Here is a 56,035-nt window from a genome sequence, read left to right as displayed (position 1 = left end):
ACCACCTGGGCCCTGCCCACCTCCATGGACCTGGCCCGGAGCAACATCCTCAACTGGTGCGGCGACGGCATGATCGCCTTCGAGGGCCGGTACGGGACGCTCACCGAGATCGGTCTCGCCCTGGACACGGGACGCCCGCTGCTGGTCCTGGGCAACCAGCCGTTCCTGACCGCCGAGGCGTTCGCGGCACCCACCTGCCGCGTCGTCGCGGACCCCCGGCCGGAGGACGCCGCCAAGCTGGTCGACCTGCTGGAGACGCTGATCGCGGCCGGAGAGCAGGCATCGGTACGGCCGGGTGCCGCCGTCGTCGAGGACGACCAGGTCGACGAGAGCGGCATCGGCCTGCGACGTGCCATCCCGGAAGACCTCGAACTGTTCCGCCGCACGTTCGCCGACGCCGGCGTGCTGGCGTGGCGAGCGCTGGAACCGACCGACGGAGCGCTCAGCCGATTCCAGCACGAACGCTGCCTGGTGATACTCGACCACCATCGTCCGGTCGGCTTCCTGGAGTACGGCACGGAGGCAGATCCGGAATTCGATCACGTCCGGGTCCAAGCCCTGGCGGTGTCCGACCCGGCCGACCGGGGTCGGGAGATCGGGACACGGGCGCTGCGCTTGTTCGCCGAGTCGGTCTTCGCCTCCGGCCGCCACCGCATCACCGCGGCGCCCAACGCCGATAACGCGGCTGCCCTGCGGTGCCTGGCGAAGGTGGGTTTCCACCAGGTCGGCCGGATGAGGGCGTACGAACAGCACCGCGGCGCATGGCGGGACGCGCTGCTGATGGACCTGGTCGCGGACGACTTGGCCGACAGGTCGTCCCGCCCACCACGCACCGCGGTCGGGCACGGCTAAGAGGACAGAGCCAGACGATAAGGATGGACCGCCATGGCAGGACCAGGAATATCCCGCATCGGCCCGGAAGAGGAAGCCGAAGTACTGAGCGTCATACGAGAGCGCGAGCTGAGCCGGTACCGCTTCGACGACCACGACGGCTCCGCACTGCCGTCGAAGGTTTCGCGGTTCGAGCAGGAGCTGCGCACCCTGACCGGTGCGCGCCACTGCCTGGGCATGAACAGCTGCACCAGTGCGTTGTACGCCGGGCTGCTCGCCGCGGGTATCGGTCCGGGCGACGAGGTGATCGTGCCGGGTTACACCTTCATCGCCTCGATCGCTGCGGTGGCGCATACGGGGGCAGAGCCCGTACTCGCCGAGATCGACGAGAGCCTGCTCCTCGATCCGGCGGACGTGGCCGCGAAGATCACCTCCCGCACGAAGGCGGTGATCGCCGTGCACATGCTCGGAGCGCCCTGCGACCTCGATGCCCTGGACGCCGTCACACGCGAGCACGGGCTGCTGCTCGTGGAGGACTGCGCGCAGGCCGGTGGCGGCACGTACCGCGGCCGGCATCTGGGGACGGTCGGTGGATTCGGGGCCTTCAGTCTCAACGTCTTCAAAACGTTCACGGCCGGCGACGGCGGCGTGCTGCTCACCGATGACGACGAGCTGTACGAGACGGCGTTCGCCCTGCACGATCACGGCGCCGCCCCGTTGCGGCTGGGCGTCACCGACGGGCCGCCGCTGTTCGGCCTGAACCTCAGGATGCACGAGCTGACCGGCGCGTTCGCACTCGCCCAAGTGCGCAAACTCCCGGACATCCTGCGGACGTTGCGAGCCAACCGGGACAAGTTCGCCGACTCGATCGGCGCCTTGCCCGGGGTGACGCGTCGCCCACTGCACGACCCGGACGGCGACTGCGCCACGGTCCTCGCGTACACGTTCACGTCCGCGGCCATGGCTGACGAGGTGGCGGCCCGGCTGGGCACGATCACCCTGAGCCGGTCGGGCAAGCACAATTATGCCAACATGCCGCAACTGCGCCCGGATCTTCGGGACTCGACGAAGTCGACAGCCCGCGGGCCGGCTCACGCCATCGTGCACCGGTCCTATCCACCGGGCAGCCTGCCGCGCACGGATGACCTGCTCAGCCGCAGCATCGCGTTGAGCGTCGGGGTGGTCGACTCCTACCTCGGCAGCGGAGTGGGCATCGACGCGACCGCCGACGACGACACGATCGAGGCAGCGGCGCTGCTGTTCAGGACCACGGTGGAGGACGCGACCAAGGCAGCGTCATGAGGGGTCAGGTGGCCCTGCTGCCTTGCGTCGGGCAGGCGCTGCGGTGGAAGCAGTCCACCCGATGAACGCCGCCGTGATCGAGTACGGTGCGCGGGCGGCGACGGATTTCCTGGATGCGCACCGGCTCTCGGCGCGGACGCCGTTCCAGACGTGCGGTTGGTGGCGGGCATGGATTCGCGAGGCGGCGGACGCCGAGGGCGCCACCCCGGTGCTGGTCCACATCACACGCCCCAACCGGCCGACCGTCGTGGTCGGCCTCCAGTTGCACCAGGACGACGGCACGGCGCTCCTGCGCCCGCTGTCCTGGCCGTGGGCCGACTACAACGAGGTCGCGGAGGTGGGCGGCGCGCCCTCCACCGCACCCGAGCCCGACATCGGGGCGCTGGCCGAGGCGATCGACCAGTGTCAGCGGGAGCTCGGCGCCCGGCTGGACCTGAGCGAGCTGATGGCCGATGGGCCGCTGCTGCGCGCCGTGTCCGCGTTGGGAGCCGTGACCTGGGCCTCCGACATGGTTTTTCGGCTCGACCTCACCGACCCTGACGTCGTCCGACGCGTCAGTGAACGGCGGGACATGCGGCGAAAACGCCGCCGGATCGAGCGACTCGGCAAACTCCGGCTCACCTGCGCCGACACCTCGGCGCAGGTCGCCGCCCGGTTGCCGGCGTTCATCGAGCTGCATACCCGACAGTGGCGTCACCGGCCCGACGCGGTGGCGCCGTTCGACGGCGGCGTGGTCGACCGGACGTACGCGGCCATCGCGGACGAGCCGTCCAGCGTCGCACGATTGCACGAGTTGTGGCTGGACGAAACCCTGGTCGCCGGGTGGTTCGGCTTCTGGCACGAGCGCACCTACTACGCCTACCGTGCGGCCTACGACCTGGACCACGGCCGGGACTCGCCGGGGCATTTACTGACCGCCGCGATGGTCTGTGAACTCGCCGCCCAAGGGACGGACACCTTCGATCTGACGCGTGGTGCCTACGCCTACAAGCTCGAACTGCCCAACAGCTGCGCGCCCTCCATCACGGCGCGTCGGGAACAACCGTGCCGGGTGTGACCCCGTCACTTCCCGCGTCCTCGCCGACGTGCCGGACGCAGACAACAAACACCGTGGGGGTGTCAGTGCAATCGTTGACCGAGGTGGAGACACTGGTGGTCGGCGCAGGGATGGCCGGCCTCGCGGCGGCGGCGGAACTCGGTCGGCGGGGCCGGGATTCCGTGGCCGTACTGGAGGCCGGGCCCGACCGGGGCCACACCCACATCCAGAACGACCATTCCGCCGCCGAGGCGCTGCGGCTCTGGCTGCGCCCGGAGACCGACCCCGACTTCCGCCGTCCATACCAATCGGCCGACGGGGCCTACCGCGACTTGGCCGGCCTGCGTCGCCGGGTCGGCGGCCGCTCGCTCTACTGGGGTGGCGTACTGCTGCCCATCGAGCGCTGGGCTCTTGCCGAGCAGTGGCCGCAAGCGGTCGTCACCGAACTGACCGAGACATGGGACGGGGGGCCCGCGCTGTACCAGCGGGTCGTCGACGACGTCGTCGCCTGGGGCGCCAAGCTGCCCGCAGGGCCCGGCCTGACCGTCGGGGCAACGGAGTGGGACCGCACGCCGCACGCCACCCGCCCGGAACCCGCCGGCAGGTGGAGCGCGTTCAGTCCGTTGGCGTGGTGGGACAATGACGGTGACCCGAGGGTGCGCCGCGTGCCGATCCTCGCCGGCCATGACGTCCTGGGCGTCCATGTCGCACAAGGCAGGGCGACCGGCGTACTGGTACGCACCGAGGGCGGTGAGCTGCGCGACGTGCGTGCGGACCGGGTGGTGCTGGCCGCGGGTACGGTCATGAACAGTCGGCTGGCGATCCAGGCCCTGGCTGCCGCGGGCGCCGCCACACCGCGTGAGCTGCCGGGACTCGTGGACAAGCTCTCACAGGGGTTCACGGTCGCCTTCACCGACACGGACCGGCTCCCCCAGGCCGTCCGGGCGGCTGCGCACGAGGGCCACGTCTACCATCGGGCCGGCACCACCCATACCCGGTCCAATCAGTTCGCGCGCTTCTCCGTAGGGGTGAACGGCACGGTCAACCTGGACAGCTGGACCATGGGCGAGCAGCGCCGCGGCCCGCACAGCCGGGTGCGATGTGACGGCCACCGCGAATGGCCCTGGCCGACGACCATAGACGCCCACATCGAAGCAGCCGATGAGCCAGTGCTCGCCGCCCAGCGACACCTGCTCAACCAACTGTGGGCCGACATGGCAGAACTGGTCGGCGTTCCGGCCGAACCGCTCGAATTCCCATCACAGCACGGCTCGCCCGATCTGGCCGATCGGCTGACAGCGGCCCGCGGACCAAAGCCCCTCACCTACAGCTTCCCGCTCGGTTCTGAGCAGCATGAGGCCGGCACCTTGGCCTTCGGTGAAGTCCTCGACGAAGACCACCAGTTCACTGCCATACCGGGCCTGTACGCGTGCGGACCGTCGGTCATGCCGCGCACTGGAGCGGCGAACCCGTCGATGACCACGCTCGCGCTCAGCAAGCGGCTGGGAGCGATCCTCGCCCGGTGAAGGCACCAGAGGCAGCGAACAGGGAGGAATGCCGATGCAGACAATGTCGATAGCGGTTTCCGGCACCGAGTTCACGGACACCGACGGCGTGGGCGGGCTCATCGACATGGCCAGGTCCGCTCAGTGCGACGCGGTGGAATTCTGGTATCCGAAGAACGCCCTGCGGGACGGCGTCGACGGCGCACTCCGCAAGCTGGACCGGGCCGGGCTGCGGACAGCCTGCGTGTCGACCCCGAGCCAGCTCTACGGTACGGGCGGAGCGAAGGGCATCTCGCTTCTCCATGAGGCGATCACGCTGGCGGCACGGACCGGAAGCGACCGGGTGAACACCTACTTTGGTCACGCGCCCATGGTCGACGACCAGCGTGCGATCGCGGCATACGCCGACGCACTGGCGCCGGTCCTCGACCACGCCGCGGCGGAGAACGTAGTGGTCGTGCTGGAGAACGAGTTCGACGCGTTCGGATGGGACCCGGCCGGGTCGGACATCAGCAGGCGCCCGGCAGCGCTGGCCGCGCTCTTCGCCCGGATCCACTCACCCTGGTTCGGATTGAACTTCGATGCGGCGAACTTCCTGTGCGCCGCGGTCTCCCCGGCCCGCGACGCGTTGCCGCTGCTCCTGCCGTGGGTGCGCTATGTCCATGTGAAGGACGTGCGTCGGGCGTCGGCGGCTACCCCGCCCGACGGCTGGACCCGGTTCACCGACCACGGCAGGGCCTACGACACGGCGCCCCTGGGCACCGGGGAACTGGACTGGCAGGCGTTGATCGCAAGCCTGGCGACAGCGAGCTACAACGGGTACCTCACGCTGGAACCACACTGCGCGCCGTCGATACTCCTCACCGAGACGGCCGCGGCAGCCGACCACCTGAGGGAGGTGATCAACGTCCGTGCGCCGTCCCACCGATGATCCGGAGAGACCCGTTCACTCCGGGGCATCGGCACCGCACATGCTCGTCGAGGCACTCAGGCCCCTGCCCCAACAACCGCTCTTCCGGTGGCAGACACGAGGCACTGCCCCTGCCTCATCATCGTCGGCCCGGCCGCCGGGTTCGACATCAGCGGCAACAGTCGGCCGGGTTCGGATGCATCGAGGAGAACGCCGAGGTCGTGGCGATCGCCGTCGCGACCGGTCGTCAGCGACTCGGAGGGCTCCGAGATCGACCTGCGATGAGGAGTAGGCATTGCTCTCCACACAGCACCCTCAACCCGCCCCCGCCATACGGCACGTCTCCCTGCCGTTACCTGCCACCCGCCCCAACCCCGACACGGCGGAGGCGTCGTGAACTCCACGGCCGCCGAGTCGTCGCTGTGGCGCAACCGCGACTTCGTCACGCTCTGGAGCGGTCAGGTCGTCTCGACCCTCGGCGCCCGGATCAGCTCGACCGCGATGCCGCTGCTCGTGCTGGCCACGACCGGCTCGCCCGCAGACGCCGGCCTGGTCGGAGCCGCCGGCACCCTTCCCTTTCTCGTCGCCTATCTGCCGGCCGGTCCCCTGGTGGACCGGTACGACCGTCACCGGATTCTGCTGATCAGCGAGATCCTGGCCGGTGTCGGTCTGGCCACTGTTCCGATCGCCCTATGGCTGGGATTGCTGACGGTCGTTCAGCTCATCCTCGTCGCGTTCGTCCAGGGGGTGTGCTTCGTGTTCTTCAGCCTGGCGGAGACGGCCGCCCTTCCCAGAATCGTGCCGACCGCCCTGCTGCCCGCGGCCGTGGCCCAGAACGAGGCCCGCAGCCGCGGCGCCGCCCTGGCCGGCGGGCCGCTCGGCGGCCTTCTTTTCGGTATCGACCGCGCCCTGCCCTTCCTGGCCGACGCGATCTCCTATGCCGCCGCCTCCGTCGCCCTGCTCTTCCTCCGCAAGGACCTGCAGAACAAGACGACCCCGCTGGCCGAGCCGCTGGGGCAGGCGACCCTGACAGGACTGCGCTGGATCTGGCACCACCCGCTCATCCGCACCGCGGTTCTACTGATCACCGCAACCAATCTGGTCTTCCAGGCTCTCGTCCTGACCATCGTCGTCCTCGCCCAGCACCACGGCGCCACTCCCGCCGCGATCGGAACGATGCTCGGCATCTACTCCGGCGGCGGACTCATCGGCGCACTGGTCGCCGGCAAGGCCCACCGCTCTTTCACCCCCAAAATGGTCATCATCGGGGTCAACTGGATCTGGGCCGCGCTGCTGCCGCTCTTCCTGCTCACCACCGACCCGCTGCAGATCGGCGCGATCGGCGCCGCCACCTCGTTCATCGGACCCGTATGGAACGTCGTGATCTTCAGCTACACCGCACTCCTGGTCCCCAACGAGATCCTGGGCCGGGTCACCAGCGCGGCGATGACCCTCGCCTGGGGCGTCATGCCCATCGGCTCGCTCGGCGCCGGACTGTTGCTGACCACCACGGGCCCCGCCGGAGCCGTCCTCGCCCTCAGGGCCATCATGCTCGTCACAGCAGTCGGCGCGACCATCAGCCCGGCCGTGCGCCGCGCCCCAACGCTCATCGCATCCGCAGAAACGGTCTGAGAGGGTACTGCCCGCGCGACACGGGCACGGTCACCGGCGTGGGCGTGGGCCTGGGTAAACGGGGGTCACCACCCGGACACTTACTCGCCCCGTACCCACATGCGGCGGCCCCCGCACAGGAGTTGACGATGATGAGGCCCAGGCGCAAGCACGTCTACGCGTCCGCCACAACCCGATTCTCGGCCCCCTTCCACGGACTGCCAAGTCGACCGGTTCGGCAACCCGCACATCTCCTGCATGGAAGAGCCACATCACCCGAAGCCGAGCCGTTCCACGTCTGCAGCACCCGTGCACAGGCATAACGGGCCCGGGCGCACCACCGCCCCTCGGCGACCGGCGATATTCCTCGACCGTGACGGCACCCTCACAGAGCCCCGGCCCTACCCGTCCCACCCCGAGGACCTGGTACTCCAGGCGGGCATCGGGCCACCGCTGCTCACGCTCCAACGCTACGGTTTCGCACTGGTCGTGGTCACCAATCAGAGCGGACTGGCCCGCGGTCTGGTCGACGAAGCCGCCATCGCGCCGATGCACCGGCGGCTGCGGAGACTCCTGGGCCGGCACCAGGTCCAACTGGACGGGATCTACCTGTGCCCGCACCATCCCGGCGGTACCGTGCCGCAGTTCTCCATCTCCTGTTCGTGTCGCAAGCCTGCTCCTGGAATGCTCCGCCGGGCCGCCGACGACCTCGGCTGTGACCTGCCCTCCTCGTGGATGGTCGGCGACTCCGTCTGCGACATCGACGCCGGGCACCGCGCCGGAACCCGCACCGCCTTCGTCGGCCCACAGCCCCTCGACGGTGTCGTACCGACGCTGTACCGGACCACGACTGCCGAGGCACTCACGGCCATCGCGGCCTACGAGATACCTGCGTGAGCAATATCAGGCTTCCACCGGGCAACATGGGTCAACTCCTTGGCCGGAACGCACTCTACGGTTCCTGCCATGCCAAACCTCCCGGATGTCGTGGTCTGGTCCATCCCTGCCTTCGTGCTGCTCACCGTCGTCGAAATCATCAGCGTCCGGCTGCGCCCCGATGGGGAGGACGCCGGATACGACGCGAAGGATGCGGCGGCCAGTGTCAGCATGGGGCTCGGCAGCCTCTTCTTCGGCTTCCTGTGGAAGTTCCAGGATGTGGCGATCTACGGCGTCGTCTACGAGCTGACTCCATTCCGCGTGCCGTTGACGTGGTGGACCTTGCCGCTGATGCTGATCGCGCAGGACTTCTTCTCGTACTGGTCCCATCGAAGCCACCACGTCATCCGGATCCTGTGGGCCTGCCACGTCGTCCACCACTCCAGTCGGAAGTTCAATCTGACCACCGCGCTGCGTCAGCCGTGGATGACGTTCACCGTAGGGTTCTTCTTCCTGCCCATGGTTGCCGCCGGTGTCCACCCGGCAGTGCTGGCGTTCTGTTCCTCCCTCAACCTCGTCTACCAGTTCTGGGTCCACACCGAGCGCATCGACAAGATGCCCCGGTGGTTCGAATTCATCTTCAACACGCCATCGCACCATCGTGTTCACCACGCGTCCCAGGGCAGCTATCTGGACCGGAACTATGGCGGGGTCCTCATTGTCTGGGACCGGCTGTTCGGATCGTTCGTCGCGGAGACCGAGCGGCCCGTTTACGGGCTGACCAAGAACATCCGCACGTACAACCCACTCAGAGTCGCCACGCACGAATACGTGGCCATCGCCAAGGACATCAAGACGGCGGGCAGTTGGAGCGAGCGGGCCGGTCGGCTGTTCCGCGGCCCCGGCTGGTCACCTCAGGATGGGGCACCCGTCTCGGTTGCATCCACGGCCAAGGAACCTCCCACGCGTGAGACCGTCGCAGCTTCGGGTGAGGCGCCGGTGCCCTCAGGCCCCTGAATTCCACGACCCTAATGTCCTACGGGTGCAGGTCCTCTGCAGTGATGGGCCGGTCGTTGCTGGGCGCAGACTCGGTGCCACCATATTGGCGGCCGAGCCCCGCCATGGAGTGAGGGCCGCCGGGGCCGGTTTCCGGCCCCAACGCAAGCCAGCACGGAGCGTCTCATTTCCCCTCTGGGGTCCGCACGAGCCGGGGGCAGCTGAACCGGCGGGTGCCCGCGCCCGGACCGCTCCCTGGCGTCATCACGGACGGGTGAACCCGCTTCCGATGAGTGTGGTGAACGCTCTGGCGGGCAGCCGGAGTGCGGCCCGAAGGGAACGGCGACCCGAACCCATCGCAGTCTCACCCCATGTGGTCGCGAGAACCCTCCGGGCCCCTGCAGGCCCGCTCACGCCGCTGCCGGACTGGAACAGAAGCTCCTTGAGGTCGCGATCGGAGTGCGCGAGACCGATGGGCCGGCCGTGGATGGTGACGTGCTGGCCGCCCCTTTCCCGGGGCCGGTGCACCATCACGAGCCCCCTGCCGCAGACTGGCGCGGTCACACCCCGGTGGGGAAACTGCGTATGGGCATGAAGGAGTCACCGTCATCTCACGAGGAGGGGAATGCGCATGAGCTCCCGGTCTGCGTTAGCCGCTGTCGGCGTTGTGGTGACCTTGGCGGTTCTTCCTGGCTGCGACGACGGCCACTCATCACATCCAGGACACCCGACACAGTCGACCCACAAGCCCGTGACACACTTTTTATGGCTATGGCGCCTATGACCCCAACAACCGGCACATGCGTGAGGTTCTCAGCTGGACTTCCCAGGATGACAACGGACCCATCGACGGGACGTACGTGATCCAGGACCAGGCGAACGACCAGGCTCCTTGGAAAGAAACATCCGACCCGAAGCCATTCCACGGGACCCAGCGCGGAAACACGATCGACGTGCCGGGAGGCCAGCTTGGCAGCGCGGCACCCAAGCACGGCACCCTGCAGCAAGACGGCCACCACCTGCACCTCGATAGCGATTTGGGAATCGAGACGGTCGACCTGTATGACTCCCCATCGGTCGCCGCCACCGCCGGGAGCAAATGACCGGCCGCCGTTTTCAACGGAAACGGCGGCCGCGTCCTTGCTACGTGATTCTCAGGCGAGAGCGCCACCGAGAGGTCGGAGCGGGGCGCTGTCCAGGTGCTGAGGGAGCAGTCGGGCGCGGCGTCGGACAGCGTTGACCCGATGAGACCAGCCCAGCCCCCCAAGTGGAACGGGCTGTTATCGGTGATTGTCCAGCCGCGTCTGCCGCTTCACTTCCCTTATGCCTTGGAAGACCTGCGTGATCGATACTACGGAAAGGGCGTAAAACACCCACAGGGCGAACATGGAATCAACCCACACAACGCAGATTCGTTGACACTGCGCAGATCGAGAGGGCTATGGCCGCCCATTGGATACGTCCGAACAAGAGATAGCGGTACCGGCGCAGGGATTCGTTGTGCGTCACTCATCCGCGGGCGCGTCAGCCGTCTCTGTTGACCCTTGCTCGGCTGAGGCAGCTGAGCTCTCGTGCTGCTGGTGCCGTGAACGGAAGGCTCCCATGTCTCGGCCCCGCCGAGCCAAGGGCCGTGGCCACCCGAGCTCACGGGCTTCCGCACCCACGCCCTGGCCCGCCTCGCCGCCCAGCACGAGGAGATCATTCGACTGAGCGAAGCCGCCGCCGACGCAACCCGGGTCAGCCACCTGCCGCCACCCCGAACCACCGTCATCGAGACAAGCAGCTGATGCCGCATACCCGATTGGGCGCCGGCTCTCGCATGGTGAGAGTTGGACCTCACCAGCGATCAGATTGAAGCCTCGTCGGTCAGCGAAGGCACAGTGCACGGACGGAGGACCATGAGCGAGTCTTCCGAGGTCGCCACCATGGCAAAGGGGAACCGGTCGAGCTCGAGACAGAGCGCGACGTCATCAGGATGGACTCCTTGACGCACACCCTCCGCCAGCTCGGCGGCGGCGCGCGACTCGGCAGCGCGGCGGACGAACTCAGCAGCATCCGTCCCGGCCTCGGTGGCCCTCCGAGCGATGTATTGAGCACACGCCAGATCTTCATCAGCCTGCCCATCCTCGCCAGTGACCACGAACGTCACACTGTCACTCTTGCGTGTTCGCAAAAGCCGAGCCGTTGCCTCCGCCACCACGAAGCTGGCGCACAGCACCAGCGGCGCCTCCTTGACCGCGAGGGCACCGACCGTCCCTGCCGTGGTCTTCTGCACAACGGTCCGTCCGCCAAGGTCAATAGACCGCAGCAGGCCCGGCGAGTTGACGGTGTCGAACCCGGGCGCGGGCGGACCGTCTTTGAGCGCCACCCAATCCGGGTGGCGAGCCTTGAGCACCAGGGCTTCATCCAGGGACTCAGCAAGAACGATCTTTTCCGCCCCCTGGGCAAAGGCCCAGGCAGCCACCGTGAAAGCACGCATGACGTCGACTACGACCGCCACGGACGGGGCTTCGGCCAGCTCAGCGATACCAAGGAAACGAGCATTCATCCGGTCATGATCACGCATGTCCGACCCGAAGCACCCAGACAGTGATCCGCAACACATCCACGATCTCGGAATGCAACACCTCCGGCTTCCTGCATCGCGAAAGCAGTCCGCAACGGCACGCCTGCTCAATCGCCACACGGGGTCACCCGCACACGGCCCCTGCGGAGACAAGCCACTCGTACGTCACGCAACTGACGGAGGACGGGGTGGACCGGCGCTTCATCCAGCAGCAGGTCGGCCACGAGAGCAGCAGCTCCCTGGCCGTCTATACGCACGTCAGGGACGACTTCATGAACACTTCCCTGCACAAGGCACTGGCCCCGGCGTCGCCGGAGCCTGACAGGAGGGGCCCGGTGATGGCCGCCAAGCTCGACTACCAGTGGCACCTGCGCAAAGTCATGGCCGACCGCGGGATGTTCTCCACCACCGACCTCATCCCTCCGCTCGCCGAGCGCGGTATCACCCTGTCCTCGAGCCAGGTCTATTGACTCGTCGTCGAGCGACCGGAGCGACTGAGCTTGAAGATCTGCGTGGCCCTGCTCGGCATCCTGGACCGCACCATGGACGACCTCATCGAGCCCATCGCGGTGGCCGGGGCCGTGAAGGCCGAAAAAGGCAGCCGTCGGCGGCACGGCCCCCGACATGGAAGGACTCGGCGGGCTGCGGGCTTCGGCCGCGCACCGGGGCGGAGCCGGGCCAGGGCACCACGGCTCCGTGTCGCTCTCCGCCATTGCCTCCTCCAAGCCCGATGCTGCGTCGACCGTGATGCGGCGCCGCGCGCGCCGGATTGCTCACAGACTCCGGCGCTGCTGGACCCTGCCGGGCCGGCTCGAAGGCCCTGCTCGTTCGGGTGCACCGTACGACGCGGTCGCGGTTGCCGGAGTCCCTGGGCGGCACCCGCCCCTCCGTGCGGGGTCGCCCGGACGGGAGCCGCCTGGGGCTCAGTCGGCGGCCTAGCAGGCTGTGCCGACGGGGACGAACTTGACGTGGGCCGTCACGTGGTTCCAGCCGTGACCGATGTCCCGGGCCTCGCTGTGCGGGCCCTGCGCCGCAGTGGCGCCGTTGACCTGGTTGCGCAGGCACAGCACGTGATCGGTCCGGTTGCGGACGCCGACGATGCCGTAGACGTCGTCGGCGTCCGCAGGTGCCTTGATCATGTGGCCGAGGTTGCCCGCGAAGTTTGCTCCGCCGTAGAAGCAGGCCCAGCCGCTGTCCGGGCAGCCGGGGTCGGCCGCAGCCGTAGCCGCCGTGCTGGTCAGTGCTGGTGCAAGACCGAGCGTGATCGCGACCGCGGCCTTGGCGAGGCGTCGGTGAGGTGACATGGAGAACTCCTGGTGGGTCGTCAGTGACCGGAGCTGGTTTCAGACCGGCACCGCCACCACAGCAAGGTCTCCACCCCTCCGGCCACTGTCCGGACGTTCCCGGACACGTCCGTGACCGGGGGTTTCTTCCCCAACTCGGCGGAGGCGCAGGCGGGCAGGGTGCCGGAGGACAAACAGCGGCAAAGCCCCGACTCACCCGTTCGAGCGGCGTCCGGGACAGATCCGGGCACGCCCCGACAGCCACCAGCTACACATGAAGTGACCATTCGCCCGGCAGAGAGGAGGAGACCCGTGCGCGGCCCTCCGGCCCACGACCAGCCGTCCGACCCCTCCCGGGTCCACAGCCCGGCGGAGCTGGCCGCCTGCCTGCGCGCCCTCGCCGCACGACAGGGCATGACCTACCGCACGCTGGCACAGGCCGCCGAACGGCTTCCCGCGCGCGACGGCCGACCGCAAAGCCTGCCGCGCGCCACTGCCAGCGACATCCTGACCGGCAAACGAGTGCCCTCCCAGGAACGGCTGTTGACCTTCCTCGCGGCCTGCCAGGTCACCGGGGCGCACCAGACGGGGCCGTGGCTGGCCGCACGGCAGAGAGCTACGGCACCCCCCGGGTGCCCACAAACGTCCCTGCCGGACCGCTGCCGCCACACCCCTCTGCGCCTGATGGCCCTCGTAGCCGCCGCGGCCATCGCTGGCGCCGCGCTCACCCTCCTGACCGCCCGGGCCACCGGCTTCCTTGCGCAGACCCGCACGCTCGGCCCCCAGCAGCTGGTGGTGACGTCCAGAAACTGGACGCACACCTCACCCGACGCGAAGGAGGCCACCCACCAGGGGGACGTGGGTCCAGGCCCCCGCCCGTTCTCGTGCTGGGCACAAGGAGAGCGCTTGGCAGCCATGAATCACACGAGCGACATCTGGTTGAAGACCACAAATGACGACGGCCGCCCCGGTGTGTACATCAGCATCGACTATGTTCAGGGCCAGACCAGCGGGGACCTCCCGCACTGCCCCTGAGCGTTCATGGTTCCCGGGAGATGTCTCCCGCCAGGTCGATCGCACCACCGTGTAGCCCCGGCCCCCATCAGCCCCTGCTCAGCACTGTAGTTGCAGGACAGACGGGGCGTCCTGGGCCGAGCGGCGCAATCGGGTCCAGGCTTCGGCATCCCCCAGTGCGGCTTTGAGGAAGAGGGCCGTCCAGCGGGCCAAGGCGTGACGGCTGGTGCGCTGTTTGATGGTCTGGGCCTGGGGGTCGGGGGTCGCTCCGGGGGGATGGGGGACGTCGGTGATCCCGTAGTGGTTGGCGCCCTTGAGGGTGACCAGTGCCTTGGGCGGGTGAACGATGGCATCGTAGGTTGCCTGGGCCTGCTCGGGCGCTGCCAGTCCGTCGTTGTCTCCCTGGAGCAGCGCGACGGGGACGGCATTGTCCAGGGGGCCGCCTGGACTTCCGTCCGGTCGCGCCGTGTTGGTTCCATAAAGCGCTGCCGCTTTGAGTTGCGCGGGCCGGATGTGGTGGGAGGGAAGTCCGGTGCAGAAGGGAGGGGCGCACCTGCCTTGCACGGTGTCGAGCGCGGCGGCCCCGCCGAAGGAGTGGCCGAGGAGGACGAGGGTCTGGGGATCCATGCGGTTCAGCAGAGGGCTGGTGGGCCGCAGGTTCTGCTTTCCGGCCCAGGTGACGGCGGTCAGCGCCTGGTCGGAGCTCGCCCACAGCCCGGTGCGTCCCTGCACCGTGCGGATGTGGTTGGGGACCAGGACGACGAATCCGAAGGTTGCGAGAGTGCGTGCGTAGGACCGGTAGAAGGCCTTGCCGACGTTGGCTCCCTGCATCAGGAGCGCGAGGGGAAGGTGACGGCCGTGCCGCGGGTAGTAGATGTCGGTGCTGTCGGGGCCGACCAGGGTGGTGAAGGACATCCTGCCGGGGATGGCGCCGTGGGCCGCCGCGTCGGCACTGCCGATCCAGGTGAGTGCGAGGGAGCAAAGAACTGCTGCCAGTGGGCGGAAGCCGCAGGTGCGCTGCGCGAGCTTGATCATTGAAGACGTCCTCGTGGGTCGGCGGTCTCTGGGCTGTTAGGCACGCGCTGCCTCGGGGCTGCGGTCCTCAGCCGCAGGCAGGCGCGCCGGTGCCTGAGCGCGCCTGTGTCCTCTGGTGAGGGTGGATGTCTGCGGGAGGTCAGGGATGGTTGTCCCGTGAGGTCTTGGGTATGGGTTTGCGCGGTGCGGGGCGGCTGGCGGCCGGCGGGGCGAGGCTGGTCTTGAGGCGGATGGCACACAGCAGCCCGAGACCGAGGGCGCCGGCGGCGGTGTAGGCGGCGAGCGAGGTCGCGGTGGTGAAGGCGGCCTGGGCGCTGTACCCGGCCGGCCGGGTAGCGGCGTGGTCGATCAGGGGCTGGATGGCGGTGCCACCGCTGCGCTGGACCGCGGTGGCCAGGCTGTGGGCCTGGGCGGGCGGGAGCCCGTCGGCGCGCAGGCGGTGGTCGAGGTCGGAGGAAAGGGTGGTGAACAGCACGGTGCCGAGCAGGGCGATGCCGAGGGCCGAGCCGATCTGGCGGGTGGTGCTCTGGATGCCGGAGGCCTGGCCGGACTCGGCGGCGGGGACGTCGGCGAGGACGATGCCGGTGATCTGGGCGGTGGCCCAGCCCACGCCGACGCCGTAAAGGAGCAAGAAGGGGGCGACCTGCCAGCCGTTGCCGTGCGGGGACAGGACCAGACCGATGCCCGCGACGCCGAGCAGTTCGCAAGTGATGCCGGTGATGACGAGGTTGAGGGTACCGATGCGGGGTGCCAGGACGGCGCTCAGGCCGCTGGCGGCGAAGCTTCCGGCCGCGAGCGGCAGCAGGGCCAGCCCGGCGTCGAAGGCGGAGTAGCCAAGGACGTTCTGGAACCACAGGGGCAGGGAGAACAGGATCCCGAACTCGCCGAGGCTCACGATGGCGGCCACGGCGTTGCCGTTGCGGAAGGAGGGGATCGCGAAGAGCCGGAGGTCGAGCATGGCGCTCTGGTTACGGTGTCCGCGGCGCAGCTGGAGGGCGGTGAAGGCAGTCAGGCAGGCCAGGCCCGCGGCGAGCGCGACAGGTACGGGGGAAAGGGTGCGGTCGAGGAGCGGGAACGGCTTGAGGGGGGTCCACCAGCCGTGGGTGCGGCCTTCGATGAGGGCGAACACGATGCCGGTAAGGCCCAGGGCGGACAGGACGGCGCCCGCCGGGTCGGTGCCCTTCTGGTCGGTACCGTTGCGGCTTTCGGTCACGTGAAGGATCACGCCGGCGGCGACGAGGGCGCCCAGCGGAAGGTTGATGCCGAACGCCCAGCGCCAGGACAGGTGAGACGTGAGGTAGCCGCCGAGCAGGGGCCCCAGCGCGGCGGTGCCGCCGATGGTGGAGCCCCAGATCGCGAGGGCCTGGGCGCGTTCGCGCCCGCGGAAGCCCGCGTTGATCAGCGCCAGCGAGGTCGGAAGGATCATCGCGCCGCCAGCACCCTGGACCAGGCGGGTGCCGATCAGCGCCGCGCCGCTGGGCGCTGCGGCGGCCGCGACGCTGGCGGCGACGAAGACGGCAAGACCGGTCAGAAAGACGCGGCGCCGGCCCCTGCGGTCACCGGTGCGTCCGGCCAGGAGCAGGAGGGCGGCGAAGACGAGGGTGTAGGTCTCCTGGACCCATTGGGCGCCGCTGGAGGTGAGGTGGAGGTCTTCGACGATGCTGGGGACGGCGACGTTGACGATGGTGGAGTCGACGATGATCAGGGCCACGCCCAGGCTGATCGCCACCAGGCCCCACCAGCGCTGCGGCGAGGCGGCGCCGGGAGCAGCGGCGGGTGGTGAGGTCTCGCTCATCTCGCCTTCCTTGGATTTGTGGGGCGGGCGGCGCGAGGCCCGCACCGTGCGGGGATCAGGGGCGGACGGTTTTGGCGGCGGACGTCGGCCCCTGGCCGGTCCGGGAAGGCCACCAGAACCGGCGGCCGGTGAGCTGGACGAGGGCGGGGACCAGGACGGTACGCACCAGCAGGGTGTCCAGGAGGACGCCGACACCGACGATGACGCCGATCTGCGTGAGGGCGATGAGGGGCAGGACACCGAGGACGGCGAATACGGCCGCGAGCAGGATGCCGGCGCTGGTGATGACTCCGCCGGTGGAGGCCAGGGCGCGCAGGACGGCGCGGCGGGTGTCGTGGCCGGCGACGGTGTCCTCGCGGGTGCGGGCGATCAGGAAGATGTTGTAGTCGACGCCGAGTGCCACCAGGAACAGGAACGACAGCAGGGGGACGGTGCTGTCGAGGGCTGGGAAGTCGTAGACGGTGCGGAAGATGATCCAGCTCGCGCCGAGGGCCGCGAAGTAGGAGGCGATGACGGTGGCGACGAGCAGCAGCGGTGCTACCACGGCGCGGAGCAGGGCGACGAGGACGATCAAGACGATCGCCAGCACCAGCGGTACGACGACGCGGGTGTCGTGGGCGTTGGCGCGGGCAATGTCCAGGCTCTGGGCGGTGGCGCCGCCGACCAGGGCGCGGGAGTGGGGGACGCGGGCGACGCTCCGGCGCAGCTGGTCGATGGCGTGGTCGGAGGCCGGGGTGCCGGGAGCGGCGTCGAGGACGACGTCGGCGCGCGCCCACGTCTGCGTACGCTCGCCCGGGGTGAAGGTGGCGACGCCGGGCGTGCGGCGGGCCGCGTCGACGACCTGGTCCGCGGCGGCCGGGTTCGTGAGGAGGGCGAGGGGGTCGACGGCGCCGGCGGGCTGGACGGTGGCCAGAGTGCGCTGGCCAAGGATCGCCTCGGGGGTGGTGCGGAAGGAGTCGGCCTGCGCGAGGCCGGTGCGCAGGCCGAGCGCACCGCAGGCCAGCAGGAGCAGGACGGCGCAGCCGCCGACGGCGATGCGGGCGGGACGCTTGGCGACGACATTGCCGATGCGGACCCACAGGCCGCGGCGGTCGGCGGTGACCGGATCGCCAACCTTCGGCACGAAGGGCCAGAAGAGCCAGCGTCCGGGCAGGACGAGGGCGGCGGGCAGCATGAGCAGGCCGAACAGTATGGCGGTGGCGATACCGATGGCTCCGGCGAAGCCCAGACCGCGGTTGCCGGTCAGCTCGGCGGCCAGCAGGGTGAGCAGGCTCAGCACGACGGTGGTGCCGCTGGCCAGGACCGCGGGAGCGGTGCCGCGCCAGGCGCGGGCCATCGCGGTGAACCGGTCCTCGGCCAGGTGGAGTTCGTCGCGATAGCGGGAGACCAGCAGCAGGGCGTAGTCGGTGCCGGCGCCGAAGACGAGCACGGACAGGATCCCGGCGGCGGAGGCGTCCACCTGCACGCCGGCATGCGGGGCGAGCGCGCCCACCAGGACGCCGGCGGCGCGGTCGGCGGCGCCGACCACCAGCAGCGGCACCAGCCACAGGACCGGGCTGCGGTAGGTGATCAGCAGCAGCACGGCGACCACGGAGGCGGTGGCGAACAGCAGAGTGGTGTCGGCGCCCTGGAAGACCTTGCCGATGTCGGCGCGCACGGCCGGCGCGCCGGTCACCTGCGCGCGCAGCGGCGCCGGCACATCCTGGGAGGCAATGTGGCGCACGCGTTCCACGGCCGCGCTGTTACGGGAGTCCGCCGCCCCGGCGGGCAGCAGAACCGCGACAGTGGCGACCTTGCCATCGGTGATCTGCGGGTGCGAGGCGCCCGGGGCCGCCCCCAGCGGGGCGAGCACCGCCGCCCGCGCCGTGATGATCTGCTCCTGCGGGCCGGTGAGAAGGCTGTGGTCGGTATTGCTGTAGACGACGATCGCCGGCGCCAGAGCACCCGAGGGGAACGTCTTGACGATCTGGGCGACGTGGGCGGACTGCGAGGAGGCAGGCAGAGCGCCTCCGGTGGCCTCGGTCGTGCTTGCCCCGGAAGGACCGAGGGCGAACACCGCACCCAAGCCCACAACGGACAGCAGCAGCACCATCCAGGCGACCAGGCGAGGCCGGCGCCGGCCGCCGCGTGCGGAGGCGGTACCGGCGCTTCGTGCAACGCCGCGAGTCGAGGCTGGGGACACGGAACACACCCTCAGTCGTTAAGTAACTTAGCGATTTCTACCGTGTCAGAATGAGCGCCATGGCGCAACACCCACCCTCCGAAGCCGCAGCGCCACCAAACGGCGCCACCACCCCCACCAAGCCCGGCACCCCCGTGGCGGTACCCGAGGGCGACGCGCTGTCGAACGCGCTGCGCCAGGTGCTCACCCTCACCCAACTGTCACGGGCGACGCTGGCCGAGCGCCTCCGGATGCCGCGCTCCCACGTCGAGGCCGTCGAGCACGTGATCATGGCGAAGGGCGCCGGCACCCCGATCGGCCCGGTCGAGCTGTCCCGCCGGCTCGGCGTCACCAGCGCCGCCGGAACCCAGACGGTCAACCGCCTCGTCACCGACGGCCACCTCACCCGCACCCCCCACCCCGGCGACGGACGCCGCCAGGTACTGGACGTCACCGACAGCGGATTCCAGCACGTGATGGGCGAACTCGCCCCGCTGCTCGGCCTCCTGGTCCACGCGGCCGACGGCCTCACCGAGGCTGAACGGGCCGCAGCACAGCACTACCTCGAACGCGTCGCCGACGCCTACCGCCGCTACCTCGCCACAGACAGCAGCACGGCACCTACCGGCCGATAGCACCGAAGCGGGTTACCCCTCGTTGTGCGACTGCCGTGCGGGTTGACCGGCGTCACCTCGTTCCTCCTCGGAAATGGGCATATGGAGCCGCCGTGATGCGCAGGTCGGCCGCCAACCTCGACTAGGGCCCGCGGCATACAGCGCGTCTTCGCCCGGGCCGCCGAAGTCCTCAGCACCAGATGGAGAAGCTCAACGAGGCGCGACACCCCCCAGATCGGCGGCGCCCCAGAAGGGGGGCTGATGCCCACCCGCCCAGAGCCCACCCGCCCAGGGCCCATCCGCCGCGCTGTCGCCGCCGAACTCGAACAGCGCGAGGACCACCAAAGCGGCGTGCAGCAACCCACTCCTGCTCCGAGGAGCAGCTCGCTGAAGGGGACCTGCGGGCTACGCCCAGTAGTTTGCCCATTCCCGTGCCGCGCGCGCGATGTTGGCAACAGCCGGGGCCGCCTTCGCCGCTACGTCATCCCAACTTGCCGCTTCCGCTTGGGTGAAGATGCGGATGGCCTCTGGCTTTGCCGAGCTCCACGCGGGAACCCGGGCGACCCAGCGGTGCGCCTCCTCGGAGCTCTGCCCGCCGTCTGACATCAGGCGGACCCCCCACAGCGCGGCATCCACCCACGCGGGGCCAAGGGCTGGCCACGCCCAGTCGACGAGATGAGCGCCGCCGCGGTCGATCACGACGTTCTGCGGCGCCAGGTCCGTGTGCAACAGGTGGAGACCCGAAAGATGCGCCTGGTCTGCGGGGTCGCAGTAATAGCCCCACCGGTCCCAGACCGTCATCAGCCGCACCCGCGGCGCCACGCAGTGACCCATGTCGGTCAACGCGGCTACGACCAGGCCGAGTTCAGCCGAGCCGGGCTCGTAGGCGGCCCGCTCGCCCTCGATCCCCTCAAAGCCCATCAGATGCCACCCTGCGGCGCGAAGCCGCCACAGGACACGCGGCGCGCACCGCGGGAGGACCGGGTTGACCTGCTCCTCGCGGTCGAACTCTTCGAGCGGCCCGCCATCGGGCTGGCCCTTGACGAAGACGGTCCGGCCATCGGCCAATATCAGCAAGGCGGCGACGCCGCAGTTGGCGCCGTCTCGGGGCTCACGGACGCGAACGACCGTCGCGCCCAGCTCCCCGGCGGCCGCGTCGTGAACGGCCGCTGGGAGACCGGACCAGGAGATGCGCTCGACCACCTCACGCCCCTGGCGGGGCTGGGTGCCCCGGAGGCGACGGCGGGTTCTTGTCGGGACCCGTCGGGCCTGTCGGCCGGGGCTTGGGAGTCGGCGAGATCGGCCGGGCCGGCGGGGTGCGCGCCTCTAGCGTCATGCGCCGGAGCCTAGCCACGAGTCCTGCCCTCCGGCAGGGAATCCGATGGAGAGGGGGCCAGAGACCGCACATGAGGAAGACCCTGTTCCCGTACAGTTACGGCGAGGTGGGGTGTAGCGCTGCCTAACGACTCAGGCTGTGGTTTCCTGCCGCCGGTATCGCGGGTGGGGCGGCGGCGGGGGTGCGGCGGGACTGGGAGCCGGAGGACCTGATGAGGTCTGGACGCTGCGCGAAGACGACATGAAGCGGGTGCGGAACAAGTCCGGCGCGACCGGCTCGGGTTCGCGCCGCTGCTGAGGTTCTTCGACCTGGAGGCACGGTTCCCGGAGCGGCCGAGGCGGTCCCGGCCGCCGCGGTGGGGTACGTGGCTCAGCAGGTGAAGGTCCCTGCCGCAGCGTGGGGTGCCTACGACGGACGGGCTCTGGAACGCCACACCCGCCACCTTGCGTACACAGCACGGCAAACCCAGTGCACATCGGACAGACTCAGCGCTCGGTCACAGCCGCTGTGACTGGGCGTAGCCGGTAGCCGATGTCCGGCCGCGTATGGCAGAGGCCCGTCCCTGGGGGGCTTGAACCAGGGACGGGCCTGCACCTCAACCTGTCACGGCCGACGGGCGCGCTACGGGGGCAACCGGCCCGCCGGACCACCCAGTTCAACGCGCGGACCCGGCCAGGGGTCACCGCCTGAGCGAAAAGTCGGGCAAGCCTTCGCGCATCGCACAAGGGGATCGTCATGCACTTCGCCCATGCCGCGCAGAGCCCCAAGAGCCGCCCCGGCCCCATCCTCGCACGGCAGGCCGAGCGAGCCGCGGTGGTCCGGAGGAAGACGACATCGAGGCAGTGGCCCAGGGCCTGCTGGACCGGGAAGAGCGCCGGCCGTCGGTGCCCGCCAGCCCCTGTCTCTGATCCCAACCCCGTATCGCGTCTGCCACTCAGCTTCGGTCAGCCGTGCGGCAGTGCCCCAGCCGTCGTCGCGCCCGCCCGACGAGGAACCCGGCGCCTTACCGCTGGGCAGGTGGAGGGCCTGGTCGACCAAGCTGTACAGCCCCGCCTTCGCGGACCGGAGCGAGGACTGCTTGACGGCGCCCACGAGGTCGTCGACCGCATTCTTGGCCATCAACTGCCGGTCGCCGCCGGCGTTGAAACCGTAGCCGAGGCGAATCGCGTACAGACCGGTGGTTCTGGTGAGTGAGCACATGTCCTTCAGCACGGTGACCGGCGGGCATTCGGTGCTCTGCGGCAGGACCGCGACGAAGGCCGGCTTGCTCTTGACCTTCTTCGTGAGCGCCTCGGTGCCCGGCTTCGACATCTGGCTCTCGGCCCGCGGGTTGATGTACGGGGCTCGTCATGAGCGCGCTGGTCACCGTGCCGGTGCGGCTCGCGACATGAGCCGGTACGGGGCGAAAGCGGCGGCCAGCACGAGCAGCAACCCAGCCAGGACCGTGGCCAGCTCGATGGTGCCGCCCCGGTGTAGCCGAGCACGGGAGATTCTCCTGCGGCGTCAGAGGTGGCTAGCTGCCATGAGGTCACTCTGCTGCGGCAGTCAGCCAAAGGAGAGGTTGGAGCAGGGGTCATCTTCGGCGAAGCGGGCGCCCCCGGCGACGGAGGAGGGCACCGCGGCCGACGCGGGGGCGGTCGGGGTGGCGACATACCCGGTGCCGAGGATCACACTGAGGCCGGGGGCGGCGGACTGGTGGAGTTCCGCGCCAGGGAAGAGGCGCGCGAGGGTCTCGGCCTGGACCTTCCTGCCGGGGCCGTAGGCGATGACCGTCACCTGGCGGTCCTGGCTGCGGGCTGCCGCGATGCCGGTGACTGTGAAGCCGTGCCGCTTGAGCGCGTCCGCAGTGCGTGTGGCCAGGCCGGTGACGGCGGTGGCGTTGAACACGGCGACGGAGATCCCCTTGCCGGACGCGAATTCCCGGGAGTTCGGCGGCGGGGACGGGTTGCTGCCCTGGTCTTCGTGGTGACCGCTGGCATCCTGTCCGTCGAGGGTGCGGTCCGCTTTGAGCGCGGACCACAGTGCGTCGGCGTCCGGGTGGACGACCACGACCCGCGCGCCCCAGTAACGCCAGGGCAGTGTGACGAACTTGGTGCTGTGCAGATCAATGTCCCTCAGCGACATGGCGAAGGAGATCAGCTTCTGGGCGGAACCAAGCCCGGGATCCACCGTCAGGGACTCGGCGGCGGCATTGGCGAGCGGTAGCAGACTGGTGGGACTCATGCCGCCACTCTTGATCTTCTTCAACAGGGAAGCCACGAAGGCTTGCTGGCGTTTGATGCGCCCCAGGTCGGAACCGTCGCCGATGCCGTGGCGGATACGCACGTAGTCCAGGGCCTTCTGGCCGGAGACCGTCTGCGGGCCCTTCGCGAAGATCCGGGTACCGCGGGTGGGCCGGTGGGGATTGAGGTCTTTCTGGTAGATGTCCTGGGGCAGACACACCGGGACGCCGCCCACAGCCTCGGTCATCTTCGCGAAACCCTTGAAGTCGACGACCATGGTGTGGTCCACGCGCAACCCGGACAGCTTCTCGACGGTGTTCTGGGTGCAGGCCGGGTTGCCCTTGGCCGACCGGCCCACCGAATAGGCCGCGTTGAACATGGTGTTGCGCTGCGGACTGCTCCAACTGCCGTCGGGCAGCTTGCAAGCGGGGATGCCGACCAGAGTGTCGCGGGGAATGGACACCGCGACGGCGTGTTTCTGATCGGCGTGCACATGCAGCAGGAAGGCGGTGTCGGAGCGGCCGGTGTCGCTCTTGTTCCCCCCACCGAAAGCACTGTTCCCTCCGGTCCGTGCGTCCGTCCCGATGACCAGCACGTTCGACCCGTTCGCGGAGGCAGGCGGACGGCCGGAGATTCCATCCGCGCTGAAGGTCCCGACGCTGCCGTTGAGCTGGATGTAGATCCAGCCCGCCCCAGCCGTCAACAGCACGATCGCAGACACACCCGCCGCGATCCCGAACTTCGTCCTTCTGCGCTTGCGTGGCCGGCTCGCCGCCACACCCCGGCCACCAGCTCGACGCTGACCCGACACCTGATGGCTGCCTGCCATGCGCGCGCCCCTTGTCCGTGCGTTCTATACAGAAGAATGAGGACGCCTTGATCCCCCTCCACAGTTGTAGAGTTGCGCAATGTAGCAACCTTTCCGGCGGGTACACCCCTGACTCCCCCGTCCGGCCCAGCAAAAGGAAGACGAGGACGCAATGTTCCGCAACGCGCTGGAACCGTGGCACCTGCTGATCCTGGTGACCGTGATCGTCCTGCTGTTCGGCTCCAAGAAGCTGCCCGACGCCGCCAGGGCGCTGGGCAAGTCGATGCGCATCCTCAAGAGCGAGGCCAAGGCAATGAAGGGAGAAAGCGGCACACCACCGACGGCAGCCCGCGAACCCGGCCCGGCCGCGCCCGAGACGACACGTACCATCCAGAACGCCCCTGGGGATACCTCCTCGGCCCGCCCCGCCACAGAAGGCTCCCACAGCACGCACTGACCCCTCAGCCCGACCGACCGGATGCACGCTGGAGCCAGTTCCGCGTGAAACGGTCAAGTCGCCAGCACGGCGGTCGCGGCGACGACGTAGCCGACCTCACGAGGCCCTGTCACTGTCGGCGCCCTTCCACCACCGATTCACGAACCACCGCGTGCTGGAGCCTCAAGGTCCGGTCGTCGGCTTTGACTGCTCGGGCGACGTCTACGACGTCATGAACCCGGCAATAGGCTCGGCGCACGCCTCAAGCTACGCTCGGCTGGCTTCAGCTGAACCCAGGCCACAGAGACAGGCGCCCGGCCGCACAACGAACCGGTGAACGGGGAGGCACTGCCCCAGCGCGCGGCCCGCCGTTGGTGTCGCAAGGAGGATCACCCGACGGTGATCACTCTCCCAGCCCCGCACGCAGCCATGAGGCTACAACCCGGCCCCACTGCGCTTCTTACCCCTCACGAGCCAAGCACCACGACTGAACAAAGGCTCGGCCAATCTCCCTCGGGCACAGGACCTTCGGCCGTGTCACTGTCGCGGGTCGCTGTTCGACGCGGGGCCTTCCGTGACACGGCGGGCCGAGTCCGCGCCTCCGGAGGCGGCCTGGATGGTCGATGGCGGCTCGGCCGTCATGGGTGAAGGCTGCGTCGTCGATGTATGCCTTTTACTTCAAGGCCCTCGTCTCGCTCTTGAGGATGCGTATTGACTTGCCGAGTGCCCGGGCGGCGTCCGGCAGCTTCTTGGAGCCGAACAGCAGGACGATCGCGGCCAACAGGATCACCAGGTGGCACAGTTCCGGCGCGTTGCGGAACACCGGCTTCCCGCCCTACTTCTGCTGAGCCGCACGGGCGGCCGTGGAAGCGAACCCGCCGGAAAGATTGCTACATTGCGCAACTGTAAAACTGTGGGGTGGGGCGTGACGCCCCCTTCCGACGATGGACCGCGCGGCCAGGGGGCGTACACATGGCGGGTAGCCACGAGGGGTCTGATCGGCGTCGGACCGGCCCGGCGACGCGGGCGGAGCGTCGGCGTAAACGCCACAGGACCGAGGTCGCTACCGCGGTGACCGTCGCAATGCTCCTGCTGCTGACGGCCGGAGCCGGCTGGGTCTACCTCCAGCTCGACGGCAACATCGAGACCTTCGGCGTGGACGGCATTTCCGGCAACCGGCCGCCTGCATCAGCGAACGGGTCGAACGTGCTGGTCATCGGAACAGACGCGCGCAGCGGCGGCAATGTCGCTCTCGGCGGCGGGGCCAAGAACGACATCGGCCGCTCCGACACTGCCTTCCTGTTGCATGTCTACGCCGACCAGGAGCACGCCGTCGCCGTGTCCGTCCCCCGCGACACTCTGGTCGAGATCCCGCCGTGCAAGCTCCCCGACGGGAGCTGGACCAGGACGCAGACCAACACCATGTTCAACGCCGCTTATTCGGTGGGTCAGAGCGCCAAGGGCAACCCCGCCTGCACCCAGAACACCGTCGAGAAGCTGACAGGGCTGCGTGTCGACCACACCGTGGTCGTCGACTTCAAGGGTTTCGCGAAGATGACCGAGGCCGTCGGCGGCGTCCCGGTGTGTCTGCCCCAGGACATCTACCAAAAAGACCTCAATCCCAACCGCGCCACCCGCGGCGATCAGATCTTCGCCAAGGGCCCACAAACCGTCTCAGGGCAGAAAGCCCTCGACTACGTACGGATCCGGCACGGCATTGGTGACGGCTCCGACATGGGCCGCATCAAGCGCCAGCAGGCCTTCGTCGCTTCCCTGATCAAAAAAATCAGAAGCGATGGCATGAGCCCCACCAGCCTGCTCCCCCTCGCCAACGCTGCCACGCAGTCGCTGACCGTGGACCCCGGGCTCGGCTCCGCCGACAAACTGATCTCTTTCGCTTTGTCGATGAAGAACATCGATCTGCACAACACCAAATTCGTCACCGTCCCGTGGCGCTACCAGGGGGCCCGCGTCGCGATCGTCCATCCAGACGCCGAGGCACTGTGGGCAGCATTGAGGGCCGACCAGACCCTTGACGGACAGGACGCGGGCGGCCGCCACGACGAGCAGTCGGACACGCAGGCCCCCTCTCCGAGCACCTCTGGGGCCGAAGGCCACGGCATCCCTGTCTCCGTGTACAACGGCACTGCCGTGAGCGGCCTCGCCGCGCGCGCCGCCGGCGCGCTGAGACAGCACGGCTTCACCGTCACGAAGACCGCCAGCGCGGTCGCGCGGCACCAGATCAAAACGGTCGTCGAGTACGGCCCTGGCCAGCAGGAGCAGGCAGAGAAGGCCGCCAAGGTCTTCCCCGGCGCCGAGGTGACGGCGGCGGCGGTGGCTGGGGTCAGCGTCATCCTCGGGCAGGCCTCGGCGGATGCCCTGCGGGCCAACCCTTCGGCGGCGTCCATGCCTTCGGGAACCCCGGGCCCGTTGCCCTCCGCTGTGACCGGCGGCGCCCGCTCCGGCGACGACGATCCATGTTCCAACCTCTCCTACGGCTGAGCAGCTCAGATGGTGTGCCGCGCGGCCGACGCACCCAAGGAGACGCTATGCCGCCCGCCGCGGCTGAACGATCAGGCCCGTAACGATCGCCCTGGCCGATCTCCGCTCGTCCGTGCGCCATCCAGCCCGACGGGGAGGGAGGGGATGGCCCGAGCTAGGCGCTTGGGTGCTACGGCGGGTGCTGGGTCCCGTGACGCCCTGCAAAAGGTGTGCGTCGCGGGGCCCATCCCCCGGGATCGGGGCCTTGGGCAGGCCCTCCGCGCCGCAGGCGGGAGGGCGCCACGCCAGGCGCTGGTTACCCGTCGTGTGGTTTGCGGAAACGGGTGGGGACGGCGAAGGTATGGCCGCAGTCACGGAACATGAGCGTGCCGGGGACGGGACCGCTGGTGATGGGGCCCTGGGTCTGGCACTTCGGGCACACGGCCTGTGGTTGCTGGCCGTTAGCGTCGACAGTGTCGAATACGCCGTCGGCCAGGGCCATGAACTGTTCACTGCTGAGTTCCTCCACGGCTCCACGATAGAACGGCCAGCTTGTCGCGGCCCAGCGCCTCGGCTCGTATCAATACGTGAGGCGTCGAACAGGACTCGCAGGCCCGAGGGAGCCATGGTGAGGACCGGGCAATCCCATGGCGGGAGCACGCCTCTGCACATGGCTGGCCTGTGAGGCTGTCCCGCCTGGTCGCCATGTCGCAGGGGCACCGTTGTGCTGAGAGCCGGGGCTCGCTGCAGGTGGTGGTGGCGTCGGCGCGGGCGAAGACCGAGGTGGTGTCGCAGGTGTAGGCGAAGATGAGCAGGCGGCGGAAGCGTTCACGGTGGTCGAGGTTGAGGCTGTCGCTGCTGGGGTCGGCGAAGCGGGTGTCGCCGCTCAGTCCGATGTACAGCAGCTGGCGCAGGCTGCCTGTGTGGCCCCCGTGTGGCTGGACGGCGCCGCGGCTGCCATCGGTGAGTGCGTACATACAGCCCAGGTCCAAGTCGGCCGCACGGCCGCCGGAGGCATCTCGGTGGCTGGGCGGGGGCGGGCACGCGGCCGAGGTGGCTGCCTGAGCTATTCGTCGCCCGAGGGGGTGTCGATGATCGGTACTGGTTCGATTCCGACCTTCTCCGCGATCCGGGTGAGCAGGACGTCCTGTGCGGCGAGGTGGCTCTGGAGGTGTGCCACCTCGTGCAGGGTGGCACTCGCGTCGTGGAAGGTCGCCTCGGAGCGCTTGTCGGCCGCGGCGGCCTGGACGTTCTGACCGACCATGATCACGGACAGCAGCACCAGTTGCAGGAAGGTCTGTGCCACCCAGGACACGATGGAGGCCGCACCGCCGCGGATCGCCTCCGGCAGGCTGATGAGGTCGAACAGAGCGAACGCGTAGGCGCACCACATGCTGCCGACCGCCCGGGTGATGAGGATGGCCACCCTGGTGTTGAACCGGGTGACCGCATTACCCGCAGCGTGCTGATCGGCGACCTTCACCGGTTCTTCTGCGTGCCGTGAGGCGATACGCGGGTGGGGTACGTGCTGATAGATCGTCATGGCCTGGCTTTCTGCCGGCGGGGTACGTGCCGGGCTGATGCTCCGGCAGGGCAGCACAGTGCAGACCTCCCGTGCGCCGCCGGCGTGCCCGCTGCCCGTCACGGCAAGGCTCGTCGACCGCCCTGCATAATGATTGCACACTTGCGCAAAGCCGAAACTCTGTTGGACTGAGGGAGCATGGATGAACGCGATACTGGACGAAGGCAGTTGGGCACAGCTCGGCCACCGGCGGCACACAGGGAAGCGGCAGGGGTGCGGTCGGGCTGGAAGACCCCGGAACGTGGCTGCCACCCTGGCTCTGCTCCTGGGTCTGGTTCTGGTGGTAACACCCGCGTCCGCGCACGCCAGCGAGCGGGCCGCGCATACCGGTCGGAAGCTGGTGGCCACAAGCGTCGTGAGTACCCGGCCCTTGGGGTCCGCCACAGTGTCAACTGCGGCACGGCACACCGCGTTTGTCCGTGAGGCTTCGATCGTTCAGCCCCTTGCGGAGAAACCCAAGAAAAAGGGCGGCTTCTTCCATAAGCTCGGCATCTTCCTGCTCGTGGTCGTGATCGTCGTCATCCTCATCGTGGTACTGCTGATTTGGCTGCTCGTCCGCATCATTCGGCGGATCTTCGGCCGACGTTCCTGACCTGAAGTCCGACCCAGTGAACTCACCCCCGACGGGGAGGGGCAGCTCCAGCCCTGCCGGCGCAGCCGTCGGACCGAGCCTCGACACGGTCCAAGACAACGGACGTGAACTATCCGCTCGCGTGCGGGTGATCGACGAATGTGCCGGGCCGCGAGCAAAACCGTATGAGGCTGCGGCTCTCAGAGAGCAGAGGACTCGGCCGGGGCGGTGGCGCTCATGAGCGGGACCGACACCGGCGCACTGTTGCGCGGGCTGCGGAGAAGGAACACTGGGCGGCGGAAGCTGCTTCAAACAGGGGGAATCCATGGACAGTTCACGGATCGGGCTACGAGAGGAGCATCGTCTGGATTTCGAGAATCTGCTGGAGCGGGCAGTCGATGAGGAGGTACGCCGGGCGGGTGGCCGGGTGGACCGTGAGGTGCTGCTTCGCCGGGCACGCGAGGAGTCGGAGGCGCTGACAGCTGCGGCCGCGGAGGAGTACACCGCATATGTCCGGGCCGTGGACGAGGAGAAGGCGTCGGTCCGGCCGCTGGCGGCCCGGTTGTCGTGGGCCTCGCTGAGTACGCCTTTGCTCGTGACAACTGTGGGAGCCGTGTCCGCGGGCCTGGCCGACCTGGGCTACGGGACCTCGACGGGCACGGCGCTGGGCACTAGCGCCCTGGTGGCCGTGGCTGGTTCGGTGACGGCGCTGGGAAGGCTGACGGCCGGGTACTGGCCGGAGGCCCATCGGCGGGCGGCGAAGCGCGGCCAGCCCGGCGGGGTGGAGCAGTTGCGCCTTCAGTGGCTGACGGCAGTCGAGGTGCGGGGGCTGCGTCCGTTCGTGGATCGGCAGCGGATGTTGTGGGGCTCCGCGTACGGGAGCCGCCGGCGGGACGGCGACAGTACGTCAGATCTTGGCAAGGGACCCGTGACGCGCAGTGGGGACCGCAGCGCGACGGCACGCAGGCGTTACGTTCTCACGCGATCGTTCGAACACCTTCCCGTCGCGGTGGGCCCGTTTGCGGGGCGCGGCGAAGCACTGGCCCGGATTTCCCAGTGGGTACGACAGGCCCGGGCGAGCACGGAGACCAAGCCCACAGTGGTGGTGCTGCACGGACCGGCGGGATCCGGTCGGTCCACACTCGCGCTCCGTGCGGCGCATCAGCTGCGCGACCAGTTCCGCGGGGCCGGCGCGGTGGACCTGCGCGGCCAGAGTTCTGACGAGCCGGCGCTCCCGGCCCAGGAAGCGCTGAGCCAGCTGCTCGGCGCTCTGGGCGCCCCGCGCGAACAGCTGCTCTTTCGAGGACGCTCCACCTCGGAGGAGGAACTGCGCCGACTGTCGTCGCTGAGCGAGCGGCACCTGGCGGGCACACCCGTGGTAGTTGTCCTGAACGACGCGTCCGACGCCGGACAGGTCCTCCCGTTGATCCCGCCGCGCTCCGAGAGCCTAGTGCTGGTGACTGCCCGTGCCCCAATTTCCTGGCCATCGGACCTGGTGGCCTGGACTCACGAGCTGCCGGTCGGCCCCCTGGACGTGACGGGCGCGGCGGAGCTGCTGCGATCGGCCGACGAAGAAGGCGGGCGCACGGGCCGGCCTGATCGAGCCCGTTCAAGCCGAGCGATACCGGATGCACGACCGGGTCCGTACCTTCGCGCAGGCCAGACTCCTCGAGGAGGAACCAGGGGAACAGGGCGCAGCGCAGGGGCGGCTGTTCAGCAGTTACGCGGAGCTGGCCGACACGGTCATGAGGATGGTGGAAGGCAAGGCCACCACACGCACCGGCGTGTTCGCCCGGGGAGCCGCCGGAGCACACGGCTTCACCTCGCTGGACGCTGCGCTGCGCTGGATGGACGAGGAATCCGGCTTCATCACCGCGACACTGCGACGAGCCGAAGGCGTGGAGCAGGCTGTGGTCCAAAGGCTACTGACCGCCTTGTGCGACTACTTTCTGCTGCGCGGCGATTTGCACCGGCTGGGCGAACTCGGCGAGCTGACAACGCAGTCGGGCCAGGACCCGCTGGCACGATCGGTCCAGTGGCGGACCGGCGTGGCCGCGCGCCAGCTCGGCGAACTGGACACCTCCCGGGCGACGCTGTCGTCGGTGGTCACCCTGCACCAGGAGGCCGGCAACCAGGCGGAGGCCGCTGTCGCCCTACGCGACCTGGGCGTCACCCTGCACCACCAAGGACAGCTTGCCGAGGCGGCGGCAAAGTTGCGCGAGGCTTTGGGCATCCAGGCCGGGCACGAACTCGCCGGCGACCGAGCATGGACCCTCCACGCGCTGGCCGCGGTCGAACGGGACCGCGGGAACCCCGCCCAGGCCCAGGCCATGCTGAACGACTCCCTGGAGCTTCACCGGGAGAACGAGAGCCTGCACGGCCAGGCATGGGCGCACCTCGAGCTGGGCCGTCTCCTGCTGTGCACAGGACGGACGAACCCGGCGAGAGAGGAACTCCAACGGGCACTGGAGCTGCACCGGCTCTCCCACGATGCGCGCGGTGAGGCATGGGCCCTCACTCACCTCGCCCGGACCACACTGGCCAGCGGCGACGCCCCCGCGGCGGTGGAACAACTACGCCTCGCTGCCGCCCGTCACCACCAGAACGAGGACCCCCGGGGCGAGGCGTGGAGTTTCTACTACCTGGGCCAGGCCCTCGAAGACGTCGGCGAACTGTCCGACGCCGTTCGTGCACTGGAACGGTCCCGGACCATGTTCAGCCGAATCCGCGACCTATACGGACTGGCCTGCGCCCGGGCTCACTCAGGCCGGGTCTCCCGTGACGAGCGCGCGGCACGATCGGGCTCGCTGCGCAACAGTGGCTTTGCCCGGCAGCTGCTTCAGCAAGCCCGTACGGACTTCCGGCACGCGGGGGCCCCGCACGGCGAGGCGTGGTCCTGTGTCGAACTCGCCGTGGTGGACGCGGGCAACGACCGCACCGGGCCAGCACAGGAGCTGATCGACGACGCCATGGCCCTGTTCACCGGACTCGGCGACCAGTGCGGCGGGAGCTGGGCGGGTTTCCTGCGCTGCACCCTACTGCCGTATACGTCACCGGGCGGATCGGTGGTCGGCACCGCCGTCGCCGAAGAAGAACTGCGAAGTCTGGAACACCAGCTCCTGGATGCCGACTGGCCCGGCGACCCGGCGCTGTCCGACGCGATCAGCTCCTGCGCCGTACTACTGCAACAGCAGACCGAGCTGCACAACGGCTGGCCGGCGTGGCGCCTCGGCCTGGTGCCGGGCCGCCGGGCCCGCGATGTAATGGCAGTGCGGAGCGGCCCGGCATGAGTCAACGGTGTCAATCGTGGACTCGTCCCTGTCTCCGTCCTTCAGATCGTCCCCATCCGGCCATCATCAGAGCCTGGATAGGAGAGGTTTCAGTCGATGTGGGCGCTGAAGCCCTGTGCGAGGCTGGCGAGTCCGGAGGCATAGCCCTGGCCGACGGCCCGGAACTCCCCTTCCGTGACAATAGAACTCGCCGAAGTCCATCGCGGCTTCGTCGCAGGCGTCCGAGGTCAGGTCGTAGCGGGCGGCCTTTCGGTGGTCGGCCCCGGTGAAGGCGTTGCGGACCTGGCCGAAGCCCTGGTCGCGCTGCTCGGCTTCGTAGATGGGGACGGGGAAGACGACTGTGCGGAGGTGACGGTCTCGGCTTCCGCAGCGGCGGCCTCGGCATTCCCTTCGGGATCATCCTCGGCGCCTGCTTCGTGGCCATCGACTTCAAGCAGGTCGAGGACGGGATCACCTACGGCGCCCCGCAGAAGAGGAGTCCTGGTTGGCGGCCTTCGGGCTGATCCCGAAGTACACCCAAACCTATGCCAGGCAGAGCCTCCACCCGCTTGACGTAGTTCTGGGTCCGGGGGTGAGCCCGTCCGAGCAGCGGCTGCTCGAGCCGCCTTGGACGCCATCGCCCGCGACCCCCACCCCGGCACCGTCTCTAGCACCAGGCCTGCCGCGAGTACCGCACCCATTCCGTACAGATCTTGTACGTGCCAACCGCCCTTGGCACGCTCGTTCTTGTGGCATAGGTCGAGGGCGGATGAGCCATCGGTCGTAAGCAGCCCTCCGCGTCGAGGCCCGCGCCATCCTCGACGGCGCCCGCCTGGTCCCTGGCTCCGCGACTCAGCGGTGGCAGTCCGGGCAGTTGTCCGTCCGCTGTTCTGGCCGCTGCGGAGGTGTGTGGGATGTCGTTGCAGGAATCAGGAGGCTATCTGCGGATCCAGGTCGGCGAGAGCGCCCGACGGGGCCCCGCTTTCAGGCGACGGCCGTCTCGCGGGCGGTCGGCCGATCGCCGCGCCGAGTACTGCGTTGTTGGGGAGGAGCATCTTGCCGTCCTCCGTGTGGAGTTCGACGAACAGCAGGGTCATGTCGGTCACTTCACCCTCGATGCGGCCGCCCAGCGGACCCGACTGGACGCTGATCTTCTCGCCGATCGTGAAGGGATGCGAGACCAGTAGCACCAGGCCGGCAAAGATGTTGCCGAGCACTGGCTGAGCGGCGATCCCGAGGATCACTCCGGTCAGCGCACCGCCCAGCAGCAGCTTGCTCCACTCCACCCGGAGCAGGCTGAGCGCGCCGAGGATCACCAGCGCGTAGCCGGAGAGCAGGCAGATCACGCGCAGCGCGGCGGAGCGGTTGTCGCTGATCCGGCCGGCCAGCAGCTTCACGAGATCGTCCGTGGCGCCGCGTACCGCGATGAGCGCGCCCACCAGGAAGATCCCGGCGCTGATGCCCGCGATCACCCGGGAGGTCATCGACTGATGACTGTCCGGGTTGCCCAGGAGCCCGCCGAAGTTGAGCGAGACGACGAGGCCGCCAACGGCGAGCGACGTGGTGATGACGGCCCGCCGGGTACGGATCACCCCTCGCCAGTGCAAGCCGTGTCCGACGGCCGTGCTGCCTGCGGGTTTACTGTCGTGATCCACCGATGAGCTCCCTGTGGTGTGCATGCCGCGGAGCAGAGTACCCGCGCCGGGGCGGGTAGTGCCCGGAGGCCCCGAAAGAGTCGTTCCGCGTCAAAGGTTCACCAAGCAGTTGCACGATCACGCAAGTAGTGGTTTATGCTTCTGGAGGTTTGAAGAAGGCACCTCGTTCGGTGAGGCGTCTGTACGGACACAGGCCACTGACCCGACGACGTCGAGAGACGCCCAGGGTCAGGACAGGTCTCCCCGGCCTAAGGGGTGACTCCAAGTGGCTTCCCCGGCAAGGGGATTACGCCGTGCAGTGCCAAAGCTCTGACGAGTTGGGGTGAACCAGTCGTACGGGCTGGTCCGCTCCTTGCCGTGTCGTTCGGCGCCCGCGTGCGCCCCGGCCGAAGGAGGCGAGGAACGTTGGATTGCAGTTCTAGCAGTCCGGGCCACAGTCGGCCCCGCATCCGCACCACCTCGCTCTCCGGCACGCGGTAGCGACACCCACCACAGCACACCTGGTCTCCCCGGCACCCGTACGGCATCTGCCGTCCCGGGTACACGGGGTGCCCCGGCGTGCCCGCACAGGGCGTCCGCGTGCCCCCGATTCTCCCCCTGCCAGGGGAGTTGGGAGGCCCACCATGACCACCGCACCCGTCAAGCCCACCACCATCCCGGCACAGCGTGCCGCCGTCCTCGACGATGCCCACACCGGCGACATCCGCGGTGCCCTGGGCACCATCAAGCAGCACGACACCGGAAAGCGCCGCGGTCTGTCGGCCAGGTTCAAGACGCTGCTCGCGATAGTCGGGCCCGGCCTGATCGTGATGGTCGGCGACAACGACGCCGGCGCGTTCGCCACCTACGGCCAGGCCGGACAGAACTACGGCACCAGCCTGCTGTGGACCCTGCTCCTGCTGATCCCCGTCCTGTATGTGAACCAGGAGATGGTGCTGCGTCTGGGTTCGGTCACCGGCGTCGGGCACGCCCGCCTCATCCTGGAGCGGTTCGGCAAGTTCTGGGGCGCGTTCTCGGTCATCGACCTGTTCCTGCTCAACGCCCTCACCCTGGTGACGGAGTTCATCGGGATCACCATGGCCGCCGACTACCTCGGCCTGCCCAAGACCGGGTCGGTGATCCTGGCCGCCGCGATCATCATCGCCTCCGCGTTCACCGGCTCGTTCCGCCGCTTCGAACGCGTCGCGATCACCCTGTGCGCCGCCTCGCTGCTGCTGGTCCCCCTGTACTTCATGATCCACCCGGCCTCCTCGCAGATGGCCCACGACTTCGTGGTACCCGTCATCCCGGGCGGCTCGGGCGAGCTGGCCACCGTGATGCTGCTCATCATCGGCATTGTCGGAACGACGGTGGCCCCCTGGCAGCTGTTCTTCCAGCAGTCCTACGTCATCGACAAGCGCATCACGCCGCGGTTCATGAAGTACGAGAAGGCCGACCTGTGGATCGGCATCGCGATTGTGGTCATCGGCGCGGCCGCCATGATGGGGCTGGTCGCCGCGGCGTTCGCGGGCACGAAGGGATTCGGGAACTTCGAGGACACTGCGGGCCTGATCACCGGGATCGAGGCCAAGGCGGGCAAGGCCGCCGGCGTCCTGTTCGCCATCGCCCTCCTGGACGCCTCCATCATCGGCGCCTTCGCGGTCTCGCTGTCCACCGCGTATGCGATCGGCGACGTGTTCGGCATCAAGCACTCCCTGCACCGCGGTGTGAAGGGCGCCAAGGGCTTCTACGCCGTCTACGCCGGGCTGGTCGCCGTGGCCGCCACCATCGTGCTGATCCCGGGCTCCCCGCTGGGTCTGCTCACCCAGGGCGTGCAGACCCTCGCCGGGGTGCTGCTGCCCTCGGCCTCGGTGTTCCTGCTGCTGCTCTGCAACGACAAGGCCGTCCTCGGTCCCTGGGTCAACGGCCCCAAGACCAATGCCTTCACCGCCGCGGTCGTCGGCGTCCTGGTCACCCTCTCCGTCATCCTGACCGCCTCCGTCCTCTTCCCCGACATCACCGCCAACGCCATCCTCGACATCATGGCCGCCTGCGGCGTCGCCGGGGTCCTGACCGCCGGCTACTCCTTCACCCGCCGGCGCACCGGCACCAAGGAAGACCCCATCGACCGCACCGGCAGGGAGAACTGGCGGATGCCACCGCTGGAGACCCTCACACGGCCATCCATGTCCACCGCCCGCAAGCTCGGCATGGGCGCCCTGCGCACCTACCTCCTGATCGCCATGGTCCTGGTCGTCATCAAGGTCGTCCAGGTCGCCCTCGGACAGTGATCCCCGCGTGGGGCGGCGGACACCGCCGCCCCACGGGCCCCGGAGCCAGACCCGCCAACTCCCCTTGAACAAGGGAGGGACCCCATGCGTTTTCTTCAGCACCTCGCGAAACTGACCGCGCCCACCGTCCGCCGTCTCACACCGGCCGGATGCGCCTGCCCGTCGCTGCCCCTGACCCTCTTCGACGGCACCCCGCGCACCTACCTTCTGGACGACCCGGCCGCCTGCCCCGGCCCGCACGCCCGGCACGCCACCTACGACCTCCGCGTCCACCTCGCCTACCTGCTCGCCCACCAAGGCCACGAGGCGCACTGGCTCGCCCAGTTCACCGACCTGCCGCTGGCAGCCGCCCATCGCATCACCCGGGCCGCCGCTACTTCTCTGCCCGGTCATCCGTCCTCTCCCGCCCGCGCTACGTGCCCTGCACGGAGGTGAGTCACCCATGTCCGTTCTGACCGCCATTCACTTCCCCGTCCTCCACGCCACGCCCCGCAAGCGCGGTGGGGTGCGCGAACGGCTCGCCGATGTGCTGCGGCGGCTCGCCGCGAGCCCCCTGGACAGCACCGTCATCCGCGCGGTCCCCGGACCGGCAGCGGCACGAACCCCCACGGCCCGTGCCCGCAGTGGATCGGCTCCGCACGCCCACTGGCACCCAGTCACCGGCCCCGACGGCCGACGCCACCTGGAAGCCACCTGGCACTAGCACTGTCACCCCGGCCCCCGGCAGACGCCCACGCCCACGGGCACCTCGGCTGCCCCGTGCCGGGTAAATGACGCCTTCTTCGCGGCGCCCGTAGGGCTCCATCCCGTTTTGCGCTGATCCGACAGGAGGGGACATGCCCCTGAACTACCGGCTCGCCCACCGCGTTCACCGCGACCTGCTGCCCGCCTCCCCGGGGTCGCGGTGGCGTCGACGGGCGCGACCCGCCCCGCAGCCGCCGACCCCGTGCCAGACCACAGAGCTGCCCAGGGTCCCGCAGTACCGTGCGGGCGGTCTCGTCGTCGACTGCGGAACCCGCCGGGTTTCGGTCGACGGCCGCCACCTGGAGCTCACCTGCATGGAGTTCGAGCTCATCGCCCTTCTCGCAGCCCACCCGCACCGCGTCTACAGCCGTCGGCAACTGATGGAACTCGTCTGGCAGCAGAGCCCCACGGGCGACATGCGGACCGTCGACGTCCACATCGCCCGCCTGCGCCGCAAACTCGGCCCCGGCCACCGCGCGCTGATCCGCACTGTGCGGCAGGTCGGCTACGCCTTCGCCCCGCCACCCACAGCTCAGGACTGACCCTTCCATTCCGCCGACGGCCTGCGACATACACGTCTCGAAGAGGTGCCAACATGCGATTCCTGCCCCGCGTGGGCGTGCGGAAGACCGGACAGCCTGCCCGCTCGGCCTCGTCCCGGGCCGTCCTGCATATCCACTGTGACCGGCATGCACAGATCAAGGTGCGAGCCCTGTGCGTGCTGGCCCTCGCCGCGCCCGGTGCACGCCTCCTCGGCCTCCATGTCGACCAGGACGACGCGACCACTGCGCACCTGCGACTTGCGATCGCCCTGGACGACCCGGGGACCGTGCCCCTGGGCCAGCTGTCCCGCGAGCCCAGCGTGCGCGACCTGCACTGCCACCAGCCCCACGAGTACAACCCCCGGAGACGCAAGACCCAGCGGACAAGGAGGCCCTCCCGTGCACACCACTGCGGAACCCGTGCACACCACTGCGGAACCTGACATCACCTTCCCGCCCCTCCAGGCCCCGGCGGGAGTACTGCTCCCGGATGCTGAAGTGGCCTCCGTGGTCAGCGTGTTGAAGGCGCTGGCCGACCCCATCAGGTTACGTTTACTCCGATCCCTGGAGCATCAGGAACGCTCCGTGGGCGAACTGACGGAGCAGGTCGACGCCCCCTACGCCACGGTCTCGCAGCAGCTGGGCCGACTGCGGGCGACGGGCCTGGTGACCGTACGCCGCAGTGGCACCCGCATGCTCTACCGCAGCGTAAACCCGCCTGTCTCGGCACTCCTCGGAGCGGCCCTGCACCTGACAGCACAGCTGACACCGCCAGAGCCCAGCGACGGCGCGGAACGACCCTGAGGTCCACCGTGACCACTGCGGGACCCGCCCCCTTTGACCATTATTGCACATTCGTGCAAGTATTGAAGTGTGCGGGCGGGATCTGAGCCTGGCCCCTTCAACCGCGCCGACCGTTGCCCTGGCGTCGCGATGTGGCCGGCAACCGGGAAGGAGAATGAAGTGACAGTGATGATGCTTCGCCCTCACTCGCGGGAAGGGGCGGCCCTGATCACGGTGGCACTGGTGGCCCTGGTGGTCGCCGTGGAGCTCACCGTGCTGCGTCTGGCCTCGCCCGGGCTCCGTCCCGTCATTACGGGCTTCCTGCTCGGCGCGTCCATCGCCGTTCTCGCGATGACCGCCGTCCTGGCCCACCGGCACCGGAGGATCGCGGTCCGTCACAGCCCCTCCGCGTCGCCGGAGGCGGTCGACGCGTCCTGGTTCACCGCCCGGACCCTGGACGGATTCCCGATGGAAGCGGTCCGGCCCCTGCCGCTCGGCCCCGACGCCCCGGACCTCAACCGCCTCTACATGGCCTGGGTCCTGGCACTCCACGGCCACGACACCGCGTGGATCGTGGGCCGCCTCGGCCTGCCCCACCCTGCCGCGGCCCTCCTCGTCGACGCGGCGGACACACGCCAACACCAGGACTGAGCAGACCCCCCGCTCAGCCATTCGTCTCGATCCAGTGCAGGGGCAACCGGGAATCCTCGGCCATGACCTCCGGCGGGACGCCTGAGCGCCAGGCGGAGAGCGGCCCGGCCCAGGGTGGCTGCGCGGGAGGCCATTCCTGCATGCAGGACGCCAACGAAGGCGGCTTCAGGTCAGGCGCTTCCTCAGCCAGGTGGCGGGCGGCAGGCTGCACGGCGCGACGTCACACACTGACCCCTCAGCCCAGCCGGGTACATACCGGCGCCCGGCCCCGCGCGTAACAAGTCCGCAGCGCAGCGGTCGCGGCGAAGACATGGCTGACCTCCGCAGGCGCGGTAACGGGTCGGCGCCGGTACCGGTTCAGGAGCCACCATCCTGCTGGTGCCCCAGGGCCCGGTCGAACCCGACCCTCCGCAGAGCCGCCCATACGTGGGGCGAGGCACCGACCACCATCATGCGAGTGCCACTCAAACGTGCTTTCTTGAGCGCGGTGAAGAGCGGGATGATTCCGTCGGTGCTGATGTGTGCCACCTCGGACAGATCGACGTCGAGTGCCTCAGGCCGGCCCCTCAGAGCTTCGTCGAACAGGCCGCTGACCTCTTCGGCATTAGCAGCATCGATGTCTCCGCGCAGATGTACCGTCCGATATGCCGCCGGGCCGCTGCGCCGGAACCCACGTAGCAGAGAGTCAGCGCGGCGCTTCTGCGCAATGTGTCCTGACGGACGATGCGGCATGGAGCAGGCCTCCTGGACAGGCGGACGATCTCTCCGGCCAAACTGCTGGGGGTACCTGGAGCGGACTGTACGCCGTGCACGCTCGGAACACCCGCCGGGCGCGCTGCCTAAGCTCCAGCTTTTGGGCCGACTGGCCGCCGCCTCGGCTGCTCAGAGGGCCAGGCTCTCAAGGACCTTCAACTCCGGGAAGTTGTGCCAAGGCCCAGCCCGTGGCGATCAGCTTGCCGCGGCGCCGGCCGCTGCCGATCAGGACGAACGGAGTGTCCACCACGGCCGTGGCCTCGCGCCCGCAGGCGTGGACATGGTGCACCGGGAAGGCGAGCAGCGCCAGGATGACCGTCAGCAGCCCGTTCCAGGCCGGCCCGGCGCCGAGACGCCGACAGCCGAGCTCGGACATTTCACCCGAACCGGGCCCACCTAAGACTTCAAGACCCGGGCCCAGGACATCAGGGACGGGTGAGCCCTCTGCCGGACAGACGGCAGTAGCAGATCGCCGCCGGCGCTGTCCGTTCAGGCGGGAGCGACGGCCTGCCCACCGTGTCCGACCGCGGCCAGGACACGCTCGTGGTACTCCTCGAGCTCGCCGTCGGGCACGCGCGCGGGGCTGCCGGCCAGGGTGTACCACTCGTCCGCGCCCGTGTACTGGACGGCGACGGCGACCAGCTGGTCGGGGTGGCGGATGGTCTGGACGGTGAGGTCGCCGGTGATGACGCCGACCTCGACGGTCATCGCCCCGCCGGGCCCCTGGCGGTGACCTGACCGTCACAGACCACCGGTTCCGCAATGGCCATCAGCTGTCGCAGGTGTCGAGCATCTCACCGAGCGCGTTCTTCTCCGCCTCGCTGACATTGAGTTCATAGACGTGCTTCACGTCGATCCAGGCCCGCGAGAAGGTGCACCAGTACGACCTGAGCGGGGGCTTCCACAGGTCCGGCGTCTGGTCGCCCTTGGAGCGGTTGGAGGCGGCGGAGACGGCGGTGAGCTGGGAGTGGACGAGGTCGTTGGTGAAGGCCTTCCGCTTGGCGGTGTCCCGCCTGTCGGCGCCGGCCCGCCAGCCGGCGGCGAGCGGCACCATGTGGTCGATGTCGATCTGGCTCGCAGCCATCATCGTCTTGCCGTCGTACTCGCTGTACCACGTCCCTTGCACGGCACGGCACTTGTCGTCCTGGACCACGTTCTGGCCGTCCCTGTGAAGTACGACCTCGCGGGTGTCGCCCTGTCCGTACTGCATAGCCCATGGGGGGAACCTCGCCCGGCTTTAGCCGGTCATCGCATGCGGGGCCTCCACGTTCAACTCCCGAAGCTCGCCCTGGGCGACGTCGGCGGGAGGCGGTTCGGGCAGCACCCGGCGCAGCACCGGAGCGGGCGCTGCGGCCGCGGATGCCGGGGCGGCAGGCGCCAGAACAGAGGAGAGGCCGGCAAGGGAGATGGCGGGGCGCAGCCACCCACGAGGGGTGATCATGCGACAAGTGACAGCGGTCTCGACGGTGCGGTTCGATGTGCGTCACTCGTCCGAGGGTGCCTCTGCCGTCTCCTTTGCCCCTTGCCCGGCTGGGGCGGCCGAGCCCTCGCGTTGCTGGCGGTGAACGGGAGGCTCCCCTGTCTCGGCTCCCGCCGGGCCAAGGGCCGTGGCCCCCCCAACTCCAGGCAGGACATGCAATCGACTGGTGGCCAAGAGCCCCTCAGCGCACGGCTGTTGGCAGAGGTGGTCCCGTGATCGCCCCTGCGCGGTGGCGTCGATCAGCCGTGTGGGCAGGGTGGATCAGACGTGGCAGTGCACGTTGACGAGCAGGGTGTCGGCGGGCAGCGCGATGAGGTAGGACTGCACCCCCGGGTGTTCCCTGGCGAAGTCCGGCTCGTGGACGCACTCGAGGGGGCCGTGGCATGCGCCGTGCAGGGGAGCATCGCCTCTTTCGTACCACCATCCGCTGAGCGTCAGCAGGTTGCGCCGTGGCAGAAGGCTGAACTCGTAGGTCGCGACGTACTCCTCGCGGCTGCGTTGTCCGATTCCGGCCGGATTCCAGCCGAAAGAAAAGTGGTCCGCGATGTCGGGCCGGGCCAGTCCCGGCGCTACATCCACCCAGGCACGGACGGCCGGCTGCGCCTGGTAGTCGGCGGCTTCCGGCGATGTCTCGTACGAGGCTCTGGTCCCTCCGGCGGCCAGGTGACGGTAGAAAAAGACTGATTCGTCATACGGGGCATGGTGGCGGGAAACCACCTCCTGCCAGAGATCCCACACCCGGCCCGCGTGCGAAGCGGCTTCCGCCCGCAGGGCGTCGCGGAAGTCGATGAGTCCCCGCGGCCCTCCCGCGCACTCCCCGGGCGCCGCGGGCTCCAGCGAACCGTCCCAGCGGGGGCGATCAGCGACCAATCGCAGATCACCCTCATGACCAGCCAGCACCGGCAGGCCCGCGGAACTGCAGATCCGGTAGGTGTCCCACACATCGCGCTCCACAGCGCCCACACCGTCACTGGCAAACGGCGCCATCGCTTCCGCGACCGCCTCGTCCACCCTCTTCGCAGCAGAACCGGGCAGGCATACAGTGATCGACATTCCAGCCATCCCGGGATCGTATGCGCAGGTTTCACCACGCACCACCTCGTCGTCACATCGCGGGTTAGCGCAACAGGGCGCACCACACCAACGAAGCACGGTGGAGACGCGGAGGGCCCCGCACGGAACCGGGAGGTTGGGGGTTCACGTGCGGGGCCGCGCTCACTTGGGGGCCGTCAGACTCCGGTCAGGGTATACGTGCTGGTGCCGTCCTGCCTGCCGCTGGAGTACTGGCGGATCAGCTCACCGTCCGCGTACCGGTCGTGGCCCATCATGGAGCCGGTGTACTTGTTCTGCAGACCGATCTTCGTGCTGCCGGGTACGTCGCGGTAGATGTAGAAGCGTTGGAGGTCGTCCTCCCCGCAGGTGGCTGTCGTCAGGTAGGCCTGCTCCTGGTTGGCGATGTCAGCGGGGATGATCGCGCAACCGCCGTTGCCCCAGTTCCACAGGGACGCTTCGATGACTCCGTTCTTCTCCGTCACATTGCACAGCCGCCAGTTGTCGAGGTGGGCGCTGAAGAAGTTCGATTCGCGCAGGCGGATGCCGTCGTTGGCCAGGAGTGGTGCGCTCCAGTTCAGGGGCTTGCCGGGGACATCGATCCTGTAGGCGCCGGGTTGGCAGTTCAGGGCGGCGCGCGGCGCGGGCTTGGCTGCCTGGGTGGCCTTCATGCTCTGGGCGGCCTTGGCGGCTGTTGCGGCGTTGTCGGCGTCGTGCTTGACCTGGTCGGCCTTGGCCGAGGGGAGGGGACCTGCCGGATGCTTCGCGGTGGCGGCGGGGGAGCCGCAGTCGAGGAGGTCCTGTGCCTTGCGCATGATGCTACTGGCCGGGACGGTGTCCTGGCAGCGGACCGCGCCTTCTTCGAGGGTGGTGTAGGTGGTGTAGCTGCCGCTCTCGGGTCCATCGACCCACTTGGTGGCGTAGGTGCCGTTGCCAGTGTCGACGCGGTTGCAGTTCAGGCTGCCGTACTGCCCGGTGACCTTGCGGGTCCCCTCGTACAGGGCGTAGTAGCCGGGTCTGCGGAAGTCCCAGGAGATCGACTTGGACTCGCTGCTGGTGGTGCTGGAGGATATCTGCACATTCAGGCCCAGGCTCCCGCCCACCTGGCCGAGCAGCTCGACCTGGAAGCTGCCCTGGATGTTGGCGGAGAGGCCGACCTGGACCGTGACCACGGTCTGTGTACTGGTCTCGATCGTCTGGGAGCCCGTTGACCCCTCGGTGACGTACCAGCCCTTGAAATGCGTGATCGTCGGAACGACCTGTGTGGACTTGATGTACGGGTAGCGCTTGCCGAGGTCAGCCGACGTACATGGATCGCCGAGCTTAGGTTGACCGGCCGCCGCAGTGGCCGGCTTGGCCACAGCCGTAGCCGCCGCGGTCGGGGCGGCCGTCGCCGTCGTGGCGGCGAGCGCGGAGGCAGCGACCGCGGTGAGGACTGTCAGCCCTCGTCTCCAGAGGCCGGATGATCGTGAATGATGCATCGTGCTCATCCCCCTTGGACCAGGCTCCGCGTTGAGGCAGGTGCGAGTCCCGGCCGGTGGTGTGGTCGGTGTGATGGCGCGTGGTTCTTGACCAGGATGAACTTAGCGTCGGCAGCGGCGGAGTGACGATGACGGAATCGGCCGGTCCGGGGCGCAATCCGTGGCCATTCACGGACTGTTCGGCAGGCTTGCCCTGAACGGTTTCATCAGAATTTCACTGCGGAGATATAACCCGCCGCAACCAGCGTGCAGATGGGTTGCCTGGCCGTGAATCCACTGCCGTCCCAGCGGCATTTGGTGGTGGCGTACCAGTTCCTCATCACCTGCCGACGCGGCCGACCGTCATCAAATAGTCACAGCATTCGGCCAATTCGTGGATTCCGAAATCAAACGCCTTCTGCAGCCGGGGTGGCCTGGAAATTTGTGCGCTTGCCCGAACGGCTCTATGAACGACGGAAGCAGGGCGTCATCAGCACAGTGAAGGGACTCCAGCAAAGGCGGCGCGCCTGCCCTCTGGGGGTTCCGTCTGAGCCAGTGGCGGACATTTCGATCGAGGAGACCATGTCAGGGCAAGCCAGCCGACCCTCGCCGCGCGAAATCACTGATGCCGCACCTCTCCCCGGGCAACGTCGCCTGCCCGAGAAGAGACAGGCCCGCCCAAGGGCCGCATCTGCACGGCGCAGAGGAATCCCCTGTGAACCGCGATCAGATGCGCTGCCGGGCCGACTGCGGGTGCGAGCACCAGAGTCGGCCGGTGCCTGACAAGGCCATGGCCCAGCGGCACGGTACGACAAACTCGCCTGCCGCCGAGCCGAGCGACCCGTAGCTGATTGCCGACTGTGCCCCACTGCCGGCCCGGCAGCGTCCCTGACGAGCCCCAAGCGCATCGGTACGCGCACCGAGCCGTAGCAACCGGAAAACATGCAGAAAGAGGATGGACATGTCCATACCAGGTTTACGCAGCCACCGCGGAGGGCGGGACCGAAAGCCGAACAGGCTGCGCCGCGCCCTGTCGGGGGCGACGATGGCCGCGACAGCCGCAGCTGTCGCGTTCAGTGGTGGCACAGCGACGGCCGCCTCCGCACCCACCTATCCGGCCGACCGCGGGAGCGCCGTCACGGAAGGCCCGACGGAACACACCATCACGTCCAGGATGACTACGGTGCGGGTGGCGGAGCTGGTCACCACAACCCCGGACCGCGCGGGCAACGTCACCGTGCGGCTGGCCGACGGGAAGACCATTCCCATCCCGGCGGCCCACAAAGACCTAGTGATGCGCCGCGCCGCCCAGCAGGCTAAGGCCCAGCTCAAGGACGCCGAGCCCAAACTATGCGGCATTTTCTGGCTCAAACTCAAGGAGAAGTCCAACCACCACCCGTTCGCCATGGAGACCGGGTTCGATGTCTTGGGCGGGGAAGCCATCGGCTACAAGTGGCGCGTCACCATCAAGGGGCCGAACAACTACGCCCACGAGTACACCGATCAAGGCAACCTGCTCTTTCGCGATAGCTGGCAGGGCGGCTACACGAGCGACAAGGACCAGGACGAGGGACTCTACACAGCCGAGATCGACCCCGACGTATCCCACTTCCAGTACGTGAGCGGCGACATCTGCCATGCCGAGCCGGCACGCAAAACGGAGCGTCTCACCAAGCCGAAGGCCGCATGCCTGAAGATGATGCAGGCCAATTCCGGCGACGGGTGGATCCTCAACACCACCCAACCGGTCCCGCACCGCAACCAGACCGACCCGACCAGCCCGGCCGGTACCCGGGCAGCCGGGGCGCAGGCCTGCCTGCGGAAGAAACTCGGCGACGGCAGCGTGGCTTCGGGGGACATCACCGGCTGGCAGGACGCGCAGACATTCGCCCGCCCTTACGCCGCGCCCGGTACCCCAGCACCGTACGGGCTCGCCCGGTGCCACCTGATCGCCAAGATCCTCGGCGGGAAAGGGCAGACACGGGACGGCGGACAGGACAACCTCGTCCCCTGCTGGCAGGTGGGGATGAACACCGGAACGCCCAGCATGTGGACCTACGAGACGGCTGTGAAGGACGCAGTTGACGCGGCCACCATGGGCCCGGACGATGCGGTCTACTACCAGGTGACACCCCTCTACAAGGACGACGCCAGCACGATCCCCACGGGCGTCACCATGAGTGCCGCGGTCCAGCGTGCGGACGGAACACAGAGTCTGCTGCCCATAGCCGGCGTCACCAACACCAAGGGGAACACCGGGCTGCTCAACCTCGGAAACTGATCTCAGCCATTTAGTGCCTACGGGAGCCAGTATGCGTCGCACCACCCCGCCGCGGCCGCTCGACGTCACCGCGCTCTTCCCTCAACTGGCCCCGCTGGCACGCACGGCGACCCGGCTACACCCCCGCCCCGGATCACCGTCCGTGCACGACAGCTCTGTCGGCGGGCCGCTGCTGTGGCCCGCCGACGAGCCGTGGCCGCACTGCGAAGAACCACACGACCGGCACGGTGCGAGCGCAGGCCCCTCGCCAAAGGACGTGCGGTTGCTGCGTCGCCACCGGGCGGCAATAGAAGACCGGCGGCGCCGCGATCCTCAGGGCCCCTGGGCCACACCTGAGGAACTGGCGACCGACAACCGGCTCCAGGCCGGCAGCCCGTGGCCCAAGGGCCCGATCGCCATGCTGCCCGTGGCCCAGCTGTACGTGCGTGACATCCATCAACTCCGCACGCTCGGGCCGTCCGAGGCCGATCTCCTCCAGGTCCTCTGGTGTCCCTTCGACCACCCGGCGAACCCCAGGCCCGTACTGCTCTGGCGATCCGCCGCCGAGGTCACCGATGTCCTCGGCGCCCCTCCCGAGCCCTCCGCGATCCAGTTCTCCGCCTATCTGCCCGATCCCTGCCTGTTCGCACCGGAGCAGGTCACCGAGTACCCGAACTTCCTGGAACTGAGTAAGGAGCTGCAGGAGCAGCTGGGCGACTGGAACAGGTGGCAGGCAGCCGGATCAGCGGTGGACAGCTCCTACGAGCCCGCCCCGGAGGAGTTCTATCTGAACCACCTCTCAGTCTCCCCCGGTTGGAAAATCGGCGGCTGGAGCAGCTGGGGCCTCACCGACCCCATGCCCCGGCGCTGCCCCGAGTGCGACACCGAGATGGACCCGTTGCTGACGATCGCCTCGACCGAATGGGACGGTGGCAGCGAGAGCTGGGCCCCCATCGACGACCAGTCCGGCGACACACCGCCCCTGCCGCAGGGAAATCCCCCGGCGAACTTCACCAGAGTCGTCCTAGCCGGGGGCTATGGCATGCAAATTTACATCTGCCCGGCATCCCCAGACCATCCGCACATTGACCTGATTCAGTGAGCGACTCGACTTTCGCCGCTTTCACCGACTGGGTTTGAGTCCGCAAGCCTGTCCGAAACTGGCGAAGTCAGCTGTGCCAAATCCGTCAACGGCCCTTACCCCTGATCATGAGTCGGGTCGGGACATGGCGGAGGCGGACATCCGAGGAACACCGGGTGTGGCTTTCAACGGCCGCCTAGCGCCCGCAGGGTGAGACTCCCCCGCTGCGTGAGTGGTGCTGATCAGCAGGTCGGGGTGGGGTGATGGGCGGTCAGGTTCGCTTGTTCGGCCGTCGCCTGGTCGGTGTAGTGCTTCTCCTCGAACTCGATCAGACTGAGGAAACCGAGCCGTTTCTGGATGAGCCGGGAGTTTATAGAAACCATCGATGTACTCGACGCCAGGCTGCCGCCACGGTGGAGATTCGCTCAGATCTCGGCCGATGGCACCCGGACGAGATCACGCAATGGACCACAGCCGTGGACACTGACTTCGGCTCGCCAGGGTGATCTTTGCTGAAGTTCCTGATGAGGATGGGGTGTTGGTGGTAGTCCGTGGTGTGTGAGATACGCGGATGGAGGCGGGCTGACTGTCGCGGGGCGTCAGCGCCGGCCGAGGCCTGCGGCGGCTCACGGGAACCGGTTGGCGATCGCGGATGTGATCCGCTCTGGTGTGTCCTCCTGGATGAAGTGCCGCGCATTGGGCTGTTCGACCACCTCGAGGTCGCTGAACGAGGCGCAGATCCGTGGCAGGCACGCCTTGGCCCGGAACACCATGTCCCGCATTCCCCACACCGCCAGAGCCGGCTTGTCACCGAGGAGGGCAGGCACGTCGTGGGCGAGCTGCTCCAGCAGGGGGCGTGCGGCCCGGATCTCGCCGGGCATGACGGCGAGGCCGCGTCGCGCTTCGCTCGTGGGTTGCACCATGCGGTAGTGGTCGGCCTCCGCCGGGGAAAGCGTGGGGCCGAGCCTTCCCAGCAGGAACTGCTCGACGAGAAGGTTCTGGTCGAGGATGCGCCGGCGCATCGGGCGGCTGCTCATCACCACGCTGAACGCCCGGTTCGCCAACGGCTCGATCGGCCAGAAGGCGGTGTTGCCCAGCACGATCCCCCTGACCCGGGCAGCCCGCGCGCTTGCCGCCCCCAGGCCGATCGGGCCACCCCAGTCATGCCCCATGAGAACGAAGCCGTCCAACTGGAGATGGTCGATCAATTCACCCAGGACCGTCGTGTGCTCGGCGATGGTGTACCCGAAGCCTCCCGGCCGTTCGGACAGTCCGAAGCCCAGGTTGTCCACGGCGATGCACCGGTACCGGCCGCGCAAGCCCTGCACGATGTGACGATAGAGGAAGCTCCAGGTCGGAGAGCCGTGGCAGAACAGCAGCGCTGGCCCGGCCCCCTCGTCGATGTAGTGCAGCCGGCCGGCCGACGAATCGAACCAGCGCGACTCGAAGGGGTACAGGCTCTGGTCCGGAGCGAAGTCGATCATCATTGCTCTCTCCCCCTTGGTTTGCGCCTCGTCCTCATATGCGCGCGGGCGGCAGCAGCCCACTACAGATGTAGAGCGTATGTGGTTGGGACTCTACACCTGTAGGGTCGAGTCATGTCTTCGAGTGCGACGGGTGGAAGTGATCGACGCCGGGCGATCGCCGACAACGGCATCCGCATCATCGCCCGTGACGGTGTTCGGGCGCTGACACACCGAGCCGTCGACCGGGAAGCGGGAATACCGCAAGGATCGACCTCCTACTACGCCAAGACGCGGCATGCGCTCCTGGAACTCATCGTCGACGAACTCGCCGATCGCTCGAGGGCCGACGCCGACGAACTCGCAGCCGTCCTGAACACGACCGTCGATGACGGACGCCGACTCGACATCGCAGAGCTTGCCGCGATGATCGCCGGACTCGTCGAGAGCCTCGCGGCGCGGCGCGACGACATGCGAGCCCGCTACGCGCTCCTCCTTGACGCACCGCTGCTGCGACACAAGCTGACGACGCATTCCGAAGTCCACGCCATGACCCGGCAGGTGACGGCATCGGCCCTCGCCAGGGCGGGTCTGTCCTACTCGCATGACCGGGTGGAGGAACTGATCGCCCTCACGGACTCGCTGTTGTTCCACCGCACGGCCATCAGCGAGGCCACCTCGCTGGAGACCATTCTCGCCGCCTACCTGCGCGGCACTGCCCTGACCCGGTGAGCGTTTCCGGCAAGCGAACGGCTCCGAACGAACTCGCTGTCGCGGCTCCGCGACCATCTTCGAGGTACCCCCGGCTCCGATGCCCTCTCACTGGGCACTAAAGCGATGTGATGTCCCGTCGGCTGACGGGCCGCGCGACCCCATCCTGGCGCGGCGCATGACCAGCGGGGGAACTCGCCCTCGGCGCGGTGTTGGTACGACTGTAAGAGCACGAGCGGGAGATCGCCGCGCAGGCAGAGCAGACTCGCGAGCAGATTATGCAGCTCACCGCGATGCCGACCATGGCCAGCCCCTGCCGGACGCGAAGTGCACGCCGGGCGCGCTGAATCCGGAGGTCACCCCGGCGACGCTGAAGGAGACGATCGGCAAGTCCGGCTACACCTCGACGATCCGGCCGCCGGAGGCGGTCACGGGGCCGGAGAAGACCGCGAACGCCAAGTCCTACGGTTTCACGGGCAGTCTTCACGACGCCGAGTACGACCACCTCCTCTCCCTCGAGCTCGGCGGCGACCCCAACGATCCGCGCAGCCTGTGGGTCGAGCCGCCCTCCCCCGGCCAAAAGCCCGGAGCCGGCCCCAACAACCCCAGAGACCAGGTCGAGTCGGAACTGCATACCGCCATCTGCTCCGGCAAGGCCCAACTCAGCGCCGCGCAGAACGCCATCGCCACCGACTGGCCGGGCGCCCTCGCCAAACTCGGTCTCAGCTAGCGGTACTTCGCCGAGTCTTCCTGGCGGCCGATGACGGACGGCCGCCGATGACGTCTTCTCGGCCTGTCGCTCCTTCCTCGCTGCTCTGTTCCCGCTTGCCGGACGGCAGGATGCGTGAACTTGACGACCCTGAGCGGCTGGAGTGGCCGTTGAACTATGACCGCGACGCAGCGGGCCTCGCGTTCGGCAGGCTGATACGTCGGCTCGAGACGGACTTCGGGACCCGGTGCGAGTTCGAGCAGGACACCCAGGACTCCAGCGAGTACGGGCGGCTTCGCGTGCCGGCGGACGCGACGGTCTGCGGCACACGGATCGTGGTCTGCGTGAGCAAGTTCGGTTCGCTCGCCGAGGTCTGTGCCGACAGCCCGGGAGCCTTCCTCGGCACGCAAGAGGCCCACGAGGAGGGAGCACTGGACCTCGGCGATCTCGCCACCGTGGAGCGGGCGCTGGCCGACCTCGGCTACGTGAGCGTCCCCGAGGAACTGCTGGAAAGCGACTACGAGGGCCCCGGTGCGCCGCGGCACTTCGCAGCGCGGTCCACCTGGAGGACGCGGTTCTTCGGCAGCCTGTGACCCGTCTCCCGGTCGGGGGCTCGCAGCAAAAGGGGCGCGGGGGCCCTGGCTGCTTCATCGAGTGAATGACTGACTGCCCTTGATCGCCCTCGCGTTCAGGTGAGGGTGATCCGCAGCTCGTACGGCTGGCCGCTGCTGATGGCGTCGGCCTGCTCGCGTAGATCCGCCGCGGTGAACCCAAGGAGCGCCTGGTCGGCAGCGCGGCGCAGCAGCGGCACGATCCGGGCCGGCGGCTGGCCCCGGTGGGTGGCGGCCAGGGCGGTGAAGGCCTGCTGGTAGGAGGCGTCGTAGGTGCCCGTGCTGTCGGCGAGAAGCCGGGGCAGCGCCTGCTTGTCGATGCGGATCGTACCCACGTCCACTCCCTGGTCCCTCGGCCCGGCCGGTCCGGTCCCAGGTCGCCGACGCCAGAGGGAGCCACTGACAGTTCGGTCGGGGTGTGCGCCTATCGGCCACCGCCATTGTCGTGCCACGGCCGCCACGGGAAGATGGCCTCGGTCTTGGGAAGTGGGGCCCGACCCCGCAGCTGCAATGCCGGGGTCGGGCTTTGTTCACGAGAACCGAACCGACAGCACCTGTACACGAGTCTGCAGCGCTGGAAGGCTCCACAGAAATCGCACCGTTCATGACTTCAGGCCGCATGGGCCCCCTGCCGAGCGTTCAGCAAGGGGCCCACGGTGTAGACGCAGGACCGGGACCGTCCTAGACGAGCGGTAAGCCGCTGGGCTCAGCTACCGTCTGCTGCCGGTCTGGCGGCCCGGCCTCCTTTCAGGTGCCGTGTGAAGAACTGGGCCGCGGCCTCGCCCGCGAACTGCGGGACGCCGGTGTGGCCGCCCATGTTGGCCTCCAGGGTTTTCTCCGTGGAGCCGAAGGCGTCGAACAGGTCCAGGGCGGCCTGTCGGTCGTTGCCCTCGTCGTCCCACTGCAGCAGGACGTACAACGGAATGGTGACCCGCCGCGCCTCCTCGAACATGGCGCGCGGCACGTAGCTCCCGGCGAAGAGGCCGGCGGCCGCGATGCGCGGGTCGACCGCCGCCAGTCGGATGCCGATGGAGATCACGCCTCCCGAGTAGCCGACTGGTCCGCCAACCTCGGGCAGTGCGAGGAACGCGTCCAGGGCGGTCTGCCATTCCGGGACCGCCTTGTCGACCAGCGGGAGGATGAGGGCGTCGACGAGGTTGTCGCCGACCGGTTCACCGGCCTGCAGGGTTCGGCGCAGCTCGGCGCGGGCCTGTTCCATGGCGGGCCAGCGGGGGCGGTCCCCGCATCCGGGGAGTTCGACGGTGGCCGTCGCGAAGCCTTGCGCCGCGCAGTGCCGGGCCCGGGCCGCAAGTCGGGGATACATCCTCGCCAGCCCGAGGGTCGGATGGCCGAGCAGGATCAGCGGCACCGGTGCGGAGGCGGAGGCGGATTCGGGCGTCCAGAGGAAGCCGGGGATGTCGCCGAGGGTGAAGGCGCGCTCGCGGACGCCGTCGTCGAGACGCTGCTCAGAAGTGAGATGCATGGTCGTGCCTTTCGGGAGTGCACTGGAACGGCGCTCCCGGACGACCTGCCTATCGCCCGACCGTGACCCCTGAGGAGAGCACCCACGTCGATACGTTCACGGGTACCACCTCCTCAATCTCTCGCACGGCCTCCGCGAATGTAACAGGGGCCGAACCGGGTCCGTCAAACGGTTTTTGCGGAGTCAGGTACATCAACTCAGGTAGCGGTCAGCGGTAGGGGCTCCAGCGGCCGAACCGGGCCAGCGTCTTGCGGGTCTGATCCTCGCTCAGCCCCAGGGCAGCCGCGGCCTGAGGGAGCGTCGCGTCTCGCCGGCTGTTGTGGGCCGCCCAGTAACCCACCTCAACAGCCGTCACCTCCAGTCGGCGGGCCGCACGCAGGGCCGCCAACGGCGACGTCCTCTCCAGCTTCTCCAACTCGGCATGCAACTGCTCCAGCAGAACGCTCACCGCCTCAGGAAGCGGAATGGCGGAGCGCTCCACGTCCTCCATGTGCGCGTCCCACTCGCGCGTGCACCCATCCGCCACAGTCTCCGCCGCCTCAGCCAGCGGCCGATCCCCGATCTCGTCCCAGTCCAGCCGGCGCGCAGGTCCGCTCCAACCGCAGGAACACACCGCGCGCAGCGCGGCCGCCCGCGGGCCACCCCACGGGCGGCCGTCGTAGATGCTCCACTGCGACACCGACTGACCCCCCGGCCCTGAACTCGACGCGAGGTGGACCGGTGAGGGAACGGTGCCGTCAGCCAGGAGCACACCGACCGAGCCGGTGTGGGAGGCGCCGAACTCCTCTGTCGTCCATGTCTCCTGCTCGCCCATGACGCCCCCTCCGGTCCTCGACACCCCTGCGTACGCCCAGCGCGGGCATACACGGACCACGCTGCCGCACCCCGGTTCGACGTGCGACGGATTCACGCAAACCAGCCCCGATCCGCCGACTGACACAACCCGCTCCTGGAGCCGCTGTGACTGAGCGCGTTTCCCCAGGCTCAACAGCCCGACAGCGCACCCTGTACAGGTAACCCTATTGGGGTTACCTTGGGGTTATTACCTGGGAGGTGGGTGCGATGCCGAAGATCAACGTCTATCTGCCCGATGATCTGGCCGAGGCGGTCAAGGAGGCCGGTGTGCCGGTGTCGGCCGTATGCCAGCGGGCCCTGGAGCTAGCAGTGCGACGGGTGAGCGCCATCCGTGAAACGCCCCTGGCCGATCTCGACGGCGAACCGACCGGCGCGCTGGCACACTTCACCGCCAGGACGCGTACCGTGCTCAAACTGGCGGTGGAGCAGGCCCGGGAAACCGGCGCGCCGAGGATGGGCACCGAGCATCTGCTGGGCGCCATGCTGGGCGAGGGCACCAACCTCGCTCTCCACGTGCTGCGCGCCATGGAGATCCAGCCGGAGCAGGTCGGGCGTGATCTGGCCCGTCGGAGGCCCGAGACGCCGGGGACGGACCTGCCAGACGCAGATCCGCGCCGGTTCGACGGGCCTGCGGCCAACGCCCTGGAGCTGGCGGTTACCGAGGCAACCTCGCTCGGCCACAACTACATCGGGTGCGAGCACGTGCTGCTCGGACTGATCGCGGAGCCCGACGGAGTCGGCGGACAGGTTCTGCGGGCCTGCGGCGCCGACCTCAAGCTCGTTCGCCGCGCCGTCACCGCCGCGCTGGCAGGCTACGTTCACCTGCGGGCCGAGAGCGGCCAGGGGCAACCGGCGGCCGCCGGCGCGCAGCAGGCCCTCGCCGCGGCCATCCGTCAGGAACTCGAACCGCTGACCAAGCGCATCGCACAGGTGGAGGAGCATCTCGGTCTGAACCCGAAGGCCTGAATCACCGTGTTCAGACCCGATAGCGGTATGCCGCCCCATCAGAAGCGACGCTACGGCCAACGTCTCCTTCCGCTGTGGCAGCGGTTGCTCCTGCTGACCGCCCTCGCTCTCCTCGTCTGGGGACCTCTCTGGTGAAACGTGTGCCGATGCTGTCGATCGGCGACACACTGGCCCATGTCCGCGACGCAGAGCAGCCCCGAGCGCCACGGCAGCGGCCGGCGGGAAGGGCGGGCTTGAACGAGAGACATCCGTCGGCTGATTCATGGGCGGCAATGCAGAAGCCGCCTTGTGGATTCTCTCCCGCCCGGGCAGGGGTGTCGTCCCCCGGTCGAGGGACGACACCGTCCGTCCGGGCCACCACCCCCAGACAGCCCTCCGAGTAGAGCGAACAGGCTACTTCCGGCCCGCGTTCCTCGCGGCCTGCTTCGCGTCCCTGCACTCTGGGGGCCTCTCGTGCAAGGCTGCCTGGACCAGCAGGTCACCCCGATCTGCACGTGGCCGCGCCGCCTTCTCACGCAGCGCCTGGCATCCAGGACAGTTCTTCTCCACCGGCTCACCCTGCGGGATCCGAGCCCCGCGGGGGCGGCGGCCCACGTGCCCGTCCCCGAAGGTGTGGGACATACCGGGGCCCCGGCGGGCGCGGACCGGTAACCCCCACCCCTGCACGGTCGTTGACGAGACGGTCAAGGAAGAAGTGCACGAAGAGTGTCCCGGGACCACGGTCAGATCCCGGGACTTCGTGCTTCCCACGCGGGAACGGGGCGCGCCGGACGGGCTGGTGTCCGTGGACGCCCAAGGGAGCCGCAACGACGACGAACCGCGGGCGCACGCTAACTCCACCGCGCGCCCGCCCGGCGGGTGACACCCCAGGCGGGCTCGGGGCGTGTCGCGGCACGAGGTCACCGCAGCAACAGATATTCCCGGCACGGCCTCTCCCAGGGCCGCCCCTCCAACCAGCACGGTGCAGCAGTACGCGCCTGCCCCGTGCCGGGACCGGCAATCAGGACGCCGGCCACGAGGCTGCCGGGCAACACACAACCCTCCCCCGGGTCCGGCAGCCTCCTCACCCGCTCACAGATCCCCACTCGCCGGGCTTGCCTGCGCTCGCCATCGACGGGGCACAAGCGCGCGAATCCTTGCTTGCGGACGATCGTTGAACCCAAAACCGTCAAGTCAACGGCTGCGGAGATGGCGTATCGGCTCGGCAACCCCGATGGCATGCCACACTCATCGCCGCGAGAACGCCAATCAGCGCGTGACGATGCAGAAGGGATGCCCAGCGGGATCGGTGAGTACCCGCGCTTTGTCCCCGTGCGGCTGGTGATCCGGCTTGCCCGCACCCAGCTCCAGCAGCCAGGCTTCGGCCTCGTCCAGGCTCCCCGCGACCTTGAAGCAGATGTGAAGCTGCTGGGGAACGATCTGGTCAGGCCAACTCGGAGCCTGGTAGTCCTCGACCCGCTGGAAGCCGATGAAGAGTCCGTCCTCACGGTTGAGACCGGCGAACTCGGCGTCCGACTTCGGGTGCGGTTCAAAGCCGGTGGCCTGCTGATAGAACGCCGCCAGAGCCAGCGGATCAGGGCAATCGAGTGTTATCGCGACCAGTTCCATCTGCAGGGGCATGAGACCTCCGAGCCGATCAGTGGACTTCCGTGCACGCCATAGAGGCGGCTGCCTACCGTTGAGCGGGACGGGGAAGAGCGCGTTCGTTCCACTCAACCGTAAGCACAGCAGGTCAGAGCCCCACCATGCCAACAGTTATCTGGGACAGGACACCAGATCACCCTGCACCTCGCCCGGCGGCACCGGGCACGGCTCCGGCCTGGTCGTGTACCGCTGGGTCGTGGAAGCAACGATCGCGCTGCTGCACTGGTTCCGCCGGCCACGCACCCGCTGGGAGATCCGCGACGACATCCACCACGCCTTCGTCACCCTCGGCTGCGCCGTCATCTGCCGGCGACGACTGCGCACCGCACCTGGCTGGGAGCCATAAGGCGCGCCCTTCCACGCCTTCACGGGCCGCCAACGGCCCCGCAATCCCTTGGCCGATCATCGAGAACGCGCCCCCTCCATGGCTCCTGGCCGATCAAGGTTCGAAGTTCAAGATCAGCCAATGACTCGACTGAATCCCATCGCGCCACCCCGGCGCGTGTTCACGCGGGCGCGTGGTGGCGGAGGGTCTGTCCAATCAACGGCTGATCTTGGTTGTTGAGGTTCAGTTGTTGGCCGGGGTGAGCCGGCCTTCGAAGGCGATCTGGAAGGCGTTTAGGG

51 protein-coding genes, 6 pseudogenes and 1 riboswitch (1 of these 58 cut by a window edge) are annotated in these 56,035 nt (G+C 68.7%); of the genes and pseudogenes, 31 read left to right on the top strand and 26 right to left on the bottom strand.

Annotated features, from left to right (window positions below; genetic code table 11):
* The 9 genes from AC07F3_RS39335 to AC07F3_RS39295 form a co-directional block, all read left to right on the top strand.
* On the top strand, positions 1-852 hold the 3' portion of the coding sequence (locus tag AC07F3_RS39335) for a GNAT family N-acetyltransferase (RefSeq protein WP_479119719.1). The gene continues 231 nt to the left of window position 1, outside the view; only the last 852 of its 1,083 coding nucleotides appear in the window; its start codon lies beyond the left edge, outside the window; the stop codon is at positions 850-852.
* A gap of 33 nt (positions 853-885) precedes the next feature.
* Positions 886-2,133: a DegT/DnrJ/EryC1/StrS family aminotransferase gene (locus tag AC07F3_RS39330; protein ID WP_479119718.1), complete on the top strand. Its 1,248-nt coding sequence runs from the start codon at positions 886-888 to the stop codon at positions 2,131-2,133.
* A 61-nt stretch (positions 2,134-2,194) separates the two neighbouring features.
* Positions 2,195-3,190 (top strand): GNAT family N-acetyltransferase, encoded by a 996-nt coding sequence (locus AC07F3_RS39325; protein WP_479119717.1) that lies wholly within the window; start codon positions 2,195-2,197, stop codon positions 3,188-3,190.
* A gap of 65 nt (positions 3,191-3,255) precedes the next feature.
* Positions 3,256-4,695, top strand: coding sequence for an FAD-binding protein (locus AC07F3_RS39320; protein WP_479119715.1), 1,440 nt, complete (start codon positions 3,256-3,258; stop codon positions 4,693-4,695).
* A 34-nt stretch (positions 4,696-4,729) separates the two neighbouring features.
* Complete coding sequence (locus AC07F3_RS39315) at positions 4,730-5,605, top strand: sugar phosphate isomerase/epimerase family protein (protein WP_479119714.1); 876 nt, start codon at positions 4,730-4,732, stop codon at positions 5,603-5,605.
* 372 nt (positions 5,606-5,977) lie between these two features.
* Positions 5,978-7,216, top strand: coding sequence for an MFS transporter (locus AC07F3_RS39310; protein WP_479119712.1), 1,239 nt, complete (start codon positions 5,978-5,980; stop codon positions 7,214-7,216).
* 288 nt (positions 7,217-7,504) lie between these two features.
* On the top strand, positions 7,505-8,092 hold the full coding sequence (locus tag AC07F3_RS39305; protein ID WP_479119711.1) for a D-glycero-alpha-D-manno-heptose-1,7-bisphosphate 7-phosphatase: 588 nt from the start codon (positions 7,505-7,507) through the stop codon (positions 8,090-8,092).
* A gap of 69 nt (positions 8,093-8,161) precedes the next feature.
* Complete coding sequence (locus AC07F3_RS39300) at positions 8,162-9,088, top strand: sterol desaturase family protein (protein WP_479119710.1); 927 nt, start codon at positions 8,162-8,164, stop codon at positions 9,086-9,088.
* A gap of 779 nt (positions 9,089-9,867) precedes the next feature.
* Positions 9,868-10,170, top strand: coding sequence for a hypothetical protein (locus AC07F3_RS39295; protein WP_479119709.1), 303 nt, complete (start codon positions 9,868-9,870; stop codon positions 10,168-10,170).
* Positions 10,171-10,913: 743 nt separating this feature from the next.
* Here the strand turns inward: AC07F3_RS39295 and AC07F3_RS39290 are convergent.
* Positions 10,914-11,615, bottom strand: coding sequence for a 2-phosphosulfolactate phosphatase (locus tag AC07F3_RS39290; RefSeq protein WP_479119708.1), 702 nt, complete (start codon positions 11,613-11,615; stop codon positions 10,914-10,916).
* Positions 11,616-11,821: 206 nt separating this feature from the next.
* Here AC07F3_RS39290 and AC07F3_RS39285 point away from each other — a divergent pair, with 206 nt between their 5' ends.
* On the top strand, positions 11,822-12,103 hold the full coding sequence (locus AC07F3_RS39285; RefSeq protein WP_479119706.1) for a hypothetical protein: 282 nt from the start codon (positions 11,822-11,824) through the stop codon (positions 12,101-12,103).
* A gap of 465 nt (positions 12,104-12,568) precedes the next feature.
* On the opposite strand, the gene AC07F3_RS39280 is transcribed toward AC07F3_RS39285, so the two are convergent.
* A complete protein-coding gene (locus AC07F3_RS39280; protein WP_479119704.1) occupies positions 12,569-12,937 on the bottom strand; it encodes a hypothetical protein in 369 nt (122 codons plus the stop codon).
* 291 nt (positions 12,938-13,228) lie between these two features.
* Here AC07F3_RS39280 and AC07F3_RS39275 point away from each other — a divergent pair, with 291 nt between their 5' ends.
* A complete protein-coding gene (locus AC07F3_RS39275) occupies positions 13,229-13,951 on the top strand; it encodes a helix-turn-helix domain-containing protein (protein ID WP_479119703.1) in 723 nt (240 codons plus the stop codon).
* Between the two features lie 78 nt (positions 13,952-14,029).
* On the opposite strand, the gene AC07F3_RS39270 is transcribed toward AC07F3_RS39275, so the two are convergent.
* From AC07F3_RS39270 to AC07F3_RS39260, 3 genes are all read right to left on the bottom strand, one after another.
* Complete coding sequence (locus AC07F3_RS39270; protein WP_479119702.1) at positions 14,030-14,965, bottom strand: alpha/beta hydrolase family protein; 936 nt, start codon at positions 14,963-14,965, stop codon at positions 14,030-14,032.
* A 139-nt stretch (positions 14,966-15,104) separates the two neighbouring features.
* On the bottom strand, positions 15,105-16,760 hold the full coding sequence (locus AC07F3_RS39265) for a DHA2 family efflux MFS transporter permease subunit (protein WP_479119701.1): 1,656 nt from the start codon (positions 16,758-16,760) through the stop codon (positions 15,105-15,107).
* 55 nt (positions 16,761-16,815) lie between these two features.
* On the bottom strand, positions 16,816-18,852 hold the full coding sequence (locus tag AC07F3_RS39260) for an MMPL family transporter (protein ID WP_479119700.1): 2,037 nt from the start codon (positions 18,850-18,852) through the stop codon (positions 16,816-16,818).
* A 149-nt stretch (positions 18,853-19,001) separates the two neighbouring features.
* Between AC07F3_RS39260 and AC07F3_RS39255 the strand changes: the two genes are divergently transcribed.
* Entirely contained in the window at positions 19,002-19,556 is a 555-nt protein-coding gene (locus AC07F3_RS39255) for a MarR family winged helix-turn-helix transcriptional regulator (RefSeq protein ID WP_479119699.1), read from the top strand.
* Between the two features lie 384 nt (positions 19,557-19,940).
* Here the strand turns inward: AC07F3_RS39255 and AC07F3_RS39250 are convergent, their stop codons facing one another.
* The 3 genes from AC07F3_RS39250 to AC07F3_RS39240 all read right to left on the bottom strand — a co-directional run bounded on the left by AC07F3_RS39250 (position 19,941) and on the right by AC07F3_RS39240 (position 23,922).
* The gene (locus AC07F3_RS39250) at positions 19,941-20,738 is read right to left on the bottom strand and encodes an aminoglycoside phosphotransferase (RefSeq protein ID WP_479119698.1); all 798 of its coding nucleotides are present in this window, start codon (positions 20,736-20,738) and stop codon (positions 19,941-19,943) included.
* Between the two features lie 754 nt (positions 20,739-21,492).
* Entirely contained in the window at positions 21,493-22,182 is a 690-nt protein-coding gene (locus AC07F3_RS39245) for a hypothetical protein (protein ID WP_479119696.1), read from the bottom strand.
* Positions 22,183-22,416: 234 nt separating this feature from the next.
* Complete coding sequence (locus AC07F3_RS39240; RefSeq protein WP_479119695.1) at positions 22,417-23,922, bottom strand: LCP family protein; 1,506 nt, start codon at positions 23,920-23,922, stop codon at positions 22,417-22,419.
* Between the two features lie 151 nt (positions 23,923-24,073).
* Between AC07F3_RS39240 and tatA the strand changes: the two genes are divergently transcribed.
* Positions 24,074-24,358 carry a Sec-independent protein translocase subunit TatA gene (tatA, locus tag AC07F3_RS39235; RefSeq protein ID WP_479119694.1) on the top strand — a complete coding sequence of 95 codons (285 nt, stop codon included), beginning with the start codon at positions 24,074-24,076 and terminating at the stop codon, positions 24,356-24,358.
* A 655-nt stretch (positions 24,359-25,013) separates the two neighbouring features.
* On the opposite strand, the pseudogene AC07F3_RS39230 reads toward tatA, so the two are convergent.
* Positions 25,014-25,160 (bottom strand): annotated as a pseudogene (locus AC07F3_RS39230) (Sec-independent protein translocase subunit TatA); the annotation flags it as partial.
* A gap of 149 nt (positions 25,161-25,309) precedes the next feature.
* Between AC07F3_RS39230 and AC07F3_RS39225 the strand changes: the two are divergent.
* A complete protein-coding gene (locus AC07F3_RS39225) occupies positions 25,310-26,839 on the top strand; it encodes an LCP family protein (RefSeq protein ID WP_479119693.1) in 1,530 nt (509 codons plus the stop codon).
* A 295-nt stretch (positions 26,840-27,134) separates the two neighbouring features.
* Here the strand turns inward: AC07F3_RS39225 and AC07F3_RS39220 are convergent, their stop codons facing one another.
* Together AC07F3_RS39220 and AC07F3_RS39215 are read right to left on the bottom strand one after the other, a co-directional pair.
* Positions 27,135-27,347 carry a hypothetical protein gene (locus tag AC07F3_RS39220; RefSeq protein WP_479119692.1) on the bottom strand — a complete coding sequence of 71 codons (213 nt, stop codon included), beginning with the start codon at positions 27,345-27,347 and terminating at the stop codon, positions 27,135-27,137.
* A 537-nt stretch (positions 27,348-27,884) separates the two neighbouring features.
* Positions 27,885-28,361, bottom strand: a complete 477-nt coding sequence (locus AC07F3_RS39215) for a hypothetical protein (RefSeq protein ID WP_479119690.1) — start codon at positions 28,359-28,361, stop codon at positions 27,885-27,887.
* Between the two features lie 280 nt (positions 28,362-28,641).
* On the opposite strand from AC07F3_RS39215, the gene AC07F3_RS39210 reads away from it, so the two are divergent.
* Complete coding sequence (locus tag AC07F3_RS39210) at positions 28,642-28,992, top strand: hypothetical protein (protein WP_479119689.1); 351 nt, start codon at positions 28,642-28,644, stop codon at positions 28,990-28,992.
* A 304-nt stretch (positions 28,993-29,296) separates the two neighbouring features.
* Positions 29,297-32,261 (top strand): annotated as a pseudogene (locus AC07F3_RS39205) (tetratricopeptide repeat protein).
* An 89-nt stretch (positions 32,262-32,350) separates the two neighbouring features.
* Here AC07F3_RS39205 and AC07F3_RS39200 read toward each other — a convergent pair.
* Positions 32,351-32,600, bottom strand: a pseudogene (locus tag AC07F3_RS39200) (TerD family protein); the annotation flags it as partial.
* Between the two features lie 5 nt (positions 32,601-32,605).
* Between AC07F3_RS39200 and AC07F3_RS39195 the strand changes: the two are divergent.
* Positions 32,606-32,763, top strand: a pseudogene (locus AC07F3_RS39195) (Bax inhibitor-1/YccA family membrane protein); the annotation flags it as partial.
* A 406-nt stretch (positions 32,764-33,169) separates the two neighbouring features.
* Here the strand turns inward: AC07F3_RS39195 and AC07F3_RS39190 are convergent.
* On the bottom strand, positions 33,170-33,895 hold the full coding sequence (locus AC07F3_RS39190; protein WP_479119688.1) for a mechanosensitive ion channel family protein: 726 nt from the start codon (positions 33,893-33,895) through the stop codon (positions 33,170-33,172).
* A gap of 155 nt (positions 33,896-34,050) precedes the next feature.
* A riboswitch (M-box (ykoK) riboswitch) is annotated at positions 34,051-34,224 on the top strand.
* A 294-nt stretch (positions 34,225-34,518) separates the two neighbouring features.
* Between AC07F3_RS39190 and AC07F3_RS39185 the strand changes: the two genes are divergently transcribed.
* The 7 genes from AC07F3_RS39185 (at position 34,519) to AC07F3_RS39155 (ending at position 38,885) form a co-directional block, all read left to right on the top strand.
* Positions 34,519-36,165: an NRAMP family divalent metal transporter gene (locus AC07F3_RS39185; protein ID WP_479119686.1), complete on the top strand. Its 1,647-nt coding sequence runs from the start codon at positions 34,519-34,521 to the stop codon at positions 36,163-36,165.
* Between the two features lie 84 nt (positions 36,166-36,249).
* Entirely contained in the window at positions 36,250-36,600 is a 351-nt protein-coding gene (locus AC07F3_RS39180; RefSeq protein ID WP_479119685.1) for a hypothetical protein, read from the top strand.
* A gap of 7 nt (positions 36,601-36,607) precedes the next feature.
* Complete coding sequence (locus AC07F3_RS39175; protein ID WP_479119684.1) at positions 36,608-36,868, top strand: hypothetical protein; 261 nt, start codon at positions 36,608-36,610, stop codon at positions 36,866-36,868.
* Between the two features lie 133 nt (positions 36,869-37,001).
* On the top strand, positions 37,002-37,451 hold the full coding sequence (locus AC07F3_RS39170; protein WP_479119683.1) for a winged helix-turn-helix domain-containing protein: 450 nt from the start codon (positions 37,002-37,004) through the stop codon (positions 37,449-37,451).
* Between the two features lie 53 nt (positions 37,452-37,504).
* Complete coding sequence (locus tag AC07F3_RS39165) at positions 37,505-37,894, top strand: hypothetical protein (RefSeq protein WP_479119681.1); 390 nt, start codon at positions 37,505-37,507, stop codon at positions 37,892-37,894.
* Entirely contained in the window at positions 37,851-38,255 is a 405-nt protein-coding gene (locus AC07F3_RS39160; protein ID WP_479119680.1) for an ArsR/SmtB family transcription factor, read from the top strand. Before AC07F3_RS39165 ends, AC07F3_RS39160 begins: the two co-directional genes overlap by 44 nt.
* Before the next feature lie 159 nt (positions 38,256-38,414).
* Positions 38,415-38,885 (top strand): hypothetical protein, encoded by a 471-nt coding sequence (locus AC07F3_RS39155; protein ID WP_479119679.1) that lies wholly within the window; start codon positions 38,415-38,417, stop codon positions 38,883-38,885.
* A 357-nt stretch (positions 38,886-39,242) separates the two neighbouring features.
* Here AC07F3_RS39155 and AC07F3_RS39150 read toward each other — a convergent pair whose 3' ends face one another.
* The 7 genes and pseudogenes from AC07F3_RS39150 to AC07F3_RS39120 form a co-directional block, all read right to left on the bottom strand.
* Positions 39,243-39,617, bottom strand: coding sequence for an STAS domain-containing protein (locus AC07F3_RS39150; protein WP_479119678.1), 375 nt, complete (start codon positions 39,615-39,617; stop codon positions 39,243-39,245).
* A gap of 166 nt (positions 39,618-39,783) precedes the next feature.
* A pseudogene (locus tag AC07F3_RS39145) lies at positions 39,784-39,894 on the bottom strand (YbaK/EbsC family protein); the annotation flags it as partial.
* A gap of 233 nt (positions 39,895-40,127) precedes the next feature.
* Positions 40,128-40,346 (bottom strand): hypothetical protein, encoded by a 219-nt coding sequence (locus tag AC07F3_RS39140; protein ID WP_479119677.1) that lies wholly within the window; start codon positions 40,344-40,346, stop codon positions 40,128-40,130.
* Positions 40,347-40,407: 61 nt separating this feature from the next.
* A complete protein-coding gene (locus tag AC07F3_RS39135; protein ID WP_479119676.1) occupies positions 40,408-40,848 on the bottom strand; it encodes a GmrSD restriction endonuclease domain-containing protein in 441 nt (146 codons plus the stop codon).
* Positions 40,849-40,875: 27 nt separating this feature from the next.
* Positions 40,876-41,079, bottom strand: a complete 204-nt coding sequence (locus AC07F3_RS39130) for a hypothetical protein (RefSeq protein ID WP_479119675.1) — start codon at positions 41,077-41,079, stop codon at positions 40,876-40,878.
* A 300-nt stretch (positions 41,080-41,379) separates the two neighbouring features.
* Positions 41,380-42,180 carry a hypothetical protein gene (locus AC07F3_RS39125; RefSeq protein WP_479119674.1) on the bottom strand — a complete coding sequence of 267 codons (801 nt, stop codon included), beginning with the start codon at positions 42,178-42,180 and terminating at the stop codon, positions 41,380-41,382.
* Positions 42,181-42,347: 167 nt separating this feature from the next.
* Complete coding sequence (locus AC07F3_RS39120; protein ID WP_479119672.1) at positions 42,348-43,649, bottom strand: hypothetical protein; 1,302 nt, start codon at positions 43,647-43,649, stop codon at positions 42,348-42,350.
* Positions 43,650-44,589: 940 nt separating this feature from the next.
* On the opposite strand from AC07F3_RS39120, the gene AC07F3_RS39115 reads away from it, so the two are divergent.
* Both AC07F3_RS39115 and AC07F3_RS39110 read left to right on the top strand, forming a co-directional pair.
* On the top strand, positions 44,590-45,909 hold the full coding sequence (locus AC07F3_RS39115; RefSeq protein WP_479119670.1) for a DNA/RNA non-specific endonuclease: 1,320 nt from the start codon (positions 44,590-44,592) through the stop codon (positions 45,907-45,909).
* A gap of 31 nt (positions 45,910-45,940) precedes the next feature.
* Positions 45,941-46,990, top strand: coding sequence for a hypothetical protein (locus AC07F3_RS39110; protein WP_479119669.1), 1,050 nt, complete (start codon positions 45,941-45,943; stop codon positions 46,988-46,990).
* A 221-nt stretch (positions 46,991-47,211) separates the two neighbouring features.
* On the opposite strand, the gene AC07F3_RS39105 is transcribed toward AC07F3_RS39110, so the two are convergent.
* Positions 47,212-47,352, bottom strand: a complete 141-nt coding sequence (locus AC07F3_RS39105; RefSeq protein ID WP_479119668.1) for a hypothetical protein — start codon at positions 47,350-47,352, stop codon at positions 47,212-47,214.
* A gap of 243 nt (positions 47,353-47,595) precedes the next feature.
* A complete protein-coding gene (locus AC07F3_RS39100) occupies positions 47,596-48,456 on the bottom strand; it encodes a haloalkane dehalogenase (RefSeq protein ID WP_479119667.1) in 861 nt (286 codons plus the stop codon).
* 111 nt (positions 48,457-48,567) lie between these two features.
* Between AC07F3_RS39100 and AC07F3_RS39095 the strand changes: the two genes are divergently transcribed.
* The 3 genes from AC07F3_RS39095 to AC07F3_RS39085 all read left to right on the top strand — a co-directional run bounded on the left by AC07F3_RS39095 (position 48,568) and on the right by AC07F3_RS39085 (position 50,445).
* Complete coding sequence (locus AC07F3_RS39095; protein WP_479119666.1) at positions 48,568-49,164, top strand: TetR/AcrR family transcriptional regulator; 597 nt, start codon at positions 48,568-48,570, stop codon at positions 49,162-49,164.
* A 157-nt stretch (positions 49,165-49,321) separates the two neighbouring features.
* A complete protein-coding gene (locus AC07F3_RS39090) occupies positions 49,322-49,873 on the top strand; it encodes a hypothetical protein (RefSeq protein ID WP_479119665.1) in 552 nt (183 codons plus the stop codon).
* A gap of 149 nt (positions 49,874-50,022) precedes the next feature.
* The gene (locus AC07F3_RS39085) at positions 50,023-50,445 is read left to right on the top strand and encodes a hypothetical protein (RefSeq protein ID WP_479119664.1); all 423 of its coding nucleotides are present in this window, start codon (positions 50,023-50,025) and stop codon (positions 50,443-50,445) included.
* 95 nt (positions 50,446-50,540) lie between these two features.
* Here AC07F3_RS39085 and AC07F3_RS39080 read toward each other — a convergent pair whose 3' ends face one another.
* The 3 genes from AC07F3_RS39080 to AC07F3_RS39070 form a co-directional block, all read right to left on the bottom strand.
* The gene (locus AC07F3_RS39080) at positions 50,541-50,798 is read right to left on the bottom strand and encodes a hypothetical protein (protein WP_479119663.1); all 258 of its coding nucleotides are present in this window, start codon (positions 50,796-50,798) and stop codon (positions 50,541-50,543) included.
* Positions 50,799-51,169: 371 nt separating this feature from the next.
* Positions 51,170-51,946 carry a dienelactone hydrolase family protein gene (locus tag AC07F3_RS39075; RefSeq protein ID WP_479119661.1) on the bottom strand — a complete coding sequence of 259 codons (777 nt, stop codon included), beginning with the start codon at positions 51,944-51,946 and terminating at the stop codon, positions 51,170-51,172.
* Between the two features lie 208 nt (positions 51,947-52,154).
* Positions 52,155-52,760, bottom strand: coding sequence for a hypothetical protein (locus tag AC07F3_RS39070; protein WP_479119660.1), 606 nt, complete (start codon positions 52,758-52,760; stop codon positions 52,155-52,157).
* Between the two features lie 248 nt (positions 52,761-53,008).
* Between AC07F3_RS39070 and AC07F3_RS39065 the strand changes: the two genes are divergently transcribed.
* Positions 53,009-53,767 (top strand): Clp protease N-terminal domain-containing protein, encoded by a 759-nt coding sequence (locus AC07F3_RS39065; RefSeq protein WP_479119659.1) that lies wholly within the window; start codon positions 53,009-53,011, stop codon positions 53,765-53,767.
* Positions 53,768-55,015: 1,248 nt separating this feature from the next.
* Here the strand turns inward: AC07F3_RS39065 and AC07F3_RS39060 are convergent.
* Entirely contained in the window at positions 55,016-55,387 is a 372-nt protein-coding gene (locus AC07F3_RS39060; protein ID WP_479119657.1) for a VOC family protein, read from the bottom strand.
* 181 nt (positions 55,388-55,568) lie between these two features.
* Between AC07F3_RS39060 and AC07F3_RS39055 the strand changes: the two are divergent.
* Positions 55,569-55,757 (top strand): annotated as a pseudogene (locus AC07F3_RS39055) (IS5/IS1182 family transposase); the annotation flags it as partial.
* Positions 55,758-56,035 lie beyond the last annotated feature (278 nt).

Source organism: Streptomyces sp. NPDC045846 (genome assembly GCF_056431605.1).
This window is presented reverse-complemented; position numbering and strand designations above follow the sequence as displayed.

Excerpts from the sequence above, each read along its gene's own strand:
- AC07F3_RS39330 (WP_479119718.1), top strand. The coding sequence starts at position 886 with ATGGCAGGACCAGGAATATCCCGCATCGGCCCGGAAGAGGAAGCCGAA.
- AC07F3_RS39280 (WP_479119704.1), bottom strand. The coding sequence starts at position 12,937 with ATGTCACCTCACCGACGCCTCGCCAAGGCCGCGGTCGCGATCACGCTC.
- AC07F3_RS39165 (WP_479119681.1), top strand. The coding sequence starts at position 37,505 with ATGCGATTCCTGCCCCGCGTGGGCGTGCGGAAGACCGGACAGCCTGCC.
- AC07F3_RS39120 (WP_479119672.1), bottom strand. The coding sequence starts at position 43,649 with ATGCATCATTCACGATCATCCGGCCTCTGGAGACGAGGGCTGACAGTC.
- AC07F3_RS39225 (WP_479119693.1), top strand. The coding sequence starts at position 25,310 with ATGGCGGGTAGCCACGAGGGGTCTGATCGGCGTCGGACCGGCCCGGCG.
- AC07F3_RS39260 (WP_479119700.1), bottom strand. The coding sequence starts at position 18,852 with ATGGTGCTGCTGCTGTCCGTTGTGGGCTTGGGTGCGGTGTTCGCCCTC.
- AC07F3_RS39125 (WP_479119674.1), bottom strand. The coding sequence starts at position 42,180 with ATGGCTGGAATGTCGATCACTGTATGCCTGCCCGGTTCTGCTGCGAAG.
- AC07F3_RS39265 (WP_479119701.1), bottom strand. The coding sequence starts at position 16,760 with ATGAGCGAGACCTCACCACCCGCCGCTGCTCCCGGCGCCGCCTCGCCG.
- AC07F3_RS39140 (WP_479119677.1), bottom strand. The coding sequence starts at position 40,346 with ATGACCGTCGAGGTCGGCGTCATCACCGGCGACCTCACCGTCCAGACC.
- AC07F3_RS39255 (WP_479119699.1), top strand. The coding sequence starts at position 19,002 with ATGGCGCAACACCCACCCTCCGAAGCCGCAGCGCCACCAAACGGCGCC.
- AC07F3_RS39245 (WP_479119696.1), bottom strand. The coding sequence starts at position 22,182 with ATGTCGAAGCCGGGCACCGAGGCGCTCACGAAGAAGGTCAAGAGCAAG.
- AC07F3_RS39110 (WP_479119669.1), top strand. The coding sequence starts at position 45,941 with ATGCGTCGCACCACCCCGCCGCGGCCGCTCGACGTCACCGCGCTCTTC.
- AC07F3_RS39130 (WP_479119675.1), bottom strand. The coding sequence starts at position 41,079 with ATGATCACCCCTCGTGGGTGGCTGCGCCCCGCCATCTCCCTTGCCGGC.
- AC07F3_RS39295 (WP_479119709.1), top strand. The coding sequence starts at position 9,868 with ATGCGTGAGGTTCTCAGCTGGACTTCCCAGGATGACAACGGACCCATC.
- tatA (WP_479119694.1), top strand. The coding sequence starts at position 24,074 with ATGTTCCGCAACGCGCTGGAACCGTGGCACCTGCTGATCCTGGTGACC.
- AC07F3_RS39100 (WP_479119667.1), bottom strand. The coding sequence starts at position 48,456 with ATGATGATCGACTTCGCTCCGGACCAGAGCCTGTACCCCTTCGAGTCG.
- AC07F3_RS39240 (WP_479119695.1), bottom strand. The coding sequence starts at position 23,922 with ATGGCAGGCAGCCATCAGGTGTCGGGTCAGCGTCGAGCTGGTGGCCGG.
- AC07F3_RS39170 (WP_479119683.1), top strand. The coding sequence starts at position 37,002 with ATGCCCCTGAACTACCGGCTCGCCCACCGCGTTCACCGCGACCTGCTG.
- AC07F3_RS39090 (WP_479119665.1), top strand. The coding sequence starts at position 49,322 with ATGACCAGCGGGGGAACTCGCCCTCGGCGCGGTGTTGGTACGACTGTA.
- AC07F3_RS39215 (WP_479119690.1), bottom strand. The coding sequence starts at position 28,361 with ATGACGATCTATCAGCACGTACCCCACCCGCGTATCGCCTCACGGCAC.
- AC07F3_RS39270 (WP_479119702.1), bottom strand. The coding sequence starts at position 14,965 with ATGATCAAGCTCGCGCAGCGCACCTGCGGCTTCCGCCCACTGGCAGCA.
- AC07F3_RS39105 (WP_479119668.1), bottom strand. The coding sequence starts at position 47,352 with ATGGTTTCTATAAACTCCCGGCTCATCCAGAAACGGCTCGGTTTCCTC.
- AC07F3_RS39075 (WP_479119661.1), bottom strand. The coding sequence starts at position 51,946 with ATGCATCTCACTTCTGAGCAGCGTCTCGACGACGGCGTCCGCGAGCGC.
- AC07F3_RS39315 (WP_479119714.1), top strand. The coding sequence starts at position 4,730 with ATGCAGACAATGTCGATAGCGGTTTCCGGCACCGAGTTCACGGACACC.
- AC07F3_RS39135 (WP_479119676.1), bottom strand. The coding sequence starts at position 40,848 with ATGCAGTACGGACAGGGCGACACCCGCGAGGTCGTACTTCACAGGGAC.
- AC07F3_RS39300 (WP_479119710.1), top strand. The coding sequence starts at position 8,162 with ATGCCAAACCTCCCGGATGTCGTGGTCTGGTCCATCCCTGCCTTCGTG.
- AC07F3_RS39180 (WP_479119685.1), top strand. The coding sequence starts at position 36,250 with ATGCGTTTTCTTCAGCACCTCGCGAAACTGACCGCGCCCACCGTCCGC.
- AC07F3_RS39290 (WP_479119708.1), bottom strand. The coding sequence starts at position 11,615 with ATGAATGCTCGTTTCCTTGGTATCGCTGAGCTGGCCGAAGCCCCGTCC.
- AC07F3_RS39070 (WP_479119660.1), bottom strand. The coding sequence starts at position 52,760 with ATGGGCGAGCAGGAGACATGGACGACAGAGGAGTTCGGCGCCTCCCAC.
- AC07F3_RS39060 (WP_479119657.1), bottom strand. The coding sequence starts at position 55,387 with ATGCCCCTGCAGATGGAACTGGTCGCGATAACACTCGATTGCCCTGAT.
- AC07F3_RS39325 (WP_479119717.1), top strand. The coding sequence starts at position 2,195 with ATGAACGCCGCCGTGATCGAGTACGGTGCGCGGGCGGCGACGGATTTC.
- AC07F3_RS39065 (WP_479119659.1), top strand. The coding sequence starts at position 53,009 with ATGCCGAAGATCAACGTCTATCTGCCCGATGATCTGGCCGAGGCGGTC.
- AC07F3_RS39150 (WP_479119678.1), bottom strand. The coding sequence starts at position 39,617 with ATGCCGCATCGTCCGTCAGGACACATTGCGCAGAAGCGCCGCGCTGAC.
- AC07F3_RS39115 (WP_479119670.1), top strand. The coding sequence starts at position 44,590 with ATGTCCATACCAGGTTTACGCAGCCACCGCGGAGGGCGGGACCGAAAG.
- AC07F3_RS39185 (WP_479119686.1), top strand. The coding sequence starts at position 34,519 with ATGACCACCGCACCCGTCAAGCCCACCACCATCCCGGCACAGCGTGCC.
- AC07F3_RS39095 (WP_479119666.1), top strand. The coding sequence starts at position 48,568 with ATGTCTTCGAGTGCGACGGGTGGAAGTGATCGACGCCGGGCGATCGCC.
- AC07F3_RS39175 (WP_479119684.1), top strand. The coding sequence starts at position 36,608 with ATGTCCGTTCTGACCGCCATTCACTTCCCCGTCCTCCACGCCACGCCC.